This window comes from Paenibacillus oralis, assembly GCF_003863965.1.
Taxonomy (GTDB): domain Bacteria; phylum Bacillota; class Bacilli; order Paenibacillales; family Paenibacillaceae; genus Fontibacillus; species Fontibacillus oralis.
Genome location: NZ_RRCN01000001.1, coordinates 5,882,742 through 5,940,412, shown reverse-complemented (window position 1 = coordinate 5,940,412; position 57,671 = coordinate 5,882,742). Strand labels below are relative to the sequence as shown.

The following is a 57,671-nucleotide window of genomic DNA, read 5'->3' as shown; positions in this document are numbered from 1 at the left end:
CCTGATGCACCGCGTATAATTTCATTGGATGAGGCGTTTGCGGGCATCGACAGCGAAAACATCGCGCAGATGTTCCAACTTGTGCATGATTTTGAGTTCGATTATATTATGAACTCCCAAGTGCTATGGGGCTGTTACGAAACGGTAGACGAACTCTCCATTGCCCAAATTCTTCGTCCTGTAGACTCCCCTGTGCTCGCTGTTGCACGTTACTATTGGGACGGCAAAGAAAAACATCATTTATCGCTAGAGCAAAGTATCGAGGAGCGTTCCCGCAATGCAGGATAACAGACAACTTGTCGAGATTTTTAGGCGCAGCGGCGGCTTTGGTCGCCTTTTCGACTTGTATCGTAAAAAATTTGAAAGCTATGGGGCATTCGGCACAGTGCAAATGCGTCCCACCGAAGAAGAGGAAAAGGCTTTACGTGGTTTTCTTGGCGTTCGCTACAAAGGATCTCGTTTCCTAGCCGCCGACTTTGAAAAAGCTGCTGTAGAAGCAGGATATTCGGTTTCTCTGCTTGAATTGTTGGAGTTATATTACGGCCATCAACTTTCAACCAAACGAGAACAAAAAGAGTTAAGACTTTCGGCCTGGGCGAATCTATTTGTTCGAGTAGAACGAGATTTTATAATCCGATTCAATATCTCTAATACTGATCTTGAAAATTTTATTCAAAAGACATTTAACTGGTTTCAAAGGCTGAAGGAAGGAAGTGCCAAAGGTTATAGGGTTTTGAGAACTGTTTTTGACAGAGGCACAAATGCTTATTCAGAATTGTTAACATGTCTGAGCGCTTTGTGGCATTTACTCATGAGAAAAGACGAGATGTTTAAAGAATGTGGAATCTCTACTGGTAAAATTAGATTACCTATGTTCGCTGCTTATGTTACTGAGGATTCACATGCTTTTGATAAAACGAATTCAATAGGAAGATTATTATGGAATGCCCTTGATGATATAAATAGCCAAAGTTTAAAGCGAAGCGGAAATATTGATAACCATATGACATTCATACCAGAGTATTTGTTTGAACGTCAAATTTATAGGAATTTCGACGTTCTGGATGATGATCTTAGTTCGATTTCGCATGTTTTTGTGCCCCATTTAGTTAAAGGCACTTCTCCTCGCACGTTAAATTTACGTGAAATTGAAGAGATGAAGCAATTTCCAATGTACTCGTCAATATATATTATCGAAAATCCGTCTGTCATTTCTTATCTAGTTGATGAAACCATTCATTTTCTTAATCTAAACAAGTTTTCATTGAAGCAACTTCCACCAGATTTTCCGGTTCTACTTTGTACAATCGGACAGGCAAGAACTGCTTCAAAAGTATTTATAGAAAAATGTCTTAAAGCAAACCCAAGTTGCGTTATTTACTATTCTGGGGACCTTGATGTTCCAGGCATTCAGATGTTAAACAATATGGAGGAGCAGTTCTCAGCAGAATTTTACGCTTGGCGTATGGAAGCATCTATATATCGTAATTATGTTGCACCCAAAAGCAAACCTTTATCTGATACAGACTTGAAAATCCTTCAAGGACTAGAAGGCGGCTTAGCAAAAGAAATGGTACAGATTAAAGCAAAAGTTTATCAGGAATTATTTGGAAAAGAACTGAGGAGTGATTGGATTAAAGAAATATCTTCTGTGATTTCTATAGATCAAGTTGATAAATGAATCAGGGCAGGGATTTTAATGTCTAATATACCTATATGGAAGATAGTATGAATGCAGAGATTCACTCGATTCGGGGATGTGGGGGAATTAGTCGAAAAAACGTTATATGAAATTCCTGCAAGAGCTTGTATAGAGAGAAAGGCGAACAAACATTCTATCAATTGTTGGGACATTATGGTAGAATGAGGAAGTACAATTGAATCTTGGGTGGGCATGGTTTCCCTTCGAAAGGAGGTGAGACCATGGGGGTTAAAGATGCATTGCATATCATGTTTCTATTCGGAATGTTTATCCTTGCACTTTTAACGTACATCAACTCGAACAACAAGAAAAAGTAAAAACCCACCCAAAGGTTAGCGCCAGAGGTGGGTTTTTATTGCCTGGACTTAGAAGGGAATAACCCATCCAAGCCAATTGTATAGCCGAGTGTTAGCCGCACTCTGTTTTCTTATACAAATGATACCATATCTATAGGGACTAGGAAAAGATTAAACAAAGAAATTATAAAATCATGTATAAGTTCTTATTACAAATCTTATTATCACAATAAAAAGGGTACCACTTCGCATAAAGAAATAACTGGTTATTTAGACTTTTTTCATTGTTACGAGGAGTTTAAGCAATATATTGTTAATTTAAAAGCAGTTTTGATTTTAAATATTAATGAATTTTCTGACAATTGTCTTGTCCTTATTCGATTAACTTCTCCCGAAGATTGTAGCTAACTCACCAAGGGTGACTACATCTTCAATATGAGGAACGTTAGATAGAGTAAGATATTAAAAGATAAGTAGGAGCTAAATTAATGGTATTAGATGAAGTTGTATATGATTTTGCTAAAGGAATTGAAATAGTAGATAATCAATATCCTCAAGCGATAAATCAAAGAAGTAAGGAAAAATATCAACCTGGAATTGGACCACACACAGAATCCGACACAACAAAGTTAGTTTTCGATTTAGTAAGTGAGGCAACAAACAGTAAGTATTTTAATAAAATTCATTATAATGTTCCATACATAAATAACCCGAGACAAAAATGTGATCTATGTATTGGTCATGATAGCCACTGGGAATGGTGTATTGAAATTAAAATGTTAAGATTTATGGGCGACAACGGTAAAGCAAATGACAATATACTAATGCACATTCTTTCCCCTTATCCTCAACATAGGAGTTCTTTTACTGATTGTGGGAAATTAATAACTTCAGGCTTCAATTCACGGAAGGCAATAATGATATTTGCATACGATTATGATGAAATAAGTTCAATTCCTGCTATCGAAGCATTTGAAATTCTGGCAAATAGTAAATATATTTTAGGTGAAAGAAAACAAAGCAGCTTTACTGGATTAGTTCATCCAATACATCAAATGGGGAATGTGTATGCATGGGAAATTAAGGATTATCGGTAGTCTATCTAGAGAAGCGCACCACTTCACGCAACAATCAAGTGTTGGAAATGTCCTCAGTCTGCAGAAGCATTTGAGGGAGGATGCATATAGGTCTAGGAGCGTCTATACTGACCTGATGAGATTATCCCAATTTTTGCTCTGCGAAAGCTAAGTTATTAATATTAAATAAAGTAATCAGGCTTGTCATCATCAGCATCGACAGGTCAGTTTTGATGAACATAATTAATATACATAAGCAAAAATATATTTATAAATATTTCCTTAAAGGGAGGGATAATATGAAGTTCTTATTCAATAGTCGAGGTAATCATATTGCAAATGAAGTCAATGGGCATCTTCATTCAACAAGTGGGAAAAATATTGGACATTATTTGGAGAAGTATAATATTTTTATTGATATGCAAGGAAAATATTTGGGAGAGATCATTTACAAGAATAGATTAGCATACAACAATTCTAATCCTTATAGATCAACAAATTTTGGATCGTATGGTAACTATGGGAACGTAGGAAATTATGGAAATCCGGGAAATTATGGCTCTATTGGTTTACCTGGAGGATTTAAAGATATTGAACTATACAAATTACAATAATGTTTAATAACTCTATAGGGCATCAGCATCCAATAACACCATATTCACACTCGGGACTATCGTTCCTTGGTTTCAGATGTGTAACTATGGAAAATTCTCAGATAAATAACCTATTTCGTGAATATAGGATGTTAGGAAATTAATCGAAAGAAGGAAAAAGACTATGGCATTCTCAGAGAAGGTAAAGTTAGAAGCTAAAAAGAAAGCTTGCTTTCGTTGTGTAATTTGCCAAAAGCCATTCGTTGAGATTCATCACATAATACCTCAAGCCGATGGAGGAAGCGATACTATTGATAATGCCGCTCCATTGTGCGCTTCTTGTCATGATCTTTTTGGGGGGAATCCGGAAAAACGAAAACAAATTAGAGAAATGAGAGATCATTGGTTTGATATGATGGAGAAAAGGTTAAATGGAGAAGTCAATGTTTTAGATCCAATAACCGAAAATCCGTTAAATATAAATATGCTTAAAGAAAAAGGAATAGCAATATATCATCTAGTTTATGAACATGAAGACTTTGAAGCAACTGCGACAATACTCATGAAGTTACTACAAAAAGTTCAAAAAGATTCGCCAAACCAAAAGAGATATCTATATATAGATATTGAAGGTCATAAAAATAATTCGGGTGGCTATGATCATGATATGTTTGAGCTGCAGAAAGATTTTGCTCTAGGTTTTTTGTTGCAGTTCTTTACTAGAATTCACACGCCATTAATTAGTGTCGAAAATAATAAGCTCCAAAGAAATGATGTACCAGAGGAATTTGAAATATATAGTAATGAAAAAGAATTAATGAATAAATTAAAGAAAGAATCACGTGAAAAGCATTTTGAAGTGTATCCCCCAGAAGTTGAATAACTTCGCCTAACACCGTATTCGCGCTACGAGACTATCGTCTCTTGGTTGTCAGATGTATAATCATGGAAGGAAGCTCAGACAACAAACGCCCCTACCTAAGAAAAGAGCTATCTAAGGTTTGGGGCGTTTCGTGAATATAAGAACGTATCGGAAATCAGAGCAAAGAAAAAAACTATTGAAAGGATGCGATGAATTGGGGGGAACCATGTGGTTATTCATCTCAAAAGATTTGAGGGTAACAAAAATTACTAAACCTATAAATCAAGTTTATAAGCCAATTCCTTCTTTAGCCAGACAGGAAGTTCTTAAAGTCACTATGTACTATGAAACCAAGTCTAGAAAACCATTCAAACTTCAGATTGTTAATTTTGATCGATTTATATTGGATGAAAATGGTGGATTTGTAATTACGGATTTTGAAAGACGAAGAGCGCTCCATAATTTTTTTGAGTTCGGTATGACAACTCCAGAGGAAAAAGCAGAAGATGATCAGCCTATAGCTCTCCCAATACCACCGGTTATTCCGACTATTAAAGAGAAAGAGGCATTATATTCATATCTAAAGCAAAAGTATTCTGTAATAGCAGATCAAGCTCCAATAATTGTAGAAAATATGATTAGTTTCTCTAACGAAACACATAGAAAACATATAGAATTCGCAAAAAAAGCAATGAAAATTAGAAATAAATTAACGTCTAGCTAATATTGTCTAAGAGAGGGATATAATACTGAGAATATATAGAAAAAAACAATAGGAACCCTTGTTCTACAATTTGTTATTTGTTAGAATTATATTATAAATTATCCAAAGTTATGGAGTGATTAGAATGGCTGTTAAACATATTCCAACTGGAATTGTACATAGTGGAACAAAAGGTGGAAAAACTGGTTGCGGATTTAATACCAGAGAAAATGCAAGTCATTGGGCAAATACTAGCTCTAAGATCACGTGCGATAAAAACGGTTGTAAAAACTAATATTGATAAAATTAAGTAGCCGCTCCCATTCATTAGGTATGCGGTTATTTTGTTGTTACCTTAATATTTTATTTATCAATATATGCTTTATATGACAGTTACACATAGTTTCTAGTTAGACAAAAGATTACGGCTGGTTAGTTTATAGATAGCTCCAGATGAATTAGAAATACAGAAATAGTAATCGAAGGAGAAGATTTGATGGAACTTAATGATGAAAGGAACCTCAGATTTAAAGCACTTGCCTATGATTTTATGAATGCGCCTAATCTATCAGCTCTTTTTAATGCAGCAGTTACTCATTTAGATTCTTTAAATGAATTTAAAATAATTACAGTAGCAAAAGATTTAGATAGAAATATAGATCCTAATAACATTAATACTGCAATTAATAAGCATTCAAGATATATTGTACCTTATTTTCCAAGTTCAAAACTTTATTTTTTTAGTGAAAATATTGTAACAAGTATGCTAAATGGGGGAGATGTGCCAATTGCTATAGATTATACAGTAATGTTTGACTCAAATTTTACGACTTACGTTCATAAATTCATTAATAATATTCCATTGGTTGGAGTTTCGAATGATTTTTATGTATTAATTGATGAAATTCTAAAAAAACAATGGAATTTTGATTATTCTTTTTATTTACTGGAAAATTATAAGACGCTTATTGGAGATAAAAATATTAAAGAATCAAAGCAATACTCAGCGATACTTGCAAATGTTAAGAGTCTAGAATTATTCAAAAATGTAGATTCAAACTATTATAAAAAAACTGGAAAGATAAAATTTTTAATAAGTAATGAGATAGCTGAGCGTTCTGCAACAGAACATTGTGAGTCATATTATTTTAGCGAAGAAATTAAAATTATACTAAATCAGTACTATATCACAAAGCAATTTATTTTACTCACTTTGATAGCAATAGTTAGAATAAAATTTGAAGATAATAGAAGCGCGGATAATAAAATGATTTCATATTTTGATTTTGTAAGTGAGCATGTAGGTCTAAATCTTGAAAGAGAAACTCTTTTGGCCTATGAATATTTTAAAAATTCGTCTAATCTATATATTCTTAGAAGAATTAGTCGCAAAACAAAAAAAGAAGAAATATTTGAGATTCTTGATAATATTTCCTGGGATTTTATGATTCCAAGAGTAATGGAATCTAATATGTCTTATATGGGAGAGGGCGATTTTTTAATTCCTTATTTTCTTTCGTTTGATGACGGGTTAATTAAACTCTTAAAAATGCTAGAACCAAAAGGTGTAGTAATTGATACAAAAGAAATGCACGCTACTCCCACTATAAAGTAATAACTTCTCCTGTTTTCTCGTTCATTCTCAATATTTCAACTTTGACAGTGTAAGAGATACTGGTGGAGAATATAGTCTACACCACGATTTTCTGTAAGAGCGTAGGCGGGAACAGAGCTTAGGATCTTCTCGTTTCCAAAACTGTAGATAATTGGTTATGATCGCACAATGGATCTCCACATTCCGCCCTTGGGGTTCACCCTCCCATGTCACACTGGGTCTATGCCCTTACATTCCTTCGTTCTACCTCTCAAGGGGTGGATGCCGTTTCTCGCTCCTTTACAGGGTCGTTGCCCTTACGGTGTGTCGTGCGTCGGCTTCTCCGGTGCTTCCGTTGTCTAGTTGTACACATGTGAATAAGCGATATTGCAGGGTGATTGCTTCCTTGACTTTATGCAGCCAATTGTTGCAGCTGGGCTTGCCTAACGGGGCCCATGACATCGTTGGCGTTATACATTCTTTGCTTTGTTCCCAGGGTATAAAGCACCCGTATGAGTTTTCCACATAGGGCAATGAGAGATTGCTTCTTCTTCAGCGGGTTCTGGCTCCGCGTCGTGTAATACCGGTGAAGCGCTTGGAACTCCGGATTCTTTGCAACCAGCGGCATCACCGCTCGGAACAACAGCGCCCGTAGGCGTGATCGCCCTCGCTTGGTTATGCCTGTCTGTCCTTTCCGTATGCCTGAACTGTTTTCCATCAGATTAAGGCCCGCCAGACGAATGATCTGCTGACCGTGATCGTAGTGATTCAGATCTCCAACCTCGGCTAGAAATCCGGCTACGGTCAGAACGCCGATTCCGGGTACAGACAGCATTTCTGTCGTTCCTGGAATGCCCTCCAAAATTCCGGCCACTTGATGCATAATCGTTTCAAGCTGCTCGTTAAACAGGTCAAACTGCGACAGTAGCGTACTTAGTTCCAGCCTGGCGGCAACGATGCCTTCTGTCAGACCGATGGAGACGCTTGCTGCAGCGTAAAGCGCTTCTGCCCGCTTGATTCCAACGCCACGCCTGACTTCCGTCTTCCAATGCGCTAGGACGTCTCTAGCGCCCTTGGCGACGATATCAGCAGGCAACGGGAAGGCTCGCATGGTCATGAACGATGCCTTGCCACTCCAGTTTTTAAACACTTTTGCGTACTCCGGAAAGAATCGATCAAACCAATTGCCGATGCGGCTTTTGACTTGAGTTAGACTGTCCGATACCTTCTCGCGGAGGTTCATCAGGATCCGCAGTTCTGCGAATTCCTTCGTCGGCAACTTCGGTTCGGAGTAATTCCCATCCCGAATGAGTTTTGCGATGACTTTTGCATCCTTGTAGTCACTCTTCGTCGGTGAGTTATCTTCAAGCTCTTTCGACTTATTGACATGATGCGGGTTTACCACTACGACTTGAATCCCTTGATCCTGTAAGAAGGCTGCTAACGGAAACCAGTAGTGTCCAGTAGGCTCGATGCCAAATATGATGTCCGTCTTGCCGTGTGTCTGCCCGAGCTCCTTCATCCACGTCGCCAGCTTCGTCAGCCCTTCCTGGCTATTATGAAACACGCAGTCTTTTCCAAGCTCAATGCCACGGAAATCTACTGCACGAGCCACATGAATCTTCTTGGCGATATCCGCTCCGACGACCAGTGTCGATTCGGTAATTCGTGTAATTCGTTGATTCTTTTTCTGTTTCAGCTTATACTTCATGTAGAGCGTCCTCCTTCAATTAGGGCAGTGAATGGCCACCATTCCGAGACCCAGCATACAGGAGGCGCTTTTTCTTTTCAAGGGGCAAATTACTTCATTACAGGAATGGCTCCATTTATGAATAATGATTACCTTAATCATTTCAAAAATGACCGATTACGCAGCAGTATTAAAAATATATTTGACCCATTAAATTCGGATACAAGAATGGAAACATACCTGCGGACTAAAGAAAATTTGAATGATACCATTCAACTCGAATTAAATAAGTTATTTGAAAGCATTTATTAAAAACCTTTATGGTATTGGCGGCCATGCTATTATTACGTGATTAAAGTTTGTGCAACTTCCAGCCCTTTAAGTTTGGGTCAGTTACTTAAATTCCGAACTTCTTATAAAGACACGATGAAAGCCAGAACAATATATGAGAAACAGTCTCTGTAAAGTTAAGTGGTGAAACTATCTTGTTCTCCTTTCGGGTCTAATGCAAGAATGCAAGTTTTAAAGATATCACGCTAAAGAAATGAGGATTGATATGGCAGGAAAAGTGTACATAATTGGAGCAGGTGCTTCCAAAAACGAAACTCTGAGTTTGCCTATTTCTATGCCATTAGCGAATGAATTTTTCCAAAAAGTGTATATTGATAATTTTTGGAATCACAATGAAGTTAATTTCGAAAGTTCATCTTTATTAAAAATTTTAGTTCATTATTTCAATTTTAATAAAGACAAAAATTTTGATGTTAATATAGAAGAGATATATTCATTTTTAGAGACATTTTTGAATTCATATAAATTCCAATTGAATAGAATAGGAAAAAATACTGTAGAAAATGCAAAAATTGAACTTTTACAGTATGTCTATGACGTTATCCGATTTATACCTTGGAATTTCGAGGATTCTTCTTTCTATAATTTTTTAGCTAGTAATATTGATGAAAATGATTCAATTATTACATTTAATTGGGATACTATGTTAGAAAGTGCTCTTCGAAAAACCAAAATGGGGAAAAGGCTTCTCGCTAATCAGAATTATTTATTAAACCCTCTTCTATCAAGTTTCTCCAATCAAAGTAATTATGAGGAAACAGCGAAGCAAAACTTACATAAAGGTTATTTCTTAAAACTTCATGGTTCTATTAATTTAGCTTTGTGTACTAATGATAAATGTTGGCATAATTCAATCCCATTTCGATTTAGTACTAGAGAAGAACTACCAGAACTATGGGCTTGTCACGCTTGTGGCAATCCATTGAGATTATTCATCATGCCGCCATTCATTCATAAATCATACAATTTAAATAGATTTTTTCAACTACAAGCCAATCTTGCTGTCGAGAAATTATCAATCGCAGAGGAGGTTATTATAGTTGGTTATGCGTTTCCGATTTATGATATAGATGTTCAAACGTTGTTTAGAGTTATCAAGTTAGGTCCTTCTGAGACTTCTAGTAATCATTGGTTAGATAAAGTTACCATTGTTAATCCTCAAATTAGAAATAGATCATATATTTCGAATATAAAAAACATTCTTGGATTAAACAACGCTAAAGAAACTTATGGGCATAAGATACTTTTATCACTTTATGATTCAATTGAAAAATTTCTAAAAGATAAAGGTAACTTTTAACGCTGGACAACATCGTACATGTATAGCAAAAACTGCCGGGATAAATAATATCCAGTTGAAATTAATGAAGCTTGGACTACTTGAAGTAAAATTAGAAATCACTTTGGATGAATTGCAAATTTACAAAGGGAGGAGAATTATTTTGTCAACAATAGATGAACTATCCAAAAGAGCGAAACCTAGCCTATTCCATTATGTTGATGTCTATATTCGTGAACGATTAGGATTTACAAAAAGCTCTTACAATGAATGAGATATTGAAGAAATTTTTAGTGATATTGTATGGCGTTACAACAATATTAATCTCAACAAAAATTCTGAACATATAAAAGAGATTAGAGATAAAATAAACACTTCAGAACAGTTTAAGAAGGATCTTAAAAAATATATAGTTTCATGGGTTGAAGATAGGCCAGCTCAAGAGCGGCATGATTATTATAAGTCATTGTGTTTTCAGTACGGATTGCATGTCAAAGAGATGATTAGAAGTGAACATTTAGAAGGCCGAATAACTAAGATTTTAAAATCAGGAGGTAAAAGCCAGAATTATCGGTAGTAGTCGAATGATATAAAGAAGGGAGTGATGATAAATGAATAAAGAACTAGAAGAAAATGAGATCCTTATTATTCAGGATGCACTTGATTTAGAAAAAAATTAAGTTGAAAGAAATCTATAAGGAAGAATATTTAGAAAATCAAATTATTCAATTACAGAAAAATTATCTTTTCAATTAAAGGATCTAGAACACCATCGCTAAAGCAGTTGAAATCTGATTTTACAGTTTTATTTTTCGTGTTCCCGAGATATTTTTTATAATTATCCCGGGAACAGTCCTCTCAACACGGTTACTCCTATGCCATGGAATACAAATTGACCGTTTACCTTTGTAGAGGAGCGGTCTTTTTATTAATAAAACCTACCGGTTAGATGGAAGGTTTTTCTTAGTTATTATAGAGTTTTTCAAATAGTGTATTAAGGGGCGTTTCGATCTTTGAAATACAAATAGTGTGCTAATGCTATCCTTTATTAAGGCTCATGTCATTTCTACATAGGGAGGATCAATTCCTTACTAAAGACACCTTACAATTGTTGTTAAAATGAATGAAGAATTGCTCAGCACAATCGCACTTTTAGTTGGAGGGGATTCGCTATGAAGAACAATAAAAAGGACGTCGGCTTGGCGAATTGACCACTAATACAGGTTGGGCGAAACGTAATTCCAGCTCATTCTGCAACACTGGAAGACTAAATAAGCATCTTGTTAAAACCTACAAAAGTACAGGAAAAACTAATGTAGCTGAAGTTCGTAATTGTGTGAAGACAAGTACTCCGCATAAAACCGAATTCACGCATCGAAGACCTGTCGGTCCCTCGGTCGCCAGGAAGTGAAGCAGATTCGAATCCGAAGCAAGTTCAGGGTTGGGTGAAGTAGCTGCCGGCAACACATGCACACCGACTGACCGCATCGCGGCCGGGGCTACGCCCCTTAAGTCGGTGAGACGTCGTGAATTCGAAAACGTTATAAGAAATTGGCACAATGTAAAACATTGAAAGAAGGGCTTATTGATGGCAGATCCACAATGGATTGGCAATGCAATTACTGCTATTGCAACACTCTCGGCTTCCGCATTAGCCTTTTTTGGAACATATATAATTAATAAAAACAATTTAAATAATGAAAGGACAAAATTTCAAAAACAAATTGATTGGGAAAGAGAAAAACTTAACTTAGATATTCAAAGGAATGATCAATTAAATAAACTAAGAGTCTATAATAAAGTCCTTAAAGTCGATGGAGAGGTCACTATTATTACTTCATATCCAGTGGAATTCGAATTAAGAATGTATTTAGAGAAGGTTAGACCTATATTATTTGAAGAATATCATTTGTTAGATAGAGATATAAAGGACATAGTAAGGGAAATAGATAGTGTTATAAATCTTTGTAATTTTATCGAAGATGTACAAATTGAACAAAATGAAAAACTTGTAAATCTTTATAACAAACTTATTAATAATATTGATATTCATTATAGGGCTTAGGATGATAAATTTTAATGAATTCTCTTCAGTATTTCAGGAAGGCGCCAACATCTTATAGCACCGTATTCACACATCGGGGCTATCGCCCTCGGTTGTCGGATGTATAATCAGAGTCTGTAAAATAGTTTGTGTAAACTCCAAAACCTATTAAAATGGAACTAATAGAAAGGTTGGGAGAATACATGGGACTTTGGACGAAACAACAGTTGCGCGACTTCATTAAAGAGAATAATCTGGTAACGGCACAGGATGCTCAAAACGCATTAAAGAACCTGTTTGCAGAAACAATCCAGGAGATGCTCGAAGCGGAGATGGAAACACATCTGGGCTATGCCAAGCACGACATCACGGCGAAAGCGACGTCAAACAGCCGTAATGGCAAAAGCAAGAAAACTGTCGTCAGTGAGTATGGTGAGCAAGAAATAATCGTACCCCGTGATCGCTTGGGCGAGTTTGAACCGCTTGTGGTGAAGAAGCATCAGTCCAATGTCACAGGCATTGAGGAACAGATCATTGCGCTTTACGCGAAGGGCGTCAGCACGCGTGAAATTCAAGATCATCTACAGCAGTTGTATGGCATCGAAGTCTCCCCGACACTGATCTCGAACGTGACGAACAAGGTTATCCCTATGGTTAAGGAATGGCAAAATCGGCCGCTACAGAGCGTATATGCCGTTGTTTTTCTCGACGCCATTCATTTCAAAGTGAAGCAAGACGGAGCTATTGTCAACAAGGCGGCTTACATGGTCATCGGCATCGATCTGGACGGGAATAAAGACGTCCTAGGCATGTGGATTGGCGAAAACGAGTCGGCCAAGTTCTGGCTCAATGTCTTGAACGAGTTAAAAAACCGCGGCGTACAAGACATTCTCATTACGTGTGTCGATAATCTAACCGGTTTCTCGCAAGCGATAAGCGCTTGTTATCCCGCTACAGAGATTCAGAAGTGCATCATCCATCAAATCCGTAATTCAACGCGCTACGTGTCCTACAAGGACTTGAAGAAGGTGACGGCCGATCTGAAGCCGATCTACAAAGCAGCAACCGAAGAAGCGGCGCTTGTGGAGCTAGATCGCTTTGAGGAGGAGTGGGGCAAAAAGTATCCACTGATCGTCCGTTCTTGGCGCAACAACTGGAGCGAGCTCGCTACATTCTTCAAGTACCCGCCGGAAATTCGCAAGTTGATCTACACCACGAACATGATCGAGAGTTATCACCGTCAACTGCGCAAAGTGACGAAAGGCAAAAGCATCTTTCCGAGCGACGAGGCTCTCCTTAAAATGCTGTATTTATCCACAATGGACGTTGTACGGAAATGGACGGGCCGTGTTCAGAACTGGGGACAAATGCTGCTACAGTTTTCGGTTTTCTTCCCTGATCGCGTGGGTCAGCACTTGAGGTAGGGGGGCGGAGTCCCCCTCTAAGCATCACCCTCTACATTCGTTTACACAAAATTCTTGACAGACCCTATAATCACGGAAGAAGCTCAGACAACAAACGCCCCAACCTAAGATAAGAGCTATCTAAGGCGGGGGCGTTTCGTGAATACAAGAACATTAACTGCTATTATGGCAAGAACTTGCCTAAGGGCATTATCTAAGGAGGCATCCATTTGCCTTGGCTCATGGTATACTTTGAGTAGCCGAAATACTATACATTTATGAAAGCGTTATCTAAGCAAGCAAGATAGTGATAATACGAGCTTTACCTGTTTTTTCCCCCGGAGGAACTAATATGACGACTAATAAACACCGTCCGTTCAATAAGAAATTATTCAAATTCAGCACCAAACTGATCATTTCCTTATCGGTTGCGAATCTATTGATTTCTTGTGTGACCGCGCTGATTACGTACCGGATTCATCTGTCGCTTTTTAATGAAGAGGTGAGCCGGCAATATTATATGACGACGGAGTAGGTGTTGGCTCGGCTGGATTCGAGGGTCAATGACATGTACCGATTTACCGACTATATTACCCTGAATCCAGCGGTGAGTCTGGCGATTTCCGCCAAGAATGAACGGTCTGATTCGTATGAACGGATGAAAATCGAGGACGTGTTGGATGAGCAAATCTATCAAGTGCGGTTGGATGCGCCGGAGATGATTGGCATTCGGATTTATGATTTGAAAGGAAATGTCATTAATCTCGGCTCTTTTGCCGGCTCGTTTCATAGTCTTAAGGCCGAATATCTCGGGCAAATGATTCGTAAGCTGGAGGGGACGGGCAGGGAATATGTTTGGAGCCAGCCTGGCCAGGAGGACTACCGGCAACAAGAGAATTCCAATTGGGTGTTGGCGGGGCGGCTCATGCGGTCGATGGATCTGGATACCTATGGCATGATGCTGTTTGTTCAATACGTCCTTGTTTGAATCGCATTTGAAAGATCTGCGCACCGAGACCCAAGTGGAAGTGTTTTTGTATGATCGAGATGGGATGCCCTTGTATTCGTTGAATGGATCTAACGGACAGATCCCGGATTTGTCGACGATCCCGGGCATCGGTAATTCGGTTCGTAAGGAGAACGGGGTTTCCTATATGTACACCAGGCAGAAGTCGGAAAGGGTAGTTTTACTCTGGTTAATATGGTGTCCTTAGCCCAAATCCAAAGCAAAAGCCAAGTGATCCTCAAGGTTGCGGTGGTTTCGGCGCTGGCCAGTTTAATTTGTTTGGCGATCATTATTACCGGGATTAGCCGGATGTTGCTGCGTCCGCTGGGAAACCTGGTGCGCGGCATGAAGCGTGTGCGGGAAGGCCAGTTTGATACTCGTGTACAGATTGGGACCCAGGATGAATTGGGGTATCTCGGGGACAGCTTTAATAATATGACCGCCCATATCGAGAAGCTCATCTATGAAGTGTATGAACGTAAAATTAGTGAAAAAGAAGCCGAGTTGAAAGCGATCCAGGCTCAGTTGAATCCTCATTTCTTATATAATACGCTGGGGATGTTTTCTGTAAGTTTTAACAAGTGCAAAGCCGACAGCTTGGTCCATACCAGTAGGCGCAACATCCGTTTATTAAAAGTTCCAAGAGTCGGAAGTATGCGGGGCAAAATTAATACTTGCCTCCTACAGTTTCTTTATGTTCCAAGCTTCCCGGGTTTATCCGCTACCTTTGGCACCTTCCTTGAATTCCTCCACCATTTCGAATCATAATAGACCTAAGATAAACAAGGGGAAGTGGAAAAATGAACAAGCTCCTGCTGTTGGAGGATGATTTGAGCCTGATTGACGGGCTTTCGTATTCGTTGAAGAAGCAAGGGGGTGAATTGGATATTGCCCTGACGTGAGAGAGGCGAAGGCGAAGATGGTATCGAATGGCATCAAGGTGCTTCTGCTGAGAAGCTGTTTCGATGGTGCGTAAAAATGAAAAGCGTGGTGTAGAAATTTTATGAACATACCTATATTAACCACAAAGCTGCATATTCCTCCAGCGCGGTCGAAAGTGGTTCAACGCTCACATTTGTTCAAACGCTTGTCTGAGGGGCAGCAAGGAAAACTAACGCTAATCTCCGCTTCTGCAGGCTATGGTAAAACCACGTTGGTCAGCGAGTGGCTGGCTGATTGCAGACGTCGGGCTGCTTGGTTATCGCTGGATGAAGGTGACAATGATCCTGTGCGATTTCTCCTTCATCTTACCGCTGCAATAAAGAACATCGTTGATGTTAACGACCAAGGTGTATGGAAAGCGCTGCAATCTCCGCAACCGTTGCCGATCCAATACATCCTTACTACTTTAGTCAATGAAATATCATCCGGTTCAGATCCATTTATTCTCGTTCTTGATGACTATCACGTCATTGAATCTCAAACCGTGCATGATGCCCTGTCTTTTCTGATCGATCATCAACCCTTACAGATGCATTTGATCATCATGACGCGCGAAGAGCCGCAGCTGCCGATCGCCAAATTGCGGGCAAGAAACCAATTGACCGAACTGCGTGGAAACGACCTGTGTTTCACCCGGCAAGAAGCGGCGTTATTTTTCAACCAAATCATGGGGCTTAATCTATCATCTGCAGAGGTATTTTCTCTGGAGGCACGCACAGAAGGGTGGATTGTCGGGTTGCAATTAGCCGCTATCTCTATGCAGGGCTGTTCGAATACGACCCAATTCATCTCGTCCTTTACCGGCAGCCACCGTTTTGTGTTGGACTATTTAATGGAGGAAGTCCTAATGCAGCAGTCCGAAAAGGTTCAGACCTTTTTGCTTCATACCTCCATTCTTGATCGATTTTGCGGCTCCCTCTGTGATGCCGTTCTACCGAAGGGGATGGGAGGAGATGAAATCCTGGCGTATCTTGAGCGTTCCAACCTGTTCATCATCCCGTTGGATAGCGAGCGTCATTGGTACCGTTACCATCATCTTTTTGCCGATTTGTTGCGACAGCGTTTGTATCATGCCAACAAGGACAAGGCCGAGGAGATTGCCGTTCTACATACCAGGGCAAGCCATTGGTTTGAAGAGAATGACCTTGAGATCGAAGCTTTTCAGCACGCTGCGGCGGCTCAAGATGTGGATCGGGCCGCAACATTAATCGAAGGAAGGGGAATGCCTCTACATTTTCGCGGCGCCGCTCAGCCTGTACTAAATTGGTTGAAGCGCCAGGACGAGTCCACGCTTAACGAACGGCCGTCGCTCTGGGTGATTTATGCCTCCGCCTTATTGATGATCGGCCAATCGGACGGAATCGAACAAAAACTATCCGCTGCCGAAGCGGCCATGAAACCTATCAATCCCCATGAGGCAGATCATGATCTAATCGGGCATATGGCATCGATCCGGGCCACGCTTGGAGTCATTCGGAACGAGACGGATACCATTATTGCCCAATCCCTCCTCGCGCTAGATCATCTGCATCCGAATAATCTGCCTGTGCGCGCAGCGACAACCTGGACGTTAGGCGTTGCCTACCAGCGGCAGGGCGATCGCGCAGCCGCCAGACGAGCTTATACCGAAGCATTATCGATAAGCAAGCGAATGGGACACCTGATTATTACGCTTATGGCAACTTTAGGTACAGGCCAGATCCAGGAGCTCGACAATCAGTTGAACCTGGCTGTGCAAACCTATAAACAAGTGATTGAACTAGCTGGCGAACCGCCACTGCCGGCCGCTTGTGACGCATATTTAGGCATGGCTCGAATCTTCTATGAATGGAACGATTTGGAGGCAGCCGAACAGCATATAGGGCAGAGTATCCTGTTAGCCAAGCAGATCGAGAATACGGATAGGTTATCCGATAGTGAATTATTTGCGGCAAAATTGAAACTCGCCAGAGAAGATATTTCAGCATCGGAAGCTTTGTTAATTAAAGCTCGTCACGAAGTGCAGGAACGATCCTTTACTCACCTTTTGGGCGAAGTTCAACACTTGGAACTTCTTATTTCTCTTCATAACGGCAACTTTCCGGAAGCCGTAAAGCATCTGGAAACTAGTGAATGGCCTGTTCTGCAGTCAAGAATCCATATGATCCAAGGGAACGCAAGCGCGGCTCTGGCCATACTGGCTATTTTGTATGACCAAGCGAGAGCGAAGCAATGGAAGAACGACCAGCTTAAGCTTCTTGTACTCCAAGCATTGGCGTTTCAGGTCCAAGGCAATATGGAGAGGGCGCTTGAAAGCTTAAATGATGCTTTGATACTGGCAGAGGATGAGGGGTTCGTTCGTCTTTTTGTTGACGAGGGTAAGCCCATGCTTGATTTGTTAACGGAAGCGGCTACCCGTCGGATCCAGCCGGATTATACCGGGTTTTTATTGTCCAACATGCATCATGAACAGAAGCTCAATGATTTCGCTGTTCACAGTCCCCCCATCCGCTTCGAACCTTTAATCGATGCCTTAAGCGAGCGTGAACTGGAAGTTCTGCAACTGATTGCCCAAGGCCTCTCCAATCAAGAAATAGGTGATCGGCTTTTCCTGGCCTTAAGTACAGTGAAGGGGTATAATCGCAATATTTTTGACAAATTGCAGGTTAAACGGCGAACCGAAGCGATCGCACGTGCCAGAGAGCTCGGACTGATATAACTTACTCCGGTCTTAAGCAATGCCTAAAGGCAAGGCTGGGGCCTTTTTTAGTTCGAACCATACTTTAGTATCTACTCAGTCATGCCTTGCAGCCAATATACTATTCGTAAAACACTCTGGCTGATCATCAGGTAAAAGGGGGGAGTCGTCATGCAAACCAACAGAAAAACAGCAGTCTATCTTGGGCTGCTGCTCATCTTCAGTTTTGTTTTTGGAATAGTTAGCTCTGTTCCTGCATTAGAACGTTCGGATTACCTTGTAAAGTTGTCGGAGATTGAAATGCAAGTTTTGGTTGCCACCTTTTTTCAAGCGGCAATGGCTGTAGTATATGTCACGATAACCGTATTGTTATATCCAATCATTAAAAAATACAACAAAAGTCTGGCGGTGGGATATTTCGGTTTCAGGATGATTGGCTCCGGCTTTCTCTTTGCCGGTATAGGCTCTCTGCTTCTTTTATTAGGTTTGAGTCAGAGTTCGGCAGCTGCCGGCCAAGCTGACTCATCGTATTTTGAAGTTATCGCTGAATTGCTCAGACAAGGCAGAGATATTCTGAATCATATAGGGATGATATTGCCCTGGAGTATTGGCGGCTTGATCCTCTATTATGGCCTATATAAAATTAGACCTATTCCAAGGTGGTTCTCGATATGGGGGATGATCGGCTCTACCTTGACCCTTCTGGCTACATTACTGTTGATGTTAAACATCATCAAATTAGCGAGCCCAGTCTACTTTATCCTAAATGCGCCGATAGCTATTTGCGAGATGTTTCTCGCTGTACTTCTAATATTCAAAGGGTTCAATCAAATTAAAGTGTGAGAACCACCTCTAAAATAAATCTAATGAAAACGGAGATGAAATATGAGAGTATTAGTGCTTGGAGCAAGCGGCGCTACCGGCAAACATGTCGTCAGGCAATTTATCAAAAGACAAATCCATACTCGGATTCTCATCCGAAAAAATGCTGTTGTTCCCAATGACGTACAAGAACATCCATTGGTGGAAATCGTAAAGGGGAATATCAACGAATTAAATGACGCTGAAATGAATCAGCTTCTACGTGATTGTGATGTCATTATCTCCTGTCTTGGTCACAATCTTACGCTCAAAGGGATGTTCGGCAAACCTCGTTATTTGGTATTTGATGCAATCAAAAGAATCTATGAGACAGTTCCAAAAAGGGCTGAAAAAACGGTGAAACTCATCCTGATGAGTACAACAGGTTACACGAACACGTTATCGGGCGAGACAAATTCACCGGGAGAAAAAATCATCTTATCCTTACTAAAGCTTTTGCTTCCTCCTCATCGAGATAATGTCAAGGCAGCCAATTATTTGATTGCCAAAATGGGTAAAGGAGACGGAAATGTCGGATGGGTTGCCGTACGTCCGGATACCTTAGTCAATCATGATAAAGAGAGTCCATATGAAGTTTGTGAATCTCCGGTAAGAAGCCCCATATTCAATGCGGGAAAAACAAGCAGAATAAATGTAAGTTATTTTATGGCTGAACTAGCGATAGATGAAAATCTGTGGAAATGTTGGGAGTTCAAAACTCCGGTGATTTATAATAAATAGAGAGGCGGCGCATGAAGATCGAGGAAGGATTGAGTTGGGACGATGCGCATTTTGACCAATCCGGATTTTAAGCCTCTCAAGTTCGTGAATCCAAGAACGTTATCGGAACCTTCATCGATAAATAAATGATTCTCAGCTGTTAATCTGTATTTTAATGATTCCGTTGGTTTTGCGCTGATTATAAAAGTTGTGCTTGTAATAAAGGGCGATCTATTTCCAGAGAAGTCATTAGAGGTTCAGGTAGGCAACCACTGATTTGAACCCCACATCGTCTAGTGCGGGCAACTCGCCTTGCTTCCGGCGAACCCCGGGCTTTTCGGATGGATCGGATTTTGGCTTATGTTCCGGTTAAACACCGGGGCCATGATGCTTCTTAACCTAGATTAGTAAATTAGCCTTATGAACATGATCGGGGCAGTTCTCCAAATTCATAATATACGTTCGAGATGATGCAATCGGATTAGTGTTAACAAATATGATAGGGTAGGAGCCTTGGCCTTCCGGTGTTTTTCAACTGTTCATACTGCATAGCATGCTTTAGGGGGAAGTGTTATCATGGAGATACAAAATAAGTTGGTTGGAGATGTAGACGTTGAAGTGGGAGGAAGTTCGTAGGCTGTACCCAAACCGTTTTGTTAAACTCCGTATCTTGGAGGGGCGCATTGAAAATCAAGTGCGATATGTTGACGATATGGCAATCATTCAGGCTTTTGATGATAATGTAGAAGCCACACGAGAGTTAGTTCGAGCACAAGACGACATTCTCGTCTACCATACGGGTAAAGAGAGAATTGAAGTCCCCATCAAACAATTGTTCGGACTAAGGGGTTAGCTATGATTAACGTCGTGTCTGAAAACGGCCTTTTGTTCACGCCAGTAGAGATTTTATTTCGAGGAAGATCTACGGTGATCGACCGGATTGTTTTAGATACTGGAGCTGCTGAAACGATCATTTCCCCCGACGCGGTCGAAACAATCGGTATCGCTGCTGAACTTGATGATTATATCCATTCTTCCTATGGTATTGGTGGAAGTTTGCATAACTTTTACATGAAACAGGTTGACGGGGTTAGGCTAGGGGCAGTAGGCTTGAACGATGTAAAGCTGGATTTTGGCGTTATTGACCCTCAGGGGCATATCAACGGACTGCTCGGACTTGATCTTCTTATGAAATTAAATGCCGTTATCGATTTGAAGCATCTAACTTTATCACTGGATGCTTCTTAACCTGGATTAGTAAATTATCCTCATAAATGTGTCCGGGGCAGCCCCATGCTGCTCCGGACTTTTTGTTCATTTATATAGGTGAAACGGATCAATTGTGGGATATTATGCCAACTAAGGAATTGTGAGGCCGGCGGCGTGTTGATAGAATGTATTGAAGTGTTTTTTCCATAAAATATCTAAATGTCCAGGAGTACGGAATGAATAGGACAAACTATGTGCTGTCGCAAGATGAATGGTTTTACCTATGCTTGCTTTCCGGAGCCACTACCTTGTTCGGTTTGGAAAATGTGCTGGATAGCCTTGATTTGCAGGAGGCCCGCCAACGATGGGAGATGGTGTCCGGCCGGCTGAAGAGCAAACATATTTTGACGGAAGAAGATGAGGACCAACTATACATAGAGCATGATTATGCCGCGATTGCGGAAATTTTGTCTTTCCCGGACCAGGTGTTTGCTTGCTTGGTGGAAAAAAACGGGGCAGTCTCCATGGAATTTATCCATTGCCGGGCGGGGATGTTCACGCGCTTAACTGGGGAAGAGACTTGCGAGGTCCAGCTTTGCACCGGGCGGGAAGAAGCGATTGCCATGCTCCGGAAGCAGTTTTTGCTTAGCGATTGTGAGCAGGAGGCATTTTACCCTCTACCCGCGACGGAGGCCAATTATGCTCTAGCGCTTGCAGGGGCTGGAGAACAAGGAGCGGCAACGGTTCTTTGGCAAAAGCTTGGGATAGATCGTCAGACCTCGGAAGACTTAGCGGAAGCCTTTGGGCCACAGTCTGATTGCCGGGTCATTGCCGGATACCACTTGGCTTTTGGAGAGGAGGCCGAAGCGCTGTTTACCTGCGTGCGAACAGAAAAAGGAACCTGGATGCTGGGGATGATGCCGGAGCGAAGTCAGGCCCTTTTGTTTCGGCGCAAACCGCTTTCCGCCCTTGAACAACTTTTTGCGTTTCCAAGTATGTTGGGGAAAGGAGGGGAACGTCTTGGAACTGAAGGTCGATCCGGCCCGCATTAACGGGCTCGCAGACGAAGTACGCCGGTTGGAGCAAAGGATCGGAGATCAAGTCACAGTTACGCTAAAAAGGGTATCCGAGTTAGCCAGTAGAACAAGTTCGGCTTATTCCGAGCCGGGAGTCCGCTCCGCAATATCTGAAGTGGAGCGGCGGATGGAGCGGATTCGGCAGCTGTCCCGGGAGATCGGCGACGAATTGCGCACGAAAGAGAAAACGCTGCGCTGGGCGGCGAACGAGTATACTCGCCAAGAGCAGGAGTCCTTTTTGAAGGCGAAGCGGGTGAAACTTCCGGTTACCTTAAACCCATTTGACGCGTTCCCCACGACTTCAGGGAATAAAACGAGCGTCTTTCCTTTGCCGTTTTCGGCGTTTTCCTTATTCTCCCGTGCTGCGGTTTATCTCCCTATCACGGTGGAGCCGCTTACGAAAGAACTGACTCTGGACCCTGAGCATTACAGCGACGAAGTCTTGAAGCTACAAGAAAGATTGCAGGAACTGGGATACGAGCTGGAAGCAAGCGGGTATTTTGACTCGGCCACGCTGGCAGTAGTTAATCGATATAAGGAAAAGTATGGTCTGGACAATGCCGGCGATCGGCAAGGAATCGTGGATGAAAACGTGTGGCGGACCTTGTTCGGAACGCTGAGCGGGCTGCTGACGGTGCAAATGCACGGTCAGGCCTATTCCGAGCCGGTGAAAATGGCGCAGCTGCGGTTGCAAGAACTGGGTTTTGAGGTCGAGGCGAACGGCTATTTTGATGAAGCTACAGTACGCGCGTTGGAAGGGTTCCGGGAGGTTTACGAGAAGGATCAGAATGGGCTGGAGGGCGTAATCGGACCGGCAACCTGGCAGGCGCTGTTTAACATGCCGAAAGTGGAACCGGTTGAGGATTCCAAGAGCGAGCCGCAATACTATATCACGTCGGTAGATCCGCGAAGCTATTCGCTGGACGATGTGCTAAACCGCGATGATCCGGAAGTTCAGGAGCGGCTGAAGCAGACCTATTGGGCAGATTTGACCAAGGAAGAACAAGACAGGATATATAACGAGCTAAAAGAGCTTGAGAAAAAAGAAGAAAACGAGATGCGGCAAAAACAAAGCGGCATCGGCAATCCGTTTTTCGCGAACCTAATGGTCGGCGGGTCGAATGCTGTGGTGAACGCAATCAACACGGCCTCGGCAGGATTGCCGGAGCTGCTTGCCGAATGGATTATGGGGCCGGAACCGGAAGGTTACGTAAATCCGTTAGATGATCCGTACGGCAAAGGAATTGGCGAAGCTGCCGGAAATGTAGTCGGGTTCTTTCTGCCCTTTAAATATTTGAAAGCTGTGAAAACCCCGGCGGCTCTCTCCAAGCTATCGCCGACGGTGGTCAGATCCATGACGGCGGGAGCGATTTTTGGCACGGCTACCGAAGCGTCTGACGCGGTAACCGACTTCAAGAATGACGGCGATCAAGACCTCACAGGCCGCGCCCAAAATATCGCCTTCGATACCGCTATGGCCGGAGCCGGGGACGTGACCTTCACCTATGCGTTTAAGCTTATTTCCGGCGCGCTCAAGAGTACAGCGGGACAAAGGCTGACCGAGTGGTTGAAGCGTTCGGAAGTGGATGAGGTGCCGGCAACGCAAGGAAAGTTGGAGACACCGGCTCCGAATAATGTGGCAGAGGGAGCGGTTAAAACTGGGCCAATAAAAGAAGTTGAAATTGTTGATCACACTGGAAAACCGATTGGCGAATTAGACGAGATTGATTTGAAAAATGGTATTTTCTATGAGGATAAAGCAGCGAAGGGACTTAATGTCATCAATCCTAAAACTGGATTACCTGCTCAAACACCTCAGCAATTTACGGATAAACAAATATTGGATAAAACAAGAAAAAGAATTAATAATATTGCGAAAGCTACAGCTACACGAGCTACCAAAAACGGGACTTCAAACATACCTTCATTAGATCAAATTAAAGGCATTCGAAAATTCATTTTCAGATTAGATGGAGATACTCCTGAATTAAGGCAAGCTGTAGAGAATAGCTTGGAACAATTAAGAAAAGAATTTCCTGATTACACTTTTGATGCATTGTTTGGAGGGAAAAAGTAATGTCAATTAGTGCTATGGTTTTAGAGGCAAAAGATGAATTTGAAGAGAAGTTTTTCATTCCTGTAGCTACTGAGTCTTTTTTTCAAGAATGTTGGGAGCCAGCAATTGAAGAATTAGGGTTAAAATGGACTAAAGTATTTTCTGTTGGGATCGATTTAGTTGAAGAAGATTTTCCATTCGTTTTAGAAGAATTATCAAAAATAAAAGAGTGGGCGAAGGAGAACTTACCTGAGGAAAAGAGGATAAAAATTATTGAAAGAATCGAATTGATTGAGACTGAATTGCCCATCGCTTTTACTCACCGAGATGGAATAATAATTTTTATTGGGTAGTATTTCTGGGATGCTGTCTTTAGAACTCCAACAACAAGATCGTACTATTACCAACAAACCAAACACTAACTGATTCAAACACTTGATAACCTTTCGAAAGTTCGAAAGCTCTTTCCCACTTGAACCATTAGTAGGAATGAGCTTTTTTTACATGCCCAAAATCATAAAGAGAGAACGATAGCAGTAGAATTGAAGAGATTAACGGAGTGATTGCACTGCCTGGTCCGATAGAGCAAATATTCGCGAAATGGAAAATGGCTTTTGCAATCTGTGCAATTTTCTCACCCAGTAGGAGCTCACATTATCCCCTACGTAGTTTTTGACATCATCAATAGACCTTATTCCAGTTCAAAGTCCTCATCTCCTATTTAAGAACATATGCCAATTCTATCATTGTCAGGAAAAACAGCCTAATCGAGATTTTCATGGATACTTTTGAACTCTAACAAGTTATATTGTTAAAAATGCAGACTATATCTAGTATACTCTTAATATGGGATATATTATCTTTCTTGTTAAACATTATTTGGTGGATTTTATTCCATTTAGTCGATTCAGACGATTAGGAGTTGAACAAAGTGTCTCTCATATTCTTGGCTATTGTAGAAGATGAAAACGATAAAGAGTACATAACGAATTTATATCTAAAGTACTACCCTTTAATGAAAAAGAGAGCTTATAGCATTACCGGCGATTTTGGCATAGTGGATGATCTCATTCAAGATGCTTTTTTGAAATTGATGCCCAAAATTCCTCTTTTGAGATCATTAGACTGTTACAAAAGGACATCGTATATCGTTTATACGTTAAAACATGTTTGTCTGGACTATATCCGAAAAAAAGCACGCCGTTCCAAACGTTCTTTTTCAGGTTTAACTGATGATATAGCCGATCACATTCCCGATCTGCAGGCTGCAACAGAAGAGAATTTCCTGCATGAAGAGGAAATGAAGACTTTTGAGCAAACTCTGTTCCAATTGTCCGAGAAGGATCGGAATTTATTATATTTCAAATACATCATGGAACTGAGCGATAAAGAAATTTCGGAAATTATGGATATTCCTGCCCAGCATGTCCGAATGTATATTGCGCGTGCCAGACAGCGGGCCTTTCGAAAACTGTCACAAGGAGCCGAAAATCGTGCCGAAGATGAATAACCCAATGGATTCCAAATTGCTTGAAGAAGAATATGAGAAAATAAAAATTAAATTGCTCATGATTCGCTTTGCCGAACTGGAAGGTAAAATGCTTCTTGACGAAAATACGGAATTGAGCAACAATCCACTTTACCTCCTTTCGGAAAAGACAAAGCTAAGCTTCATCATGCGTTTAAATCGTCATTTCGCCTTTTATCATTTGAAGCAGACTATACGCTTTTTTGCAACCAGTTATAAGAAAGTAGCTGTCTTATTAGCTGTCTTCCTATTCGCTGTTGCCTTGAACGTTGAGGCGGTAAGAGTCAAAGTTTTGAATATGTTCATTCGAGTGCAAGAGGAATACATAGAAATTCGATTAGGACAGGGCTCTCAAAACTTAAAAGACAGTCATCTTCAAATTAACTGGGAAAATGCCTATGTACCAACGGAAGTTCCGGAAGGTTATCGTATCGAAGAAGTGAAGAACCTTCAGAACATAAAATCTATCGAATATATGAATGATTCCAATGGTTATATCTTGTTTCAGCAGAATAACGAAAACAGTGGTATGAACGTGGATACGGAAGAAGCTGATGAAGTAAGCCATACAACGATTCAAGGACATGACGGGCTAATTGTCCGGAAGAAAAATGTAGTTACACTAGTATGGCAAAATGAAGGTCGATTATTTCTAATCTTGGGCGATTCGCCTCATTTAAGAATAGAAGAACTTATCGAAATGGCAGAGAGCGTTACGTTGGTCAAATAAATTTTTTACCATATGTGTTACATAATAGGGATTTAGACGTCTAATATTGTTGAAAGGATAAAACAGAATGGGGGATGCATTGTTGAAGAAAAAAACGGCTGTATTGTTGTCGGTGATTTTTTTGGTTTTTACAGCAGCTCCTATTACCCAGGCTCGTAGCGATAATGTATCAATTCAGGAGGATGTTGCAGTTCCTTTCTATCAATACATCTCTGTCCTGAGTTCCTCTTTATCTATTGGAAAAACAGGAAAAGCTGTTTCGAGTGGTTATGTATATTACCCGGACGCTTATGATTCGACTCTATCCATTGAACTCCAGCGTAAAAATGGAAGCAATTGGTCGGTAGTTAAATCGTGGAGTGAGTCTTTTACGGGTAAGGGATCACATAGCCTGGAAGAGGAGTACTATGTGACATCAGGCAACACGTATAGAGTTGTTTCCACAGCCAAGATTAAAGACGGAAGCAAAGTTCTGGAGACAGCTACCAGAACGTCGTCTGAGGTCACGTATTGAAAGGGATTACATTTACTCCAACTAGATTGTAGATAGGTGTATTTTATTAAACCTATTACAATAAAATGACGCAACCAACACAGGCTTGTTCAGGGCGAGATTGGTTACGTCTTGGCGGCCAAATTCTTAAATTTGCAAAAGAAGTTGGCTAAAATAACTTTACAATATTATTAGACTTTTGCAAATAGGGATTGAGGTAATTGTGCCAAAAAGGAGCGGATTATCAAATTTATTTGATTTTCTCCAATGAAAGCTGTTTTGATGTGCAAGCGTCTTAACAAACATTTATGGAGGTTATAACGATGTTCAAATTTATGGGGAAATGGATTGGGATATTAGCAATTTTATCGATGATTTTTACGGTGCCTCTAGCAAGTGCAGCAGCATCTGATGAGCAACTAGATTCTTTTGCTTCAGATTCAACTCAAGCAAACATTCCAACAGTTGTTCAGAAATATATGGAAGCAATAAACACCAAAGATTGGAAAGCTTTTGTCGATTCTTATTCTCCTGATATTCAAAAATCTTACTCAACTTTCCCAAGCAAAGATCAACTTGAGAACCGAACCGGTATTCTCTCTGTAAATTCGATTGAAGTCTATGAAGTGAAAGAATTACCCGCAATTCACATCATGGAAATTGAACCTTATTTTAAAGAAATAAATACCACATTATATGATAACGTTCATTACTATTATATCGGGTTCAATTACAATGTTTCGCAGGAGAGCGAATTTTTTTATAACGGTGTGAGATATGAGCTAGTGGCCACTGGTAACCTTGACGGAACAGAATATATTATCGGTCATGAAAATGTTTATGACTTAACCAGCTTAGACAAATATGGGTATACGTTTAAATCGGATGCCGTAACAAAAGCTCAAAATATAGTTGATCAAAGAGAAAAAGGCATTATCGTTAATTTTAATAATGAAGTTCTACCTTCAAGTGAAAATACTGATGACACCATGAAAAATACTGAAGAAGTAGAGAAAACTTCTTCACTGGACGAATCTAGCGCCATCGAAAACGAGAAAAACGAGAACACCAGAGATCCTCTCGAACTTCAACTGGAAAGAGCTAGCCTGGAAAAGGCAAGCAAGGGTAATAGTGCGGAAACAATTCAACCATTTAGCGCGACAAGCACCCCATCTACTATTAAACTATATATAACAAAATCGGGTACTCTCAAAAATATCGGTTTTGATAGTTATGCGAAGCAAGTCTTACCTAATGAATGGTATGCATCTTGGAATAAAAAGGCGTTGCAAGCTGGTGCAATAACAATTAAAACCTACGCTTGGTATAATGCAACATATCCGAGAAAACCAGCGACAAACTATGGGGCGCACTTAACTGATAACCCGGATAATTACCAACATTTTGTTGAAAATTCTAATGAAACTTCTACCGATAACGCGGTAAATGATGTCTCTGGAATTTTTATGAGAAACTCTAATGGGAAAGTATTTGATGCCCAATATAGAGCAGGCAAAAAAGGGGAAATTGGAGAGGCGTTTGGTGGGGTCCTATCTCAATGGGGGACTCAATATATCGCTACAAACTACCCTGAATATGATTATTATACTATTTTAAGTTATTATTATAGCTTCTCCGATAAAAGTGATGATTACATTCAAGTGGGTAAATACTGACTTATAATCTGTATTGAACCGTCAAACGCTTTTATATGGTTTGACGGTTTTTCGATGAAATCGTATTTTTTCTATTCTAAAAAATTAAATGGAGGGAAATTATGAAGAGATTAAAAATCATTGGTATATTTCTTTTATTCGTCTTAATATTATCAGCATGTAACATATCTGAAGAACCTCAAGCTGTGGACGGGAAGGCTGAGATTTTGGAGGTATCTACGGATTTGCCGAAAAATGCCGGTTGGTGGATTGTTCACAAAGATGTTAATACCATGACCATTAATGTGAAGGCTAAAAACATCGATACCGTTCTATTTTGGATTACTCCGACAGGTACGGAAACTTGGGGGGAAAGAGAGCTCATTGGGTACGACACAGATGGAAGTGACGGCTGGTCTTTAACATGGAACTTTGGCAGCCGGACTTTTCATGACCGCATTTATGTTCAAGCCTTAGGAAGTGATGGGGCTACTCAGGACAAAGAGATCATTGAGGTCACTTCAGAATGAATATAGGTATGTCTCAAATACAAAAAGACAAGTGCTTAAAAAGGACGCGAGCGAATTCGCGTCTTCAATTTTATTCGGGTGCTAGGGTAGCCACGACTAGGAAGAGAGGGAACCGGTATCAATGATTAAATGATCGACAGTCAGGGAGCAACCTTTATTACGGATCGTCATAGAGGTTTGCAGCAGGTTATCGATATATTCGATCCGCATGTTATCGGCCTCTCTAGAATGGAGGCCTTCTCATCTCGATAGTAATTTCTTCTTGGCCTGTATGGTAAACGATGTTGTTATCTTTGCATTTTAAGAGCTCTTTGGTAGCCTCAGAAGGGTCTTGAATGGTTCGTACAATAGCGACATCTTTAACGTATTGTATGTTATCTTCAGTGTGGGAATCGAGAACTTCTAGCAGAACATATTGATCGGGAAAGATTGTGCGAACTTCTTGCCACTGCATCTCAAATTCACCCCGTCCTTAGTATATATCATGCATGAGAAATAGGAGATAATGAGACGCCTGGTTTAAGAAGAAACAGGACTAACCATTTCTAATCTCGAATTGATTTACACCAACGTCGCCTAGGCGACCCAAACGCATAAGTCCATAAACCACATCCTAAAAAGACCCCCATCGGCGAAAAGGAATCAGGGGAAACTGCGTCTAATATACCATTATGGAAGATTATATGAATGCAGAGATTTACTCGATTCAGGGATATGGGAGATTTCGTGGAAAGAACGTTATATGAAATGGCCGAAGGGATAATAAAATAAAAGAGCAGGTGACCAATACCATGCCATTTATAGAAATTAATGAAGATCTCAGACAAGAAGTGGGATCTATTTTCGGAGATATAATTGTTTCTTGTGGTCAAATACATCGAGTAGAGGAATTGAGAGGATTTGTATTTATTGAAGAAAATCAAATCCAGGGAAGTATTTTCTATAATGTTTCTGGACAAGAATGTGAAATTGTTTCTTTAGAATGTAAATTAGAAGGAAAAGGTATTGGAAGTAAGCTAATTCAATTGGTTATAGAAAGAGCAGAGTCATTAGATTGTAAGAGAGTATGGTTAATAACATCCAATGACAATATAAAGGCAATTAGATTCTATCAGAAGCGTGGATTTGATATGGTTTGTATTCATAAAAATGCAATAACTGAAGCAAGGATTTTAAAACCCTCGATACCTTTGTACGGATATGATGAAATACCAATAAAACATGAAGTAGAATTTGAATACATATTAAATGATTTTGGTGGGTAAGTTCGAAGAAGAGGCCACTTCATATAACACTGTATTCACGCTTCGGAATTATTGTCCCTTGGTAGTGGTGTATAATCATGGAAGGAGCTCTGACAACAAACGCCCCAGCCTAAGATAAGAGTTATCTAAGGTTGGGGTATTTTCGTGAATACCAATATTATCTGAAAGGAACGATTTTTTTTATATCAAACCCCAATGCCAGGCTTTCAACTTTCTAGATCAGGCTGATCGAAGCCCTCGCTTCCATTTTGCAGGGTAGAAATACGATGCTTCGATATCAAATGCCTGTTATGCACCTCAAACGAAACCCGTAAGTCTCCGCCTGATCGCCCGATGGCTTGGAATTGCTGCTTCCTTTTGCCCCGCGCCGTGTTGATGGATATGTACGATGGAGGCAACCAACATGACGATTTCTTCATCGTGGGTAGTCAAAACCTTTAAGGAACGACTATTGTTTATGAAATGTTTATATCTTTTACCTTTGGAATTTAGATCTGTATTTTATCCTTGATTTATCAAGTAATTCTAATATCAAAGGGGTATCACAGGATTATTGGCCGATTTTACATAAGGGAGATCATTAAGTGACGATAAAGAAGAGATTATTCAATTACAATCTGTTGATGGTTGTGATTCCGCTTGTCGCCATGCTGATTATCGGCTCCATATTCGTCTTCATTGTGAAGGCACTCTTCTCTACGGATTCTAAAGAGATTGGTCCGATGAACGAAACCTTTCTCGAAATGATGAGCATTATGGATGGAGTCGACATGAACGGGATTTCGGAACAGGCGGAGGTTCAGAACGAGTTGATGAATCGATTCGCCGACAAGAAATATTTTGTTTATGCCAAACAGGGCGGACAAACGCTGTTTACGAACATGAGAGATAAGGAATATTCACATATTTCCAAATACCTTTCCCAGGACCATCTATATACGGCCAATCAATCGCTTTGGGTTCCGGATGACGACTTATATCTTTGGTGGAATAGGATAGAGACCGATACGACGCCGGTTACATTGGTCGTAGCGCGGTTCTTCGATCGGGAAGACGGAGCTGGCCATACGGTCGCATTTGCAATGATGTCAATTCTCATCATTTCGGCCATCGTCATTATGGTCATACTGGTAAGCTTGTATTTTGCCAATAAGATGATCGAGAAAATTATGGTTCCGCTTAACCACCTTTGTGACGGTGCGCAGCGCATTCAGGAGGGGGACCTCAGTCAGGATATTTCCTGTCAAGGCGCCGAGGAATTGGAGAAGGTCTGCGACTCCTTTAATCAAATGCAACATCAGTTAAAAGCGAATTTGAAGAAGAACGAGAAATATGAACGGGACAGAAATGAAATGCTTGCCGGGATCTCCCACGATCTTCGGACGCCGCTTACCTCCATCAAAAGCTATGTTAAGGGACTTCTGGATGATATTGCCAAAACGCCCGATAAGCAAAAGGAATATTTGAACGTGGTTTATCGCAAAGCTTGCGTCATCGAAAGCCTGATCAATTCCTTGTTTTTATTCTCAAGGCTTGAAACCGACACGTTCCCTTATACGTTCAAATCGGTTTCCATTCAGAATTTCATCGTTACGCTGCTGGATTCGCTGGAATATGACTTGAAGAAAGGCAATGCCGTTCTGACCCTGAATAGCAGCTGTACCGATCAGAAAGTATGGATAGACGGAGAGCAGATGACGCGCGCCATAACGAATATACTCGATAACAGCATCAAGCACAATCTGAACCAAAAGCTTCACATTACCGTTACGATGTTCGAGCAGGACGGTCAAGTGATCATTTGTATACAGGACGACGGGGCAGGAGTATCTGCGGAACAGCTGAATCGGCTGTTTGACAGCTTTTACCGGGGGGATGAGTCGCGCAATCCTGCCACGCAGGGAAGCGGACTTGGGCTGGCGATTGCGAAAAGAATCGTGATTGCCCATGGCGGAAGCATCTCAGCAGAGAGTAAGAATGGACTATCGATTATCATTGAACTTCCGGTGGAGGAGGTGAACCCATGAAGTGTGTGTTAATTGTTGAAGATGATAAAGAGATAGCCGCGATCGAAAGGGATTATCTGGAGATCCATCATATTAAGGCGGAAATTGCCCCCGACGGCGTTAAGGCCCTTGATATGCTGAAAGCCAAGCGATATGATCTGCTGTTGTTGGATGTCATGATGCCGTTTAAAGATGGATTTGAGTTATGCAAGGAAATTCGCAATGTCTACGATGTGCCCATCTTATTGGTGACGGCCAAAACGGAATCTGTAGATCGCATCCGGGGTTTGGGGCTGGGTGCGGATGATTATATATCGAAGCCATTCGATCCGGCAGAACTTGTGGCGAGAGTAAAATCGCATCTTGCTCGTTATGAACGGTTGACAAGCGGAAGCAAAGACAGAGAGGCTTTACCAAAAGGAACTGAAGAAGTCATTGCGGTAGAAGATCTGTACATCGTACCACAGGGTTACAAAGTATTTGTCCGCGGGGAAGAGGTGAAGCTTACAACCCGGGAATTTGAGCTGCTGCTGTTTCTTTCCAGTAACCCCAATATCGTGTTCTCCAAGGAAAAGCTCTTCGAACGAATCTGGGGAGGCGATTATATTGGCGACAATGCGACCGTCACGGTGCACATCAACCGAATCAGGTCGAAAATCGAGAAGGATAGCAGCAATCCGCAATATATCGATACCGTGTGGGGCGCCGGCTATCGCTTCAACAAGACCTGAGGAGGGGCTGGATGAGAATTGCAATCGTGACAGAAACGTTTCTTCCATCGACCGATGGAATTGTTACACGCTTAACGGCGGCCATACAGCATTACCTGGAAGCCGGACATGAGGTAGCTATTATAGCGCCTGATTTAGGCATATCGCGATTTGGCGCTGCCCGTATTCAGGGGCTGCCGACAAGCACGCTTCCTTTTTATCGCACCAAAAGATTCGCATTGCCTAGCCGTAAAGTCGGAATGTTGCTGAAGGAATACGGGCCTGATATCGTACACGTCGTCAATCCGGCGTTGCTTGGCGCTGCCGGCGTATATTACGCGAAGAAATTGGGCATTCCCTTGCTGGCTTCTTACCATACGAATCTTTCACGGTATCTGGACTTTTACGGGCTTCCTTTCATGAGAGGGCTTCTATGGTTGTACTTGCGTCTGCTGCACAACCGGGCAACGATCAATTTGTGCACATCCCGAACGGTTCGTGAAGAGTTGACTAAACGCAAATTTCGCAATGTGAAGTTATGGGACCGCGGCGTGGACAGCCAATTATTTCACCCCGAACGGTACGATGCAAGCGTGCGGGAACGATTGTCCCAAGGATTTCCGGACAAGAAAATTTTGCTATATGTGGGCAGACTTGCGGCAGAAAAGGAAATCGAAAAATTACGGGATATATTCGATGCCTCCGATCAATTCGTGTTGGTGATTGTTGGCGACGGGCCGCACCGCAGCGCTCTGGAAGAAAATTTTTCCGGTACCGATACGCTTTTCACAGGTTTCTTGTACGGTCAGGAGCTTGCCGCAGTGTTTGCTTCCTCCGATGTTTTCGTTTTTCCGTCCACCACCGAAACGTTGGGGCTGGTTCTGCTTGAAGCGATGGCGTCCGGTCTTCCTGTCGTTGCAGCGAGAAGCGGACCGACCTGCGAGCAGATCCATCACGAAAGCACCGGTCTTTTGTTCGACCCGGCTGATCATGATGGATTCGTTGCCGCCGTACGACGGTTTGAAGACAAAACGACTAGAGACGCCATGTCAGCTGCGGCTTATAAAGCGAGTATGGGGAAAGGGTGGAAGGAAGTCGCAGAGCAGGCGCTGGACTATTATCGGCAAACGGCAAAGAAGGGAAACGAAAGGGACTCATGGAGAATGCGATAAAGCGGCGGAATTTCAAGCAATTCGTTCAATTTGCATTCATCGCCTTAATGAATACGGCAGTAGCGGTAGCAACGATGAATAGCCTGCTCTTTATTCAACCGGACCCAGGGGAAATCCTGTTGGGAATGTTTAATGCGGCCTCCTATGTCATGGCTGTACTGAACAGCTACTTCTGGAACTCAAGAGTCACGTTCAAGGGCTTTGCGAGAGGAACGAAGAGGCAGCGATTTCGATTTTCTATTCAGGCGCTTGCAAGTCTGGGCATTAACTATATTGCTTTCCTGGCTGCAAACAATCTTCTTAGCCCTCTCGGCTGGCCAAACTGGATTCGCTACAATGCGGCATTGGGAATCTCGGGGGCGATCTCCTCGATTTCCAGCTTTATGTTTATCAAATATCTGGTATTCAGCGAAATGAACGACCAGGGGAGAGGTGCCGTTGACAAGATTAGAGAATGACGTAGGCCTCGTTCTAGAAGGTGGGGGGATGAGAGGCATGTATACGGCGGGAGTCCTGGATTGCTTAAGCGATTGGGGCTTGAAGTTTCCGCTGGTCGCCTCGACTTCCTCCAGCGCATTGATCGGCAGTTACTTTATTTCTGAACAGAGAGGCCAGATTTACGAGGCCTACAACTATCTGGCGGACAACTACCGGATTATCTCGTTCAAGCGGATGATTACCCATAAAGAATTGTTTCGAATGGACTTGCTGTTTCAACTCGTTCCGGAGAAGGCGGCGCCCTTTGATTTCCGCGCATTCACTGAATCCGGAGTCAAACTTCTGATCAGCACAACAGACATCCTAACGGGATCGGCCGTCTATCATGACGCCTTTCCATCGCCTGAAATTCTGTTCACGCTCGTCCGCGCTTCAAGCAGTTTGCCTGTTCTTGCTCCAAGCGTTGCCTTTGAAGGCAAGCTTCTGGTTGACGGAGGCGTAGCCGATCCTATCCCTATCAAGCCGTCCATCGAGCGGGGATACAGGAGAAATGTTGTCATTTTGACAAGAAACCGGGGATACATCAAGAAACCTAGCTGCCTAGGATGGGTATACCGCCGATTATTCAGACAGTATCCGGAGTTGATCAAATTGCTGAAGAACAGGCATGAAATATATAATCGGACAACTCAGGATATTCAAAAAATGGATATGGATCGGGATGTTTTTCTCATTTGTCCCGAGAAACCGCTAATCGCCGGGAGAATGGAACGTAACAAGCAGGTTCTTGAGGAATTGTATATGCAAGGCTATAAAGAAATGCAACAAAAGAAAGAAGCTTTGCGCAGCTTTCTGCTTGGACAAGAATCAGAAAAAACATGAGCAAAGGATGATTGAATATGACAAACGCAAAGGTACGCAAAAAGATAATCGTTCTGGGGGGAGACGGTTTTTGCGGCTGGCCGACGAGCCTTCGCTTGTCCGGATTGGGACACGAAGTTATCATCATCGACAATCTCTCCAGGAGGAGAATTGACGAAGAATGCGGAACCAATTCTTTAACCCCCATTCAGTCCATCGATGTTCGTTTAAGGGCATGGGAAGAAGTATCGGGGAATCGGATACGGTTTTATCGTATCGATATCGCGGAGGAGTACGATCGGTTGTTGTCCGCCATTCGTGAGGAGAAACCGGATGTCATTATTCATTTTGCCGAGCAGCGGTCTGCGCCATACTCAATGAAATCGTCCCTGCTCAAACGCTATACCGTCAACAATAACATTAAAGCCACTCACCATGTTCTGTGTGCGATAGTTGAAAGCGGGCTGGATATCCACCTGATCCATTTGGGAACGATGGGGGTATACGGATACGGTTCGGCAGGAATTCGGATACCCGAAGGATATCTGGATATCGAGGTGAAGACGGATAACGGTGACAGGGTCAATCAACAAATTCTTTATCCGACAAATCCCGGTTCTATCTATCATATGACCAAATCGCTGGATCAGCTATTGTTCCATTATTACAACAAAAACGACCGGCTGCGAATAACCGATCTCCATCAGGGCATCGTTTGGGGAACGAATACTCCCGAAACGCAAGCCGATGAACGGCTGATCAACCGGTTTGATTATGATGGGGACTACGGGACGGTTCTGAACCGCTTTCTGATGCAGGGCGCCGTCGGCCATCCGATTACCGTGCACGGTACAGGAGGGCAAACAAGAGCATTCATTCATATTCAGGATACGGTGCGTTGTTTAGAGCTTGCCGTAGACCATCCTCCGGAACTTGGTGAGCGCGTTCTGATCATGAATCAAATGACGGAGACCCGGCGGGTGATCGATCTGGCTCAGGTTGTCAGCAGGCTGACGGGAAGCGAAATTGCGTTTGTTCCCAATCCACGGAAGGAGGCCGCCGAAAATGAACTTCATGTGGATAACAGCCATTTTATATCCAAAGGACTTGTTCCCGTTACGCTGAACGAAGGGCTGATGATGGAAGTCAGCGAAATCGCCAAAAAATACGCATATCGCACCGACTATTCCAAGATTCCCGCTATGAGCACATGGACAAAGGAGCAGCGTCCAGGGAATGTTCATCCTCTATACGCGGACTATTGCATATAGGAGGCAAAAAATCATGTTCAATTCCTAAAAAGCATACAAACTGCATACGAAAAGGTGATTCCCGGCAATTGAAGAAAGAACTGCTGGCTCTGCTGGTTACCAGCGATTTTTCCGCATTGGAGCAGCGATTGGCGGAATATTTGGAGGAAGCCTCAGCGCTTGAACTGCAGCCTTGCAAAACGTTTTTTCGGGCATGTTGCTGTCAGATTTCAAACATTTACAAGCCGCCGCCGCCGGTGAGGCTCTGAATCCCGGGCACATTCTTGAAATTCAGACTGTTCCTGAGTTGTTGGCCTGGGCCAAAGAAAAATGCTGCGAATTTGTAAACCTGTTTGTTCGCTGGCTGGACGAGCAGCGGGACAATGTGGTGATCAAGGCCAAGCAAAATCTCGAGGGGAATTATCAACAAACTTGCTCTTTACTAAAGGGTACCCGTCTAAGGATGACCGAAATTTCCGAACAAGTAGGGTTCGATAATTCCAGTTATTTTACGGTCGTGTTCAACAATACATAGAAGAAAATAAGTGATATCACAAGCAACCGGCAAACCTGCCGGTTGTTTTTTTATAAGTTCCCGTGGTTATTTCGTGTAGAATTTCAAAAAATCATCGGTGAAATTTAAATGTTCTGATCACGGACAATAAGTACAATGTGTGTACAGTCAAGTAAAGAGTGCAAGGGAAAGAAAGGGGCGCGAATACGGAAAGTACGAATGCGGCCGCAGTTGCGGGACCTGGAATAAGGAGTCCAGTCGATTGGATCGGCCTACTTCAAGGTTTCTAACTAGTTGTTGAATATCATTATTAGTATAATTAGCTCAAAGCTCGGGATCGGGGCTTTTTTTGTAAGTATTAGTAAAATTGATCTGAAAAATACTTATAAATAATAACATAAAAAATAAATAATAACAATTTTTTGAAGGATAATTTATTATTAAATAATTGAGATTATACTCCGTAACTAAATAACAATTTTGAAAGGAACAGACGAATGAAAAAACATTCATGTACCCCTGCATGTACCTGTCATGTTATTCCCCAATTTATTCTCGAGAACTTGTCCAAAGCCGGAGTTGATGCGTCGTTGCAAAGTTTGCATCAAAGCAAAATGATTCGTCAGGAAAGAAGGGAAGAGACTGGAAAAACAAATGTTGCCGAAATTGCGATGCAGGCTCCCCATGCACATGAGGCTAATCGGTTGGTATATGACTGTGAGCATGGGACACAGCTCCGAAAAAAACTTGTTCGTCAAGAGGGAGATTCCGCCTCCAGTGATTCGGTCGTAAACGACGTTTATGAGATGATCGGTAAAGTACGTGAATACTACAAGAATGTTATGCTAAGGAATTCCATTGATGCGAAAGGTATGGATTTGATTATAAATGTCCATTATGGGCAGAAGTATATGAATGCTTTTTGGAATGGAAGTGAAATGGTATTTGGTGATGGAGACGGGACTATCTTCAGTAACTTTACCAATTCGTTGGATGTAATAGCTCATGAGCTTGCACATGCTGTAACCCAATATACTGCCAATCTGGAGTATTACGGACAGTCTGGCGCGTTGAATGAGCATTTTTCGGATGTATTCGGCTCTGCAATTCAGCAGCATGTTAAGGGGCAAACTGCTCACGATGCGGATTGGTTGATCGGCAATGAATTAATGGCGAAAGAATTGCAAGGTGAAGCCCTTCGTTCCATGAAGGCCCCCGGTACCGCCTATGATAACAAGCTGATGGGCAAAGACCCGCAGCCCGATCATTTGAGCAAATACTATATCGGAGCGGACGACAATCAGGGCGTTCACATCAACAGCGGGATTCCCAATAAGGCGTTTTATCTAGTTTCCATGGAGATTGGCACAGATAAAGCAGCGCTTATCTGGTATAAAGCTTTATCCAGACTCTGGCCGAACGCATCATTTAAGGATGCCGTAGAGGTGATTGTTGATACTGCCAGAAAGCTTACCAACGAACAAATCCTATCTCTTGGTACAACACAGATTGTGCGAGCAGCCTTTAAGGAAGTGGGGATGAATGAGGGGGCAACAGGAATATGGTCTGCCAACAGTAATGCTGCCGCCGCTTCAATTGTAAAACCTGAATTAGTGCTTATTTAGTCAAGTCCGGTATTTCCAAGGTCGTAACGGAAGAGGTTTTGTAAGGTGAAGTTAGCATTTCAAAGTACAGGAGGGTTCCTCGGACTACGCCTTTCGTATCACATAGAGTCGGATGATCTTCCGAAGGAAAAGGCTACCCGCCTAATTAGGCTGGTTGAGGAATCCCGTTTTTTTGAGGTCAGTCAATACGGATTATCTAAGGTAGAAATGAACCGATTGCCTGATGTTATCAACTACTCCCTATCCATCACAAAGGATGGAACAAGTAATACACTGCATTTCAACGATGTAACGATGCCGGAGAAGCTGCAGCCACTAGTCAGTTATATTAGAGATTTAGCAATGGATCAGAGTAAAAATAATTGAAGAGGTGTTAAAGGTGGGACGTCAACTAATTGTAGCGATTAATCCCCAACTGGGGTTGCAAGCAAATGATGAAGGAAATGTCCGAGCCATGACAGCTTCTGCTGTTGATCTAATGGAAATGCTCTCTACGGAGGGAGCAAGACTCCAGCCTATTTTTGATAGCATTCCTGAGCGGAGCGAACTGCCTGATGAGCAGCTGACCAATATGGAGCAAGAGGATATTTCCAGGTATTACAGGGTCCTGGTTTCTGAGGAGAAGTTGGATCAACTGGCTGAACGACTGCGTGAACAGAGTGATGTAGAGGCTGCGTTTATTAAGCCTGATGCAGAGCCGGCGGTAGCAATAACAAAAGGGGAGGAAGCAGCTACAGAAACAACTCCGGACTACACAATTAGGCAAGGTTACCTAAAGCACGCACCAGAGGGAGTGGATGCCTATTTTGCATGGACTTTGCCTGGGGGCAAAGGCGCCGGAGTCCAAATTATCGACATAGAGGGAGGTTGGCAGTTTTCTCATGAAGATCTCCTAATGAATCAAGGGGGCCTTGCCGGGGGTGTCTCGGTTCAAGATACGAGGTGGAGAAATCATGGAACAGCCGTCTTGGGTGAGGTTAGTGGTGACGAGAATGGATTCGGAATTAAGGGGATATGCCCGGATGGGATGATAAAGGGAATTTCTATTTTTGAGGACCAGGGACAAGCAAACTCGGCTCGGGCCATTGTACAAGCCGCTCAACTTCTAAACCCCGGAGACATTATCCTGATCGAGCTTCATCGTCCGGGTCCCCAAGCTACCGGCCGTGGCCAAGAGGGGTATATTCCCATTGAATGGTGGCCAGATGATTTCGAGGCGATTCAATATGCTTGTCGACGAGGCATTATTGTCGTAGAGGCAGCGGGTAACGGGAATGTAAATCTGGATGATCCGATTTACAATGAACCAGACGCCGGGTTTCCTAGAAACTGGAAAAATCCATTTAACCGTAATAACCGTGATTCCGGAGCCATTGTTGTCGGAGCAGGGGCACCTCCGGAAGGGACACATAATCGTAACCATGGGCCGGACCGGTCCCGATTAGAATTTTCCAATTATGGGGAAATGGTCGATGTTCAGGGCTGGGGACGGGAGGTTACAACAACAGGATATGGAGATTTGCAGCAAGGTAATGGAGAAAATCAGTGGTATACTGATACATTCAGCGGAACATCAAGTGCTTCCCCCATCATTGTGGGAGTGCTGGGATGTTTGCAAGGTGTCCTTAGGGGACGAAATAAAGAGCTGTTAACTTGGGAGCGAGCCAGGGAGCTGCTTAGAAGCACTGGTTCCCCACAACAGGATGCTCCTTTACGTCCACGGACGCAACGGATCGGGAACCGTCCTGATTTGCGCCAACTGATGGGGAGGATCCTTTAATGACCAGTAAAGATATCTCATATGAAATAAAATTTGTCTTACGAGCGGAAAACATGCTGGCAGGGAATCAGGAATTAAAACAGGATATTTCTGGATTATCCATAAGTGAAAGTAGCACGCTTGATATTCTGTTTCTGGATACCATGAATTTCGCTCTCTATGAAAGCGGATGGGTTTTGCGAGGTCGGCTTAAACAAAATAAGAAGAAGTGGGAAATGACTTACAAAAAGAGAATTCCTGTTCTTCAAGACAATTTACAAGCATCCCTGGAGGAAGCAGAGCTCCAAGGCTTCGACCTAAATGATCCTAAGTATAAAATCGAAGTGGACTGGAGCATAGAGAGAAAGATGTTAAGCATCTCCTGCGACGTTGACGTTGATGCTCCGGACGCCCAGAAATCGGAAAGTTGGAGAAGTTTGTTTCTTGACCATGCCCCTGAACCTCTATTGCGTGTAGAGGGGAAATCTGAGGAACATGAAGGGAATATGGACAAAGCCAGTTTGCTTGGCTCATTTAAATCCCGAAAATATAAAGGGCAATGGAATAGCATGGAAATAAGCTTAGAGATATGGTCCATTGGAGATGAATCCATTGTCGAATTGTCAATGAAAGAAAAGGATGGAACTGTGGCTGAGAGTAAGGCCAAACAGCTAAAGCATTCGCTTCAGGAAGCTAATTTATTAGCGGAAACACAGACCTCCAAGACCCAGTGGGCGCTTAAACGCTTGTTGAAATCGATAGCGATCTCGGAGTTGTGGGAGGCGCTCCGTCAAGGAGGGTACAATTTATATTTTCGGCATGCACAGCCCATAGATACCAGCAGCCCTGACCCCGGTATCAGCCCGGATGGAGAGAGGTTGGCCAAAAGGCTAGGGAAATTGCTTGATGAACAGAACATTCCCATCCAACTTCCTGTAAGTTCTAGCCCTTTGAAGCGGGCAAGAGAAACAGCAGAAGCGGCATTTGGACAGAGGAACGTGACGATTGATCTGCAGTTGGGACAAATGGATAAGCCGGACCTTCTGGAATCTGTTCCGAGTGAAGGATTTAACCAAATCATGATTGGTCACTATTATTCTTTCGGCGGACAGGTAGAACCCAGACAACTTCTACATCTGGGTCTAGTCATTCTCAAGCCGATGGGGCAGGGGCAAGGGTTCACGGTTGTTCATACTGCAGATCTGAAGACAACACTTTCCGCTGAAGAGATAGCCTTTGTCTAACTTCATAAGGAGCTGTCCCAAAAGTAAGTTCGTTTACTTGGACGAACAGCTCGCTTGGTAAAAAATAGGGTTATAAATAAAGAAAATGGCGATTCGAGGAGTTATCCCTGCGTTGCCATTTTCTTTTTTTGATCTATTGCTGCTTTCATCCGCTCGGAACGAAAGCGGTTGATAGTTCGGAAGTGGTAGCGAGCCAACGGGCGGCCTCCAGTGAGGATGAAACCGGCCGCATTTGTCATTATTCTTTTCATGCGGTAGCCAGCCATGGATAAGAAATAATGGAGTAATTAAATATAAATTGAAAAAATTTTAATGGAGGGATAATATGGTTTGTCATTCGCATAATAGGCTTGGGTTTAGATCTTGCAAATAAAGCAATCGGCTTGTATGTAAAGTCCGAGTACTACCAACAACGTAAAGGAGGGCTATCCGGGGCTTTATGACCGTGGATGAAATCGACGCCTGACTGAGCTTCAGCGGCAATACCCGGAAGCCGTCTCTCCTGATCACTCTGCCGAACAAAACCTGGGAAGACCCGATGCCACTGGCAAACTCGCACCTCTGATCACCGGTAACGTCCATGTCCGTAAATGGGGTGGCTCGGAGATCTGCCTCAACCTGTTGATTAAGCTGCTTTGAGTTGTTCGTCTTTACCGAGGCGAAGCCTGACGGTAAGGTCTATTCCCAGACTAACCATGAGATGGATTTGTTTGCCGATATGCAGGTCGGCAACAGTTTCTGGTGGAAAAAGAACCGTCGCTCCGATGAAATGGGAAAGCCGGTGGGAGTGGATTTGAACCGGAACTTTGACTTTCTTATGGGACAGCGGTATCGGGACCTCAACGGATAAGCAGAGCCTTATTTATCGGGGGCCTGCTCCCTTTTCAGAGCCGGAGTCGCAAAATATCCGCCACCTACTGGACACTTATCCGCAGATCCGCTTCTTCACGGATATCCATAGCAACGGCGAGAAGATTATGTACAATTGGGGCGATGACGACAACCAGACCACAAATCCAGAGCTTAATTTCATGACCCGTCAGTATGACCGAATCCGTGGTTCTTGGAAAGAAATAGAGATTAGAGTGACAGAACCTGTTCATGGCTGACGTCGCCTTAATTCAACAAAAAATAAAGACAGGAAGTGTAAATATGAATCAAGAGGAACCCAACTCATGCATGCTGAGAATACTTCCGCCAGAGCTGCAGGCTGAAGCTAACCGAGTAGCTTTAGAGGAGAATCCGGACAATATGCCGATAGAGACCGAAGGAGCTTCCGAGAAGGAGCTAGCTGCCTTAATAGGCAAGCGATGGAAACCCGGCAAAACCATAAAGGTATACTTTATGGACGGTGATCCGCTTGTTCAAGCTAATGTGGAGAAGTACGCTCATCAATGGGAGCAGTATGCCAACATCAAATTCTCCTTCGTCAGGGACCCCAATGCGGAGATTCGGATATCCTTCAAGTACAAAGGCTCCTGGTCCCTCCTCGGAACCGATTGCTTACTTGCTCCGAAGAATGAGCCCACTATGAACTTCGGGTGGTTTACCCCATCAACTAGCCCCGAGGAATATTCACGTACGGTCCTTCACGAGTTCGGTCACGCGTTAGGTTGCCCTCATGAACACTCAAGCCCGACGGCCAACATTCCCTGGGACAAAGAGGCGGTGTACCGTTATTACATGGGGCCCCCGAATAATTGGACTAAGAGAGAAATCGACTATAACCTGTTCTACAAATACACGTTCAGGGAAGCTTTCGCTACGGCATTTGATCCTAAATCGATCATGGTCTATCCCATTCCCAACAGTCAAACCATCGGTGATTTTGAGGTGAAGAGGAATACAGTTTTATCGGAAATGGACAAGCAATTTATCAGCCGGATGTATCCTGCGGGAAACCAAGCGGAATGGCCTCTCACGACGGCCGGAGTGGGTGTCCGGGCAGCTGATCCGCATCAATAAAGGAGGCGAGAGCATGATTACGACAGAAGATCCATTAATCCCATCCCAATCCTCGATGGACAGCCGATATACCTCGGTCAATACTGTGCCGCTTTCATCTGATGCTTACCGCGATCTGGTTAAACGCCGCGCCATCTCCATTCTTCAGATTATTCCTGATGAAAAGGCCTGGAAGGACAATGAGGAGCTGCGCAGAGAAACTGAGAGACTGATTTTGGAGAAAATCAATAAGGAAAGTAATTTACTCCCTATTGATTTTCTGAGCAAGGGCGTGGACCGGGCCAAAGCAATATGCCGGATCATAACTCCAAATGGCATTGGCACCGGCTTCTTGGTCGAGCGGGGACTGATAATGACCAATCATCATGTGCTGACCGACGCTGTAGAAGCTGCGAACAGCTATGCTGAATTCGGCTATGAGGAGAACGGAAACGCCATTAAGCTCAAGTTAAAACCCGAAGAGCTCTTTATTACATCTCCGTTCGAGGAACTGGACTTTACCATTGTGGCCTGTGAGTCCGCTGGAATCGAGGATATTGTACCGGTGAAGCTTTTGCGAAATCCGGCCACCATTACCCGTGGAGAATATGTCAATATTATTCAGCACCCAAGGGGAAGGAAGAAGGAAATAGCTCTTCAAGATAACACCGTAAGCTATGTCTATGAAAAGGTTATCCACTATACCACGGATACGGAGCGTGGTTCGTCCGGAGCTGCTGTGTTCAACAACCAGTGGCAGCTTGTGGCCCTACATCACGGTGGCCTCATTGACGAAGCAAAGCAGCAAGCAGTAAACGAGGGCATCCGCATCTCCGCCATTGTCGCCAAGCTGGTGGCCTTGGCCCAGGGCGGGGATGCGGCGGCGATGCGACTGACACATCAGTTGGAAGATACCTCTCCGTATCTTGGCTTTTACGATGTGGAGGGGTTGATCGACAATAGCAATGATCTGGCCGAAATCGAGATTCCCTCCTTCAAGGGGAACAAGCGCTTCGCTGATATCGGTTTCTGGAACATCGAGAATTTTAATGGCGGAGCAACGAACCAGCGAGTTAAGGAAATCGCCCAAATTGTGGCTGATATGTCTATGGATACCCTGGGGCTTGTAGAAGTGGAAAAGGGGGCTTTGGACCGGTTGAAGAGGGCTCTTCTGAGCCGTGGCGCAGCCATGGACTACGTGTACCTGGACGCTGAGGGAGGTCAGGACCTGGCCATTCTGTACGACACCACCACTGCCAATGTAAAGCTAAGAGACGACCTCAACCGAAAATACAGCCGTCTGTTAAGCTCCGAGATAAACGGAAAAAGGGTCTTCCCTTCGAAGCGGGAGCCGTTGTTTGCCATGTGTACAGTGAAGGAAGAGGGCAAGGATATCCGCTTCCTGATGACTGTCGTTCATCTCAAGGCCATGAGGGACCAGGCTAGCACGGAACGGCGAACATTGGCTGCCCAAGCTCTATCCGTCATCATTGAGGACTTGAAAAAAACGGAGGAGTTCAAGCAGGTGCCAATCATCCTGGGCGGCGATATGAACGATGATGCCGGCAGCACCTCTCTCAGCTCCGTCGTGAATTCGCCTTCGGTTATCACCTTAACATTAGACGACGCTCAGGCCGGACACATTTCGTATGTGGGTGATCACAAATCGCTGATTGACCACATCGTAGTTACCAAAGATACGAAAACCGGGATCGTTAACTACAACGGCAAGCAGGACGATGTCGGAATTGTCCGCTACGACAAATCCATGGCTGATTATGTCAAAAATATCTCCGACCACGTGCCCCTGGTACTACGGATCGTCTACAAGGACAGCGAGGAGTCGGAACAGGCGAAAGCACCGTTTATCCCTGCCGTAAGCCTGGCCGGTTTAAGTACCATGGAAAAAACGCTGCTCCAGCTGAATCTGAATCGCTTCAGGATGGAGGAGCAGCAGGGATATTACGATGCGGAGAAGGACAAGTTGGATATTGTGAATTATTACCGCTCTGTATCGTTTCGGGCAGACGGCGGCCAGTTGTTCCGGCAGATGCACCAACTTCTTCTGGACACCCACACCACCATTTTTTCTTACAAAGCCAGTAGAGCGCAGTTGTATTCAGTAGTGGATCTGCGTGAGGATGGCACTCTCAGGAGCATCTATTCCGGCAAAGACCTGGATGCCGAGCAACTGATTCATGAGGATTTCCGTATGGAGCAGCAGCGCGGGGAATTTCTCGAGAGTTTGGCGCTGCGCGGTCAGACTGATGAGGAAGGCTTTGAGGAACTGATAGAAGAGCGGTTCGGCTTCAATGTGGAGCATGTAGTACCTCAATCCTGGTTTGGCATGAAAAACCCCATGGTCGGCGACATACACCACCTGTTCATTTGCGAATCCCAGTGTAACAGCTTTCGAAGCAACATTCCTTATTATGACTTTGCGGACTACAATCCGGAGGCGTACCGGGAGCGGATCCGCAACGAATGCGGGAAACGCGGTGGCCACATTCGCTTCGAGCCGGAGTATGGGAAGGGAGAGGTTGCACGAGCCGTATTGTATTTTCTGCTGCGCTATCCCGGCAAGATCGAGGGGCAAAAGTCCAGGGTGGACGTCGGGCTTTTGCTGAATTGGCATCAGGAGCATTCGGTGACCCTACATGAGAAGCATCGGAACCGGGCCATCTACGAGTTGCAGGGAAATCGCAACCCGTTGATTGATTTTCCGGAGATCGCCGGACAAATCGACTTCAGCTAACAGAATCTCAGCAAATTCGGTTTGACTGGTTAAAGATTTTGCTTTAAAATCGTCCAACGCTGACAATTTCGTCTAATTCAGGAGCGTAATGGGCTAACCCCCAGGGGGCCGAGTCTTTCGACTGTATCATATGTAGGAACCCAGTCTTTTAGACAAGGGTTTCTTTTCTTTGTATTAGAAACCCTTGTCTAAAAGACTGGGGGTTCAGGAAAGCTTATAGCTATGAGCAGTCATCCCTTGAACTCAGGTGATAAGGTGGCAGCCAGTTTTGGTGTAGGGGATACTATGTTATTTTCAGTCAGCGAATCGAGAATTTCAAGCAGAACATATTGATCGGGAAAGATCGTGCGAACTTCTATCCACTGCATTTAAAATTCACCCTTTTCTTAGTATTTCATTTATAAAAATTATATTATGTTTTACAAATAGGAGATAACGGGACGCTTGGTTAAAGAAGAAACAGGATTAACCATTTCTAAACTCGAATTGTTTTACACTCACGTTGCTTAGGCGACCCCAAACGCATAAGCCCTTGGACCGTATCATAAAAAGACCCCCATCAGTGAAAAGGATTAGAGGACAGTGCGTCTAATATACCATTATGGAAGATTTTATGAATGCAGAGATTCACTCGATTCGGGGTGTGGGGGAATTAGTCGAAAAAACGTTATATGAAATTCCGGCAAAAGCTTGTATAAAGAGAAAGGCGAACAAACATTCTATCAATTGTTGGGACATTATGGTAGAATAAGGAAGTACAATTGAATCTTGGGTGGGCATGGTTTCCCTTCGAAAGGAGGTGAGACCATGGAGGTTAAAGATGCATTGCATATCATGTTTCTATTCGGAATGTTTATCCTTGCACTTTTAACGTACATCAACTCGAACAACAAGAGAAAGTAAAAACCCACCCAAAGGTTAGCGCCAGAGGTGGGTTTTTATTGCCTAGACTTAGAAGGGAATAACCCATCCAAGCCAATTGTATAGCCGAGTGTTCGCCGCACTCGGTTTTCTTATACAAATGATACCATATCTACAGGGACTAGGAAAAGATTAAACAAAGAAATTATAAAAACATGAATAAGTCATTTTGAAGTAGCTCAGGAAGGCCGGAACATCCTATAACACCGTATTCACGGTGCGGTCCCTGTCGGGGCATTGTACTGCAGGAGGTTTTCGGGGAAGTGAAATCAACGTTGCTTGATCATTAAAGTAACGGAAAACAATAGTTGAAGGATTATTGTTAAGTAATTCGAAGAAGTCACTGACATGGCGGGAAAATTTGTTGCAGGCGCTGACATCATATAACATGTAGTAATAGTCATCGAAAATGGTTTCACCCCTGCACTATATCTGGATTCTGAACTGATTCATTTTGCAAACGAAACTAATGCAGAATTCGATATCCATTTGAATTGGAATTTAATGATTAGAGTAGTCCTTCGAAGGCGTGGACATCAGATAACACCACATTTACGCTCGGGCATTCGCCCATTGGTTCGCCCGAGGTATTTTGGAGAAGTGGGCCAGGCGAACCGCCCTGTAAGGCTAAGTCTCGAACCCGGTGCTTCACACCTTAGGCCTCTCGGGTTCGTGAGCACAGAACGTTATGCGAAACCAGTGCGAGAAAGGAAAATCAAAATTGATTACTTTTAGACTTACTAAAGATTTATTGAAAGATATGAAGACAACTGTAGTTGAGGACAATGATGGGCCACCGTTTTTAAGTTGGCATGTTAATATTTACAACTTAAATAAACGAAAACACATCGTCTTTGTGAATGATCTAACCAGATTAGCAATAATCATTGATGGAATAAGAACAGGACAGTTAGAGCGTCTGAAAGAAAAATTTATGGTAACTCTTCGGGAATACTTACTCCAAGAAGGGATTAAGGAAAGCCACATCAATACATACTTAGAGTTTGGTGCAGAAATTGTTATATCAAAGACAAACAGTAGAAGCGTATTAGGAACGATGAAGGAAGTTACGTTTTTTACTGATGATGATTTTAAAGACGGCATTGAACGAATGAAGTGGCTGAACAGAATGATTCATAAACCAATAGATTACAAGGAACCGATAGCTTTTTTTAATGAATCAATCCAAGATCATAAAAACTACAACACGGTGTGAAAGCAAACTCAGGGAGGCACTGGCATCACATAACACCACATTCACGCTTCGGGTCTTATGGCCCTCGGTCTGCCAGGAGTATCAAGGGAGCCAGTCAGCCGGACACATCCGCATCGACTAACCGCATAGAGGCAGGTTCTTCGGCCCTTAAGTCGGAGAGGGTTCGTGAATGCATAAATGTTATACGCAATTACTGGAAAAACAAAAAAGGAGAGTCTACATAGATGTCAGAATTGTCTAGTAATAATAAAATAGCTATAGTAACTGGAGCGTCAAGGCTCAATGGTATTGGAGCAGCGATATGTAAAGAACTCGCAAACAAAGGTGTTGATGTATTCTTTACATATTGGAGTTCCTATGATTTGGAAATGCCATGGGGGATGAACTCGCATGAACCCAGTATTTTGCAAGAAAAGATACAAAAATACGGAGTACGTTGTGAGAAGCTTGAAATTGACCTTTCAGACTCAAATTCACCTGTGAATTTGATGAATACCGTTGAAGAAAAGCTTGGGAAGCCTTCAATTTTAATCAATAATGCGACCTATTCCGTTGATGTCAGTTATGAGGATTTATCCGTTGAGAACCTTACTAAACATTATCAGGTTAATATCCAAGGAACGCTGTTATTAAGTGCAGAATTTGCCCGTCGTTTCGACCGTTCTAAAGGAGGTAGAATAATAAATCTAACGTCGGGACAATCGCTAGGGCCGATGGCAGGAAATATAGCGTATGCATCCACAAAAGGTGCGATAGATGCCTTTACTTTAACATTATCCGCTGAAGTTGCATCTAAAGGTATTACTGTTAACGCGGTGAATCCTGGTCCAACTGATACGGGGTGGATGAATGATGAGATCAAAGCGTATATTTTGACTAAATCTCCGATGGGAAGAGTTGGATTACCTCAAGATGCAGCCCGTTTAGTTTCCTTCCTTGCCAGTGAAGAAGCTGAATGGGTAACGGGACAAATCATTCACTCGGAAGGTGGATTCCAGAGAGGATAGTCTGTATTTCTATCGTATAACACCGTGTTCTTGCAACGGGCCGGTGCAAGCCAGTGAGGCGTCGTGAATGCCAGAACATTAAGTGATATTTGAAAAGCGAATATTCGAAATATTTTTTCTTAGTAAGAAGAGTAATTAATGAATTAGCTCCTGTTGGTTTAGTAAAAAATGGCACTCCAGAATACGTGCATGATTCGTTGACGGGGCAAGTACTTTTATTAATGATTAGTAGTAGGATGAATGAAGTCGAACAACTTATTTTAAATGCCTATGAGTGGTATGGATTCGGAGTAGCTTACATAGTTGAAGAATATAAAGAGAATTTTTACAACAAAATTGAAATAATAGTACGGAAATTAAATGACTTGTATAAGGAATATAAACATGAATATTTAGCAGATTCATAGATGCGAAGGACATCACCTAACATCGTATTTTGTTGTCTGAGCTTCTTCAAATAATGCTCGTTCTACTGGGGAAGAAGGCCAATATTTTTAAGACTAAAAAGCAAAATAGATAATAATGAAGATATTATATCAGGGCGTAAATCAGTTTATCCAGATATTATAGTTCATCGAAGAAATTCTGCCGATAATTTATTGGTTGTTGAAGTTAAAAAGATGAATGTTTCAGAGCAGCTTGAACAATATGATATAGATAAACTAAAAGCATATATTACTGAAGAAACAATACGCTACTTTTATTAAAATAGGTGGTCCAGAAAATAATCCCAAATTTGATTATAATGTTATATCAAGAGATGAATGGTTAACTCAAGAGGAATTGAACTTCGGATAACATTATATTTACAGGCAGAGCCTAACGGCTCCTTGGTTCGCCGATGAGAAATGCAGGGGAGTAAAATCAGGCGAATACACCTGCTAGGACTAGCTCCGCATACGCAGCCGGCTATTTCGTGATCATAAGCCTTTTGGCGTTGTGAACAAGGGAACGTTAGACGAAATCAGCCAAATGCATCTAAACAAACCCAAAAGGGAGCAGGTCAATGAAGCGGGTTTATAAACATATTGAAGCTTTATCTGATGAAGAAATAAAAGATAAACTTAAACGAAATGAACTTGAAGAGCTTATTTACTTGCCTTTATCAGTTGGACTTTATCACCACAACTGGAAAGTGGCTCAAGACATATGTCTAAACCTTGCTCAACATAATAACGCGAGGGTGAGAGCAAGTGCTATTTTTGGTCTAGCGCATATTTCAAGGACGAAAGGACAATTAGATAAGAGACTAGTAAAACCCATAATATTAAGAGAACTTAGAGAAAATAAAGAGCATAAAGGAACTATCTTAGACGCAATAGGAGATATTAATTTATTTTTGAAATGGGATCTTGCGAGGAAGCATTTTTTATAGCCCTAGGCATTTCGATACTCGCACAATTTAAAACCCAAAATTCATTAAAGGATTTAGGTGAATCCGTGTGAATATTCGCGAATTAATTCCAAAACATAAGCAAGATTATGAAAGAGTAGAGCAATTAAAAACAAAAACACTCGAGGAAATAAAGCCCATATTACCTGAATTGCTTGAATGGCTGCAGGATATGAATTGGCCAATTGCTCAAGACATAGAAAATATTGTATTTACTTTTGATAACACAGTATTCACGTTGCAGGCTACCACACTTGGGTTGTCAGGTGTATAATCATGGAAGAAGCTCAGACAACAAATGACCCAGCCTTGGATAGAAGCTATCTAAGGCTGGGTTGTTTCGTGAATATACGACATAACTGAGGATGAAGGAGGCGTTTTATATGGGGATGTCAGAATATTATAAAAACCTACGAGAGAAAATTGGGAATCAACTTATCTTTATGCCGTGTGTAGCTGGCATTATTAGAAATGAACAAGGAGAGATCCTTTTCGGAAGAAAACACAACGAAGAGAACTGGGGCTTAATTGCTGGCGCAATTGAGATTGGAGAAACCCCTGCTCAAGCTATGGTCAGAGAAGCATCTGAAGAGACAGGGCTTGATATTGAACCTGAGCGAATCATAGGGGTATATGGCGGGAAGAACAAAGATTTACTTATGGTAACGGTCACCAAGTCGAATACTTAACTATTGTATTTGAATGCAAGATCAAGGATGGACAGTTACACTCAGATAATGAAGAAATGAAGGATCTCAAGTTCTTTACCGAAGACCAAATACCACTGATCGCAAACAAGTACCCAGATTACATATTCAGTTCAAGTCAGGAAGAAAAAGCGCATTTTGCTAAATGATTTGAATAAGTCAATTAAGTCGTATAACACCGTATCTACGCTGCGGCAAGCCCCTTGATCTGCCTGATGTTATGGGAGAAGTGAGGTAAGGCAGGTAACCTGCGAGGCTAAGTCCATGGGACCCGGTGCGTTTGCGCCTTAAGTCTCTCGGGTTCGTGAATACAAGAACGTTAGATGAAATTGCCGATAACAGTCCTAAGTATTTAACAAAAGATGCTATAGAAAACCTTAATATTAAATTATGCCTACCTGACTTAGGTCCTTTTTCTCAAGATTATTTATCGGAAGGAAATTCACCGGGGGATATATGGGGTAAGATCAGATATTATCTACTTGAAGACTATAAAATACATAAAAATAAAATCATATATTGGGCACTAGAAGAAGAGAATAATTTAAAGAATTGTTTTTCGGTAACCCCTTATATGAGAGAGATAATAGAACACATGACAATTAGGTTTAAACACCGAAAAAAATAAATTAAGGGTGATCGAAGTGGAAGATTATTGGGAGAAGAGGTATCGAGAAGAAGGTATGATATGGGGGAGTGAACCAAGCCCCACAGCATACCAAGCTCTCGATATATTTAGGAAATATCATGTTAAAACCGTTTTAGTTCCTGGATCAGGCTATGGAAGAAACACAAAAGCTTTTTCCTCAATTTTTCAAGTGGATGGAATTGAATTATCGAATGATGCGATTCAAATTGCTTTACATTGGGATCAGAACACAAATTTTATTCAAGGATCTATTTTGAGTGATTTAGAAGTTAGCAAGAAATATGATGCAATCTATTGCTTTGATTTATTACATCTATTCTTACAGCAAGATCGAAATAAATTAATACAGAATTGCATGAAGCAATTGAACCATCCCGGACTAATGTACTTTACTTGTTTCTCGGATGAAGACCGAAATAATGGGATAGGCAGACCATTGGAAGAAGGTACCTACGAATATAAGGCTAATAAATATGCACATTTCTTTAGTGAAGAGGATTTAAGGAGTCATTTTATAGAGTTTGATATTATTGAAACCGGATCAACAATAGAGACATTATATTACAAAGACAACCAAACAAAAGAGTATGCGTTAAGGTATATCATTGTAAAGTTGAGTTAGTTTTTCGACAAAAACGTTAGCCGAAATTCAATTAGAGGTGAGAAAATGAATAAAACATTCATTGAGAATAGACTGAAAAATGCATTAAAAAGACTTTACTATTTTGACCATGTAATTATCTCTAATAATTCCCATGAAAGATCGATAACTCATCGGCTAGCAATTCATTTGGGAGAAGTGTTTTATGAAGGGTGGGATATCGATGTTGAGTATAATAGAAACCTTGGGGACACGAAGAAAATAGATGTAATCAATAAGCTTGTTAAAGGACTAAAAGGCAAAATAGATAATAATGAAGATATTATATCTGGGCGTAGATCAGTCTATCCTGATATTATAGTTCATCGAAGAAATTTTGCCGAAAATTTATTGGTTGTTGAAGTTAAGAAGATGAATGTTTCAGAGCAACTTGAACAATATGATATAGATAAACTAAAAGCATATATTACTGAAGAAACATTGAAATATCAATATGCTGCTTTTATTAAAATAGGTGATCCAGAAAATAATCCCAAATTTGATTATAAAGTTATATCAAGAGATGAATGGTTAACTCAAGGGGAATTGAACTTCGGATAACATTATATCCACGCGGCGAAGCCTGTGTAAGATACTAAAAACTCTCATATTGGGAGGTAGTTTTATGATGATAATTGAAAAGGCATTAAAGGCTGATGCTAAAAAACTGGCTGAAATTCAGAAGGCAAGTTTTGATGAAGAATCTAAGCAATTTAATAATAGTGAAATAGGTAGACCTCCTGGATATGATTCTATAAGTTGGCAAGAGGATATGATGGTATACGGAGACTACTATAAAGTTCTCAAAGATGGAAAAATAATTGGAGGGGCAATAATTCTCTTGGGAACTAACGGAGTTCTTAATTTAGGAAGGATTTTTATAGATCCGAAATATCAGAATCAGGGGATTGGAATGAAAGTAATGAAAGAGATAGAAACCATTTATTTAGACTACCCTAAATGGTGGTTAGACACACCAAAATGGAGTGTGAGAAATCACCATTTTTATACTAAATGCGGGTTTACTAAGGTCAGGGAAGAAGAGGATATGTATATTTTTGAGAAATCAATAATGGATTAATTTAATTTGAGGTTAGTCAAAAATGGCACAGGCCTGAGAACCTTTAGCCTCAATGGGCGGCCGCGATGCGGATAGGTTCACAGTGTTGTCGCCTGAATCCGCTTCCTCAAAATCCCTCGGCGACCAGGAAGGGACAGCTTGCTGGCCCGACGCGTGAATATGATGTTAGGTGATATTACGGTCATCTAGGTCTTAATAATCTTTGTATAATATCTCCTGAATACAACTTCACTACTTTCGTGAATACAAAAACGTTATCGGAAATCTCCGTAAATACATATTATTGTAAGGAGAATCAGAGATGGATACAAAACCAGTAATCATCGAGGATTACAATTATTATTGGCCTAGCATGTTTGAGGAACTGGCTTTGATTTTGAAAAAACAACTAGGATATTTAATAATTGATATTCAGCATGTCGGACCATGAAGGAAATTTGGGGGTCGAGGGCAGGGAAGCATTTGGAAGAAGAGATGGTAGAGTTCCTTATAATCCAGACAACCAACCAAATGCAGAACATCACCTTTATGTGTGCACTCAAGAAAGTGAAGCATTTATCAAACACATAGTGTTTAGAGATATATTAAGACAGCATACTCATCTTGTAGATGAATATGCAGAGATAAAGAAAAAACTTGCAACTATATATAGAGATAACCGGCAAGCCTAGACAGAAGGAAAAACTCAATTTGTAAATAAGGTCATGAAAGAGTATAAGATCGATTTGAAGGTATCTCAGAAAGACGAAGACTTCCGATAACACCGCATTCAACACTGAAAGAATTGAACTAATACTATTTTACATCAGGCAAGAAGATTAACTAAATATGACTTAAAAAGACATCAGGGACTCAGTAATGTGAGCAAAACCATGATGTTTTTCTTTTATAAACTGATTCAAGCATGCTTGGGATAACACAGTATTAGAGGATCTAGGCTGGGGCGTTTTGTGAATACAAAACGTTAGCTGAATTTCATATGCATTGGCAATTAGGGGGAGAAATTCAATGAGGATTGAAAAATCAGTCGTAAATCAAATTCTTGATTTTTTGAACTACCATGAAACGGATATCCATTTACTTGGTGGATATTTTGATAACGTTTACGAAATCTCTTCGGAAGTGCCGATGATTATTAAAATTTTTAATAAAATGTTTGATTCTGAAGAAGAAATTTTGTCTGAAATTGAATGGACTCAATATCTGAAGGCAAATGGAGTTAGTGTGACGATTCCTAAATTAATAAATGGAGAATCCTATGTTAATAATCTGACAGACAATCTCTTTTTTGTTGCTTACGAGAAGGCTAAGGGAGTTCATATTGATCCTTGTGGTGAAGACTGGAACGACAAATTGTTTAGGCAATGGGGTATGGGGATGGGGAGGATGCATTTCCTATCGAAGATGTACAAAGGTAAGTATAAACGACCAGAATGGAATGAGCATAAGATTTATCAGGTGAATATGAACTCTTTGGATTCCAAGATTGAAGAAAAATGGGAGAAATATCTTCAAGCTATTAAATCGATGAGTTGTTCTAAAGAATTATATGAAATTATACATGGTGATTTGCATCATCATAATTTTCTATACAATAATAATGAAATTACATATATTGATTTCGGAGACAGTGAATTCAATTGGTTTGCATACGATATTGCTATCGCTATTTATCATGCTTCGCAAATCATTAAAGACAAAAGTGAAAGGGACAAATTTGCGTCCCAATTTTTTGAATCATTTATTGAGGGATACTCCAAGGAAAATTCAGTAGGAGAAATAGTGAAGCATGTAGATTTTTTTATTAATTTTAGGCACGTATATTCATTCGTTTATCATCATCATTTCCTGCAAATAGATCAGTTGAATAGACAACAAATGAAGTACCTAGAAGAGATGAAACAAACAATAGTAAATCAGGATACATATTTAGGAAAATCATTAGTATAACAGGAAGACATATGGTCTGCAATACAAGCATAAGCACATTGCACGTTTAGCGGGGAAATATGAACCCCTACTCCCAGTTAGGCATATGCTGGAGGCAAAACTAATAAAAGTCTCGAATTGAGGATTTATATGAGATATGGAAGGCGTTTGATTTCAGAGGATCTTTTCAACCTGAGGGCCGTGAATGATCCGCAAATCTCGCCGGACGGTTCGAGAGTTGCCTACGTAGAATCGATCATGGATCGCAACACGAACAAGTATAAGAGTCGCATCTGGGTCGCAAGCACCTCCGGTAACGATGAACCCCGCCCCCTTACTTCAGGATCAGAGTTAGACTATGCCCCACGTTGGTCTCCTGACGGACAATTGATTTCTTTCATTTCCAGCCGATCGGGATCGCGGCAACGATGGATCATGCACAACACCGGAGAAGAACCGCAGCTGTTTTCCCATTTAGGAAACGTTGCCGGTGTACCGGTATGGAGTCCTGATGGCCGAACAATCGCCTGTATCATTCGTTTAAGCGCGGGTGACAAGGAAAGAGAGGAGGAGCAAGCGCTTAATCCAAGAGAACGATTTTCCAAAAATGTATTGGTCGTGAACCAACTCCGGTACAAGTTGGATAGCGTAGGATTTCTCGTAAATAAGAACTGGCATTTGTTCACTGTTCAAGTCAAAGGTCCAGGGAGAGGCGTATTTCAACAATTGACTTTTGGCAACTATAATTTTTCTTCCCCGGCGTGGTCTCCTGACGGTCTTTTTATAGCGGTAGCCGGCAACCGAATCTCGGAAAGAACTGAATTGGATTTAGTCAATGATATTTGGGTCATCCCATCCGGTGGAGGGGTGGCACGCCGGCTGACTCGAGGTGCAGGGCCCGCTAATTATCCGTCATGGTCGCCAGATGGGAGGTTCATTGCCTATATAGGTCATGACCGAAAATCGGGATATTATACCAACCGGGGGATATGGATTGTTCCGTTGGAAGGGGGAGAGCCAAGGGAACTTACCGCAGGGTTCAAGTATCCGGTTGGCGATTATGCGCTTAAAGATTTCCTCGGGATTGAGCAGCCGGGCGTAACGCCTCACTGGTCCTCGGACGGGAAATCGATCTTAATGAACGTCAGTGCAAATGGGACGGTTCACCTCTGGCGTTTTTCCGTTCCAGATGGGCAGGGGAAACAACTCACACACGGTGAACGGGTCATCTATAACCTTAGTTTCAGTTTCGGCGCGCGCAGGGCAGCTATGGCCGTGACCGCCTCTACGCTTCCTAACGATATTTGGGTGGGCGAAATCAATGGGGAGTCCGTTAACCAGCGGCGACTTACGAGAGTGAACCGTGATTGGCTGGATCATGTCAAGCTTGCGCGGCCGACTCGATTTACCTTCCGCTCGCCAGGCGGCCCGGAAGAAGAAGGTTGGATTCTTCATCCGCCTTATTCTACGGGGGAAGAGCATCCGGGTATCTTACAAATTCACGGCGGA

The 57,671-nt window shown here is 42.1% G+C and carries 59 protein-coding genes and 1 pseudogene (2 of these 60 cut by a window edge); 59 read left to right on the top strand and 1 reads right to left on the bottom strand.

Annotated features, from left to right (window positions below; genetic code table 11):
- From EHV15_RS26510 to EHV15_RS26475, 8 genes are all read left to right on the top strand, one after another.
- Positions 1–288: the final stretch of a TIGR02680 family protein gene (locus tag EHV15_RS26510; protein ID WP_128633868.1), read on the top strand. The gene continues 3,822 nt to the left of window position 1, outside the view; only the last 288 of its 4,110 coding nucleotides appear in the window; its start codon lies off the left edge, out of view; it ends in the stop codon at positions 286–288.
- Positions 278–1,681: a TIGR02679 domain-containing protein gene (locus EHV15_RS26505; RefSeq protein ID WP_128633867.1), complete on the top strand. Its 1,404-nt coding sequence runs from the start codon at positions 278–280 to the stop codon at positions 1,679–1,681. The genes EHV15_RS26510 and EHV15_RS26505 overlap by 11 nt, the downstream gene beginning before the upstream one ends.
- 242 nt (positions 1,682–1,923) lie before the next feature.
- On the top strand, positions 1,924–2,019 hold the full coding sequence (gene comI, locus EHV15_RS38100) for a competence inhibitor ComI (RefSeq protein ID WP_342774058.1): 96 nt from the start codon (positions 1,924–1,926) through the stop codon (positions 2,017–2,019).
- A 467-nt stretch (positions 2,020–2,486) separates the two neighbouring features.
- Positions 2,487–3,095 (top strand): hypothetical protein, encoded by a 609-nt coding sequence (locus EHV15_RS26500; RefSeq protein WP_128633866.1) that lies wholly within the window; start codon positions 2,487–2,489, stop codon positions 3,093–3,095.
- Between the two features lie 278 nt (positions 3,096–3,373).
- Positions 3,374–3,688 (top strand): hypothetical protein, encoded by a 315-nt coding sequence (locus EHV15_RS37620; RefSeq protein ID WP_246061789.1) that lies wholly within the window; start codon positions 3,374–3,376, stop codon positions 3,686–3,688.
- 163 nt (positions 3,689–3,851) lie between these two features.
- On the top strand, positions 3,852–4,550 hold the full coding sequence (locus EHV15_RS26485) for an HNH endonuclease (protein WP_128633865.1): 699 nt from the start codon (positions 3,852–3,854) through the stop codon (positions 4,548–4,550).
- Between the two features lie 130 nt (positions 4,551–4,680).
- Complete coding sequence (locus EHV15_RS26480; RefSeq protein ID WP_128633864.1) at positions 4,681–5,253, top strand: hypothetical protein; 573 nt, start codon at positions 4,681–4,683, stop codon at positions 5,251–5,253.
- A 475-nt stretch (positions 5,254–5,728) separates the two neighbouring features.
- Positions 5,729–6,847 (top strand): hypothetical protein, encoded by a 1,119-nt coding sequence (locus EHV15_RS26475; RefSeq protein ID WP_128633863.1) that lies wholly within the window; start codon positions 5,729–5,731, stop codon positions 6,845–6,847.
- Between the two features lie 391 nt (positions 6,848–7,238).
- On the opposite strand, the gene EHV15_RS26470 is transcribed toward EHV15_RS26475, so the two are convergent.
- On the bottom strand, positions 7,239–8,537 hold the full coding sequence (locus EHV15_RS26470; protein WP_128631682.1) for an IS110 family RNA-guided transposase: 1,299 nt from the start codon (positions 8,535–8,537) through the stop codon (positions 7,239–7,241).
- 535 nt (positions 8,538–9,072) lie between these two features.
- On the opposite strand from EHV15_RS26470, the gene EHV15_RS26465 reads away from it, so the two are divergent.
- From EHV15_RS26465 to EHV15_RS26220, 51 genes and pseudogenes are all read left to right on the top strand, one after another.
- A complete protein-coding gene (locus tag EHV15_RS26465) occupies positions 9,073–10,167 on the top strand; it encodes an SIR2 family protein (protein WP_128633862.1) in 1,095 nt (364 codons plus the stop codon).
- A gap of 1,567 nt (positions 10,168–11,734) precedes the next feature.
- Positions 11,735–12,211: a hypothetical protein gene (locus EHV15_RS26460; protein ID WP_128633861.1), complete on the top strand. Its 477-nt coding sequence runs from the start codon at positions 11,735–11,737 to the stop codon at positions 12,209–12,211.
- Positions 12,212–12,393: 182 nt separating this feature from the next.
- Positions 12,394–13,614 (top strand): IS256 family transposase, encoded by a 1,221-nt coding sequence (locus tag EHV15_RS26455; protein ID WP_125081887.1) that lies wholly within the window; start codon positions 12,394–12,396, stop codon positions 13,612–13,614.
- A 331-nt stretch (positions 13,615–13,945) separates the two neighbouring features.
- Positions 13,946–14,128 carry a hypothetical protein gene (locus EHV15_RS26450; RefSeq protein WP_128633860.1) on the top strand — a complete coding sequence of 61 codons (183 nt, stop codon included), beginning with the start codon at positions 13,946–13,948 and terminating at the stop codon, positions 14,126–14,128.
- Between the two features lie 33 nt (positions 14,129–14,161).
- Positions 14,162–14,581: a hypothetical protein gene (locus EHV15_RS26445; RefSeq protein ID WP_128633859.1), complete on the top strand. Its 420-nt coding sequence runs from the start codon at positions 14,162–14,164 to the stop codon at positions 14,579–14,581.
- Positions 14,582–14,595: 14 nt separating this feature from the next.
- The gene (locus EHV15_RS38455; protein ID WP_128635551.1) at positions 14,596–14,664 is read left to right on the top strand and encodes a DUF3709 domain-containing protein; all 69 of its coding nucleotides are present in this window, start codon (positions 14,596–14,598) and stop codon (positions 14,662–14,664) included.
- 166 nt (positions 14,665–14,830) lie between these two features.
- The gene (locus EHV15_RS26435; RefSeq protein ID WP_178075969.1) at positions 14,831–15,367 is read left to right on the top strand and encodes a sensor histidine kinase; all 537 of its coding nucleotides are present in this window, start codon (positions 14,831–14,833) and stop codon (positions 15,365–15,367) included.
- Positions 15,368–15,602: 235 nt separating this feature from the next.
- Positions 15,603–18,239 carry a winged helix-turn-helix domain-containing protein gene (locus EHV15_RS26425; RefSeq protein WP_128633857.1) on the top strand — a complete coding sequence of 879 codons (2,637 nt, stop codon included), beginning with the start codon at positions 15,603–15,605 and terminating at the stop codon, positions 18,237–18,239.
- A gap of 150 nt (positions 18,240–18,389) precedes the next feature.
- Positions 18,390–19,061: a DUF4386 domain-containing protein gene (locus EHV15_RS26420; protein WP_128633856.1), complete on the top strand. Its 672-nt coding sequence runs from the start codon at positions 18,390–18,392 to the stop codon at positions 19,059–19,061.
- 42 nt (positions 19,062–19,103) lie between these two features.
- Positions 19,104–19,820 (top strand): NAD(P)H-binding protein, encoded by a 717-nt coding sequence (locus tag EHV15_RS26415; RefSeq protein ID WP_128633855.1) that lies wholly within the window; start codon positions 19,104–19,106, stop codon positions 19,818–19,820.
- A gap of 592 nt (positions 19,821–20,412) precedes the next feature.
- Positions 20,413–20,652, top strand: a complete 240-nt coding sequence (locus EHV15_RS26410) for a hypothetical protein (RefSeq protein WP_128633854.1) — start codon at positions 20,413–20,415, stop codon at positions 20,650–20,652.
- A 2-nt stretch (positions 20,653–20,654) separates the two neighbouring features.
- Complete coding sequence (locus tag EHV15_RS26405) at positions 20,655–21,047, top strand: aspartyl protease family protein (RefSeq protein ID WP_178075968.1); 393 nt, start codon at positions 20,655–20,657, stop codon at positions 21,045–21,047.
- Between the two features lie 197 nt (positions 21,048–21,244).
- Positions 21,245–22,060: a hypothetical protein gene (locus EHV15_RS26400; protein WP_128633853.1), complete on the top strand. Its 816-nt coding sequence runs from the start codon at positions 21,245–21,247 to the stop codon at positions 22,058–22,060.
- Entirely contained in the window at positions 22,029–24,161 is a 2,133-nt protein-coding gene (locus tag EHV15_RS26395) for a peptidoglycan-binding domain-containing protein (RefSeq protein ID WP_128633852.1), read from the top strand. The genes EHV15_RS26400 and EHV15_RS26395 overlap by 32 nt, the downstream gene beginning before the upstream one ends.
- Entirely contained in the window at positions 24,161–24,493 is a 333-nt protein-coding gene (locus EHV15_RS26390; RefSeq protein ID WP_128633851.1) for a hypothetical protein, read from the top strand. Before EHV15_RS26395 ends, EHV15_RS26390 begins: the two co-directional genes overlap by 1 nt.
- A gap of 578 nt (positions 24,494–25,071) precedes the next feature.
- Positions 25,072–25,650: an RNA polymerase sigma factor gene (locus EHV15_RS26385; protein ID WP_128633850.1), complete on the top strand. Its 579-nt coding sequence runs from the start codon at positions 25,072–25,074 to the stop codon at positions 25,648–25,650.
- Positions 25,643–26,398 carry a DUF4367 domain-containing protein gene (locus tag EHV15_RS26380; RefSeq protein ID WP_246061981.1) on the top strand — a complete coding sequence of 252 codons (756 nt, stop codon included), beginning with the start codon at positions 25,643–25,645 and terminating at the stop codon, positions 26,396–26,398. Before EHV15_RS26385 ends, EHV15_RS26380 begins: the two co-directional genes overlap by 8 nt.
- A gap of 82 nt (positions 26,399–26,480) precedes the next feature.
- Complete coding sequence (locus EHV15_RS26375; RefSeq protein WP_128633848.1) at positions 26,481–26,912, top strand: hypothetical protein; 432 nt, start codon at positions 26,481–26,483, stop codon at positions 26,910–26,912.
- A gap of 302 nt (positions 26,913–27,214) precedes the next feature.
- A complete protein-coding gene (locus tag EHV15_RS26370) occupies positions 27,215–28,567 on the top strand; it encodes a SpoIID/LytB domain-containing protein (protein WP_178075966.1) in 1,353 nt (450 codons plus the stop codon).
- Positions 28,568–28,668: 101 nt separating this feature from the next.
- A complete protein-coding gene (locus EHV15_RS26365; protein WP_128633846.1) occupies positions 28,669–29,076 on the top strand; it encodes an ABC transporter substrate-binding protein in 408 nt (135 codons plus the stop codon).
- A gap of 791 nt (positions 29,077–29,867) precedes the next feature.
- Positions 29,868–30,341, top strand: a complete 474-nt coding sequence (locus tag EHV15_RS26355) for a GNAT family N-acetyltransferase (RefSeq protein ID WP_128633844.1) — start codon at positions 29,868–29,870, stop codon at positions 30,339–30,341.
- Positions 30,342–30,925: 584 nt separating this feature from the next.
- Positions 30,926–32,368, top strand: a complete 1,443-nt coding sequence (locus EHV15_RS26350) for a HAMP domain-containing sensor histidine kinase (protein ID WP_128633843.1) — start codon at positions 30,926–30,928, stop codon at positions 32,366–32,368.
- Positions 32,365–33,078 carry a response regulator transcription factor gene (locus EHV15_RS26345; protein ID WP_128633842.1) on the top strand — a complete coding sequence of 238 codons (714 nt, stop codon included), beginning with the start codon at positions 32,365–32,367 and terminating at the stop codon, positions 33,076–33,078. The genes EHV15_RS26350 and EHV15_RS26345 overlap by 4 nt, the downstream gene beginning before the upstream one ends.
- An 11-nt stretch (positions 33,079–33,089) precedes the next feature.
- Positions 33,090–34,229, top strand: a complete 1,140-nt coding sequence (locus EHV15_RS26340; protein ID WP_128633841.1) for a glycosyltransferase family 4 protein — start codon at positions 33,090–33,092, stop codon at positions 34,227–34,229.
- Entirely contained in the window at positions 34,214–34,687 is a 474-nt protein-coding gene (locus EHV15_RS26335; protein WP_128633840.1) for a GtrA family protein, read from the top strand. The genes EHV15_RS26340 and EHV15_RS26335 overlap by 16 nt, the downstream gene beginning before the upstream one ends.
- Positions 34,662–35,549, top strand: a complete 888-nt coding sequence (locus EHV15_RS26330) for a patatin-like phospholipase family protein (RefSeq protein ID WP_281281663.1) — start codon at positions 34,662–34,664, stop codon at positions 35,547–35,549. Before EHV15_RS26335 ends, EHV15_RS26330 begins: the two co-directional genes overlap by 26 nt.
- Before the next feature lie 17 nt (positions 35,550–35,566).
- Positions 35,567–36,799, top strand: a complete 1,233-nt coding sequence (locus EHV15_RS26325) for an NAD-dependent epimerase/dehydratase family protein (protein WP_128633838.1) — start codon at positions 35,567–35,569, stop codon at positions 36,797–36,799.
- A 172-nt stretch (positions 36,800–36,971) separates the two neighbouring features.
- A complete protein-coding gene (locus EHV15_RS26320; protein WP_178075965.1) occupies positions 36,972–37,313 on the top strand; it encodes a hypothetical protein in 342 nt (113 codons plus the stop codon).
- 476 nt (positions 37,314–37,789) lie between these two features.
- Positions 37,790–38,917, top strand: coding sequence for a M4 family metallopeptidase (locus EHV15_RS26315; RefSeq protein WP_128633836.1), 1,128 nt, complete (start codon positions 37,790–37,792; stop codon positions 38,915–38,917).
- Between the two features lie 45 nt (positions 38,918–38,962).
- Positions 38,963–39,283: a protealysin inhibitor emfourin gene (locus EHV15_RS26310; protein WP_128633835.1), complete on the top strand. Its 321-nt coding sequence runs from the start codon at positions 38,963–38,965 to the stop codon at positions 39,281–39,283.
- Between the two features lie 13 nt (positions 39,284–39,296).
- Positions 39,297–40,697 carry a S8 family peptidase gene (locus tag EHV15_RS26305; protein WP_218571250.1) on the top strand — a complete coding sequence of 467 codons (1,401 nt, stop codon included), beginning with the start codon at positions 39,297–39,299 and terminating at the stop codon, positions 40,695–40,697.
- Entirely contained in the window at positions 40,697–41,920 is a 1,224-nt protein-coding gene (locus EHV15_RS26300; protein ID WP_128633834.1) for a histidine phosphatase family protein, read from the top strand. Before EHV15_RS26305 ends, EHV15_RS26300 begins: the two co-directional genes overlap by 1 nt.
- 640 nt (positions 41,921–42,560) lie before the next feature.
- The gene (locus tag EHV15_RS38450; protein WP_218571249.1) at positions 42,561–42,770 is read left to right on the top strand and encodes a M14 family zinc carboxypeptidase; all 210 of its coding nucleotides are present in this window, start codon (positions 42,561–42,563) and stop codon (positions 42,768–42,770) included.
- Positions 42,727–43,029: a M14 family zinc carboxypeptidase gene (locus EHV15_RS38445; RefSeq protein ID WP_218571248.1), complete on the top strand. Its 303-nt coding sequence runs from the start codon at positions 42,727–42,729 to the stop codon at positions 43,027–43,029. The genes EHV15_RS38450 and EHV15_RS38445 overlap by 44 nt, the downstream gene beginning before the upstream one ends.
- 43 nt (positions 43,030–43,072) lie before the next feature.
- Positions 43,073–43,885, top strand: a complete 813-nt coding sequence (locus EHV15_RS26290) for a zinc metalloprotease (protein ID WP_178075964.1) — start codon at positions 43,073–43,075, stop codon at positions 43,883–43,885.
- Positions 43,886–43,898: 13 nt separating this feature from the next.
- Positions 43,899–46,619: an endonuclease gene (locus tag EHV15_RS26285; RefSeq protein WP_128633833.1), complete on the top strand. Its 2,721-nt coding sequence runs from the start codon at positions 43,899–43,901 to the stop codon at positions 46,617–46,619.
- An 807-nt stretch (positions 46,620–47,426) separates the two neighbouring features.
- Positions 47,427–47,522 (top strand): competence inhibitor ComI, encoded by a 96-nt coding sequence (comI, locus tag EHV15_RS38095; RefSeq protein WP_221928471.1) that lies wholly within the window; start codon positions 47,427–47,429, stop codon positions 47,520–47,522.
- A gap of 739 nt (positions 47,523–48,261) precedes the next feature.
- Complete coding sequence (locus tag EHV15_RS26280; protein WP_128633832.1) at positions 48,262–48,756, top strand: DUF6933 domain-containing protein; 495 nt, start codon at positions 48,262–48,264, stop codon at positions 48,754–48,756.
- A 224-nt stretch (positions 48,757–48,980) separates the two neighbouring features.
- The gene (locus tag EHV15_RS26275) at positions 48,981–49,763 is read left to right on the top strand and encodes an SDR family oxidoreductase (protein ID WP_128633831.1); all 783 of its coding nucleotides are present in this window, start codon (positions 48,981–48,983) and stop codon (positions 49,761–49,763) included.
- 89 nt (positions 49,764–49,852) lie between these two features.
- Positions 49,853–50,170, top strand: coding sequence for a hypothetical protein (locus EHV15_RS26270; RefSeq protein WP_128633830.1), 318 nt, complete (start codon positions 49,853–49,855; stop codon positions 50,168–50,170).
- Between the two features lie 599 nt (positions 50,171–50,769).
- Complete coding sequence (locus EHV15_RS26265) at positions 50,770–51,138, top strand: hypothetical protein (protein WP_128633829.1); 369 nt, start codon at positions 50,770–50,772, stop codon at positions 51,136–51,138.
- Between the two features lie 67 nt (positions 51,139–51,205).
- Positions 51,206–51,430, top strand: coding sequence for a DUF5071 domain-containing protein (locus EHV15_RS26260; RefSeq protein WP_178075963.1), 225 nt, complete (start codon positions 51,206–51,208; stop codon positions 51,428–51,430).
- Positions 51,431–51,539: 109 nt separating this feature from the next.
- Positions 51,540–52,012, top strand: a pseudogene (locus EHV15_RS26255) (NUDIX domain-containing protein).
- A gap of 155 nt (positions 52,013–52,167) precedes the next feature.
- Positions 52,168–52,491: a hypothetical protein gene (locus tag EHV15_RS26250; protein WP_128633827.1), complete on the top strand. Its 324-nt coding sequence runs from the start codon at positions 52,168–52,170 to the stop codon at positions 52,489–52,491.
- Positions 52,492–52,507: 16 nt separating this feature from the next.
- Positions 52,508–53,134, top strand: a complete 627-nt coding sequence (locus EHV15_RS26245; RefSeq protein WP_128633826.1) for a class I SAM-dependent methyltransferase — start codon at positions 52,508–52,510, stop codon at positions 53,132–53,134.
- A gap of 45 nt (positions 53,135–53,179) precedes the next feature.
- A complete protein-coding gene (locus tag EHV15_RS26240) occupies positions 53,180–53,713 on the top strand; it encodes a hypothetical protein (protein WP_128633825.1) in 534 nt (177 codons plus the stop codon).
- Positions 53,714–53,777: 64 nt separating this feature from the next.
- Positions 53,778–54,233: a GNAT family N-acetyltransferase gene (locus EHV15_RS26235; protein ID WP_128633824.1), complete on the top strand. Its 456-nt coding sequence runs from the start codon at positions 53,778–53,780 to the stop codon at positions 54,231–54,233.
- Between the two features lie 301 nt (positions 54,234–54,534).
- Positions 54,535–54,663 (top strand): GrpB family protein, encoded by a 129-nt coding sequence (locus EHV15_RS37045; protein WP_218571247.1) that lies wholly within the window; start codon positions 54,535–54,537, stop codon positions 54,661–54,663.
- Positions 54,650–54,904, top strand: coding sequence for a GrpB family protein (locus tag EHV15_RS38440; RefSeq protein ID WP_425464491.1), 255 nt, complete (start codon positions 54,650–54,652; stop codon positions 54,902–54,904). The genes EHV15_RS37045 and EHV15_RS38440 overlap by 14 nt, the downstream gene beginning before the upstream one ends.
- 337 nt (positions 54,905–55,241) lie before the next feature.
- Complete coding sequence (locus EHV15_RS26225) at positions 55,242–56,183, top strand: phosphotransferase enzyme family protein (RefSeq protein WP_128633822.1); 942 nt, start codon at positions 55,242–55,244, stop codon at positions 56,181–56,183.
- A 147-nt stretch (positions 56,184–56,330) separates the two neighbouring features.
- A protein-coding gene (locus tag EHV15_RS26220) for a S9 family peptidase (protein WP_178075962.1) crosses the window boundary here: on the top strand, positions 56,331–57,671 show its 5' portion. 102 nt of this gene lie beyond the right edge of the window; the window shows 1,341 of its 1,443 coding nt (coding positions 1–1,341); the start codon lies at positions 56,331–56,333; the stop codon falls past the right edge of the window.

Excerpts from the sequence above, each read along its gene's own strand:
- EHV15_RS37620 (WP_246061789.1), top strand. The coding sequence starts at position 3,374 with ATGAAGTTCTTATTCAATAGTCGAGGTAATCATATTGCAAATGAAGTC.
- EHV15_RS26285 (WP_128633833.1), top strand. The coding sequence starts at position 43,899 with ATGATTACGACAGAAGATCCATTAATCCCATCCCAATCCTCGATGGAC.
- EHV15_RS26465 (WP_128633862.1), top strand. The coding sequence starts at position 9,073 with ATGGCAGGAAAAGTGTACATAATTGGAGCAGGTGCTTCCAAAAACGAA.
- EHV15_RS26475 (WP_128633863.1), top strand. The coding sequence starts at position 5,729 with ATGGAACTTAATGATGAAAGGAACCTCAGATTTAAAGCACTTGCCTAT.
- EHV15_RS26415 (WP_128633855.1), top strand. The coding sequence starts at position 19,104 with ATGAGAGTATTAGTGCTTGGAGCAAGCGGCGCTACCGGCAAACATGTC.
- EHV15_RS26290 (WP_178075964.1), top strand. The coding sequence starts at position 43,073 with ATGAATCAAGAGGAACCCAACTCATGCATGCTGAGAATACTTCCGCCA.
- EHV15_RS26505 (WP_128633867.1), top strand. The coding sequence starts at position 278 with ATGCAGGATAACAGACAACTTGTCGAGATTTTTAGGCGCAGCGGCGGC.
- EHV15_RS26355 (WP_128633844.1), top strand. The coding sequence starts at position 29,868 with ATGCCATTTATAGAAATTAATGAAGATCTCAGACAAGAAGTGGGATCT.
- EHV15_RS26400 (WP_128633853.1), top strand. The coding sequence starts at position 21,245 with ATGAATAGGACAAACTATGTGCTGTCGCAAGATGAATGGTTTTACCTA.
- EHV15_RS26340 (WP_128633841.1), top strand. The coding sequence starts at position 33,090 with ATGAGAATTGCAATCGTGACAGAAACGTTTCTTCCATCGACCGATGGA.
- EHV15_RS26365 (WP_128633846.1), top strand. The coding sequence starts at position 28,669 with ATGAAGAGATTAAAAATCATTGGTATATTTCTTTTATTCGTCTTAATA.
- EHV15_RS26420 (WP_128633856.1), top strand. The coding sequence starts at position 18,390 with ATGCAAACCAACAGAAAAACAGCAGTCTATCTTGGGCTGCTGCTCATC.
- EHV15_RS26240 (WP_128633825.1), top strand. The coding sequence starts at position 53,180 with ATGAATAAAACATTCATTGAGAATAGACTGAAAAATGCATTAAAAAGA.
- EHV15_RS26470 (WP_128631682.1), bottom strand. The coding sequence starts at position 8,537 with ATGAAGTATAAGCTGAAACAGAAAAAGAATCAACGAATTACACGAATT.
- EHV15_RS26405 (WP_178075968.1), top strand. The coding sequence starts at position 20,655 with ATGATTAACGTCGTGTCTGAAAACGGCCTTTTGTTCACGCCAGTAGAG.
- EHV15_RS26315 (WP_128633836.1), top strand. The coding sequence starts at position 37,790 with ATGAAAAAACATTCATGTACCCCTGCATGTACCTGTCATGTTATTCCC.
- EHV15_RS26485 (WP_128633865.1), top strand. The coding sequence starts at position 3,852 with ATGGCATTCTCAGAGAAGGTAAAGTTAGAAGCTAAAAAGAAAGCTTGC.
- EHV15_RS26425 (WP_128633857.1), top strand. The coding sequence starts at position 15,603 with ATGAACATACCTATATTAACCACAAAGCTGCATATTCCTCCAGCGCGG.
- EHV15_RS26300 (WP_128633834.1), top strand. The coding sequence starts at position 40,697 with ATGACCAGTAAAGATATCTCATATGAAATAAAATTTGTCTTACGAGCG.
- EHV15_RS26370 (WP_178075966.1), top strand. The coding sequence starts at position 27,215 with ATGTTCAAATTTATGGGGAAATGGATTGGGATATTAGCAATTTTATCG.
- EHV15_RS26460 (WP_128633861.1), top strand. The coding sequence starts at position 11,735 with ATGGCAGATCCACAATGGATTGGCAATGCAATTACTGCTATTGCAACA.
- EHV15_RS37045 (WP_218571247.1), top strand. The coding sequence starts at position 54,535 with ATGGATACAAAACCAGTAATCATCGAGGATTACAATTATTATTGGCCT.
- EHV15_RS26455 (WP_125081887.1), top strand. The coding sequence starts at position 12,394 with ATGGGACTTTGGACGAAACAACAGTTGCGCGACTTCATTAAAGAGAAT.
- EHV15_RS26380 (WP_246061981.1), top strand. The coding sequence starts at position 25,643 with ATGAATAACCCAATGGATTCCAAATTGCTTGAAGAAGAATATGAGAAA.
- EHV15_RS26265 (WP_128633829.1), top strand. The coding sequence starts at position 50,770 with ATGAAGCGGGTTTATAAACATATTGAAGCTTTATCTGATGAAGAAATA.
- EHV15_RS26275 (WP_128633831.1), top strand. The coding sequence starts at position 48,981 with ATGTCAGAATTGTCTAGTAATAATAAAATAGCTATAGTAACTGGAGCG.
- EHV15_RS26445 (WP_128633859.1), top strand. The coding sequence starts at position 14,162 with ATGTACCGATTTACCGACTATATTACCCTGAATCCAGCGGTGAGTCTG.
- EHV15_RS38440 (WP_425464491.1), top strand. The coding sequence starts at position 54,650 with ATGTCGGACCATGAAGGAAATTTGGGGGTCGAGGGCAGGGAAGCATTT.
- EHV15_RS26325 (WP_128633838.1), top strand. The coding sequence starts at position 35,567 with ATGACAAACGCAAAGGTACGCAAAAAGATAATCGTTCTGGGGGGAGAC.
- comI (WP_221928471.1), top strand. The coding sequence starts at position 47,427 with ATGGAGGTTAAAGATGCATTGCATATCATGTTTCTATTCGGAATGTTT.
- EHV15_RS26390 (WP_128633851.1), top strand. The coding sequence starts at position 24,161 with ATGTCAATTAGTGCTATGGTTTTAGAGGCAAAAGATGAATTTGAAGAG.
- EHV15_RS26225 (WP_128633822.1), top strand. The coding sequence starts at position 55,242 with ATGAGGATTGAAAAATCAGTCGTAAATCAAATTCTTGATTTTTTGAAC.
- EHV15_RS26500 (WP_128633866.1), top strand. The coding sequence starts at position 2,487 with ATGGTATTAGATGAAGTTGTATATGATTTTGCTAAAGGAATTGAAATA.
- EHV15_RS26345 (WP_128633842.1), top strand. The coding sequence starts at position 32,365 with ATGAAGTGTGTGTTAATTGTTGAAGATGATAAAGAGATAGCCGCGATC.
- EHV15_RS26235 (WP_128633824.1), top strand. The coding sequence starts at position 53,778 with ATGATGATAATTGAAAAGGCATTAAAGGCTGATGCTAAAAAACTGGCT.
- comI (WP_342774058.1), top strand. The coding sequence starts at position 1,924 with ATGGGGGTTAAAGATGCATTGCATATCATGTTTCTATTCGGAATGTTT.
- EHV15_RS26335 (WP_128633840.1), top strand. The coding sequence starts at position 34,214 with ATGGAGAATGCGATAAAGCGGCGGAATTTCAAGCAATTCGTTCAATTT.
- EHV15_RS26450 (WP_128633860.1), top strand. The coding sequence starts at position 13,946 with ATGACGACTAATAAACACCGTCCGTTCAATAAGAAATTATTCAAATTC.